This window comes from Flagellimonas rhodophyticola (genome assembly GCF_049332665.1).
Taxonomy (GTDB): Bacteria; Bacteroidota; Bacteroidia; order Flavobacteriales; family Flavobacteriaceae; genus Flagellimonas.
In genome coordinates, this window is the sequence record NZ_CP186326.1 from 1,616,523 (window position 1) to 1,674,193 (window position 57,671).

Genomic DNA, 57,671 nt, shown 5'->3' on the forward strand with positions numbered 1-57,671 from the left:
AGGGAATCATGCAATTTTAGCCATTCCATATAATGATCAATATTATTGGATTGACTGCACCTCTCAAGTACATCCTTTTGGATTCGTGGGAGACTTTACAGATGATAGGAAGGTGTTGGTGGTAAAGCCTGATGGCGGTGAGATTGTCAGAACCGCAGCCTATTTAAATGAAAAAAATCTTCAAAAAACAGTATCGCAATATCAAATTTTGGAAGATGGCTCTATTGATGGTGAGGTTACTATCAAAACAACAGGAGTTCAATATGATAATAGGTTCGGAATCAAGGGGAGATCCAAAGAAGATGTTATTAAGCATTATCGCGAATTTTGGGACAATATAAACGGCCTTGAAGTCGATGAATTCAGTTTTGAAAACAATAGGGAAGATGTTGTTTTTACGGAAAAGGTAAGTGTCCATGCTTCGGACTACGTCTCTAAAAATGGGAGTGACCTCATAATTCCGGTCAACGCTTTCAACAATAACGGCTATGTTCCGACTAGGTACCGCAGTAGAAAGCTGCCTTTTAGAATACAAAGAGGGTTTTTGGATGAAGATGAATGCACGATTGAGGTGCCCAAAGACTTTTCCATAGGTCAATTACCAGAGAAAATAACCAAGGAAACCAAATTTGGAACTTATGAAATAGAAGTTTCGAAAAAAGACGATAACAAACTATTGTACAAAAGAAAGCTTCTTGTTCTTAAGGGGGACTACCCTAAAGAAGAGTACAATGCCTATAGGACCTTTCGACGGTTCGTGGCCAAAAATGACAACCTAAAACTTATAATATCAAATTAAGACCAATGACCAAAAAAGTAATTGTAGTCCTATTGCTAACCATGGGCTATACCTTAAGTGCCCAAGACTATAAATTCAGGAAAGTTTCAAAAGAGGAATTAAAGGAGAAAGTTTATGCAAAAGATTCCACGGCTCCAGCGGCATATTTGTATATCAACCGAAAATCCTTTTACAGGTATTCCAAGGGAGAAGGACTTTTCCTCATAACAGAGATTCATAAGCGAATAAAGATTTATAATACGGATGGCTTTGATTATGCTACCGAAACAATCAACCTGTACGAAGGTGATTCAGAGGAGAAAGCTACAGCCATTAAGGGATACACCTATACACTTGAAGGGGATGATATTGTTGAGACAAAATTGGGTAAAGATGGAATTTTCAAGACCCAGCAATCCAAGAATAGGAATCAGGTCAAATTTACCATGCCAAACGTAAAGGCAGGTTCGGTTGTAGAATTTAGCTATATTATTAGATCACCATATGTACAAAGCATCGATGAATTTATCTTTCAAGATGCCATTCCTATAAAAAAGGTTGTGGCCAGTATGCGAATATTGGAATACTTCAAATTCAGACAACGCCAAAAAGGTTTCCTTCCGTTGGTTCCCAAAGTGGACTCTACACGGGACCCTAATCTCAATCTGAATGTGACGACCACAAGCTACGATTTGGAACATATACCCGCAATGAAAAGAGAGAACTTCGTTTCCAATATTAGGAATTACCGTGCGGGAGTAAAATTTGAGATAATTTCGCTAGAAATTCCTGGGAGCACATATAAGGCATATTCCAAAACATGGGATGACGTTGTTAAAACCATTTATACAAGCGGTTCGTTTGGTGACGAACTTGATAAGAGTAATTATTTCAAGGAAGAGTTGGATGTTGCTCTAGAGGGAGTTGCTGGAGAGGAAGCAAGAATCAAAAAAGTACTGGAATTTGCTAAACAAAAGGTAAAGTGGAACACCTATAGAGGATATGGTGTTGATGAAGGAACGCGAAAAGCATATAAGGAAGGAACGGGCAATAGTGCAGATATTAATTTAATGCTCGTAGCAATGCTTAAACATGCCGGTATAAAAGCGCATCCGGTGCTTACAAGTACAAGGGATCATGGAGTGCCTTTATTTCCAACACTTCAAGGATATAATTATGTGATTGCCGCAGCTAAGGTTGGAGATACCTATCATCTTCTTGACGCCACCAACAGTTACAGCACTATGGATGTACTGCCAACCAGAACTTTGAATTGGCTCGGAAGAATGGTTTCGGAAAATGGTAATTCTGAAACTATGGATTTAATGCCAAGAAAAAAATCCATTGACATGGTCATGATGCAAGTTGATTTAAATGAAGATGGATCAATAGATGCCAAAATACGGCAACAGTATACGCAAAACAACGCTTACATGTTCAGAAACATGTATAACAAGGGCACCGAAGAATCCTTTCTGGAAGAACTGGAAAAAGAGCAGGGTGATATTGAAATTTCGGATTATGAACTAAAAAATAATGAAGAGCTATATAAACCGATAGTTCAGAATTATAGCCTTTATAAAGAGGACGTGATTGAGACAATTTCAGGCAAATTATACTTTTCACCTATGCTGCACCTATGCACTATGGAAAGTCCGTTTAAAGCAGAAAAAAGAGAATATCCAGTTGACTACGGATTTCCGTGGGAAGATAAATACATGATCACCATTAAAATCCCTGAAGGGTACAAGGTCGAATCAGTTCCAGAATCAATGGCCTTGTCACTACCCGATAATGTTGGCTCATTTAAATATCTTATATCAGCAACAGATACAACCATAAATTTAAGAGCAACATTAAGCTCTCCAACAGCGGTAATCCCAGCCAATTATTATGAGTTTCTAAAACAATTTTATACGCAAATAGTAGAAAAAGAAACGGAAAAAGTAGTTTTGTCAAAAATCTAGGTGATGAACATCCAAAACTCCCAAAAAGCCGTTGATGAATGGATCAAGGCACATGGCGTTCGCTATTTTAATGAACTGACCAACATGGCACAGTTGACAGAAGAGGTCGGTGAGGTGGCCAGAATCATAGCACGGCGTTATGGTGAGCAAAGTGAAAAAGAGTCAGATAAGACCAAAGATTTGGGAGAAGAACTGGCAGATGTCATGTTTGTGGTTTTGTGCTTGGCAAATCAAACGGGAGTGGACTTGCAAGATGCTTTTGATAAAAAATTGGAGCTAAAGACCAAAAGGGACCACGATCGTCACCAGAATAACGAAAAACTTAAATAAAAGAGTTTACATCACAGCTCGATCAAGCGGTTTTTTCTAGTTTTGGGGTTTCAATAAAACACGAAGTAATTGAGACTCCAACTTTCCTTTTCAAACGATAAAAAAATCAATCAAGCCATACAGATTACCGGCTCCAAAAGTGAGACCAATAGATCTTTATTACTGCAGGCACTTTTTCCGAATATAACAGTTGAGAACAAATCAAATTCAGATGATGGCCAGGTGATGCAAGCTGGGCTTAAAAAGAATACGGGAGAAGTTGACATACACCATGCGGGCACGGCCATGCGATTTTTAACAGGTTTTTTTGCTTCACAAGAAGGCAAGGAAGTAGTTCTGACAGGTTCCGAACGAATGAAAGAACGCCCAATCAAAGTTTTGGTGGAAGCACTACGTAAATTGGGCGCGCAAATATCGTATCAAAACCAAGAAGGTTATCCTCCCATTAAAATTACCGGTAAGAAACTGACGAAAAGTAAAGTTTCGTTACCTGCGAACATCAGTAGTCAATATATTTCTTCATTACTACTTATTGCTCCAAGTTTGGAAAATGGTTTGGAACTGGAATTATTGGGAAAAATAACCTCCGTACCCTATATTAAAATGACTCTGGGACTATTGGATCAGATTGGGATTGAAACTAAATTTGAGAACAATATAATCACCGTTTCCTCAGCTCAAGAAGTGAAGGATACAACTTTGGTTGTAGAATCAGATTGGAGCTCTGCGAGCTACTTTTACAGTATTGCGGCTATGAGCGAAGTCGGAACTAAAATTCAGTTGTCTTCCTACAAAGAAAGCTCTTTACAAGGGGATAGTGTTTTGTCTAAAATCTATAAAGATTTTGGCGTGGAAACCACATTTTCCAACAACCAGATTATCCTTTCAAAAACTGGAAACTGTAATCTAGAAACGGTCGCTTATGAACTGTCCAATGCTCCTGATATTGCGCAAACTATTTCTGTTACTTGCTTGGGTCTTGGTATGGGATGTCATCTAACAGGCCTGCATACGCTGCCTATAAAGGAAACTGATCGTCTGGCTGCCATGAAAGCTGAATTGGAAAAATTTGGCGCTACAGTTGACATTGATACTGAAAGTCTGACGGTTCAGCCATGCCCAACTATAAATTCCGATGTAGCCGTGGATACATATAATGATCATCGCATGGCCATGGCTTTTGGACCCTTGGGTATCTGTATTCCATTGAAAATCAATGATGCAGGTGTGGTTTCTAAATCATATCCAGATTTCTGGAACGACTTGGAAACATTAGGTTTTTCAATCGACAAGTTGTAAATCACATTTAATCATCAAATTACTTGACATCCCCTATGTCGAGATTGTATATTTGCCCTCTTTTAAAAAACTCCTAAAAAAGCCTGCATGAAATTATCAAACTTCAACTTTGAACTACCTAAAGAACTATTAGCTGAATATCCAGCAGAAAATAGGGACGAATCCAAGCTTATGGTGATTCATCGTGAAACCGGAAAAATTGAGCACAAAATGTTCAAGGACCTAATCGATTATTTTGATGAAGGAGATGTAATGGTCTTGAACAACACAAAGGTATTTCCAGCTCGACTATATGGAAACAAAGAAAAAACTGGTGCCCGTATCGAAGTTTTTTTGCTACGCGAGTTAAATCAAGAACAACGTCTTTGGGATGTTTTGGTAGACCCTGCTAGAAAGATTCGTATCGGAAACAAATTGTATTTCGGGGAAGATGAAAGTTTGGTTGCTGAGGTAATCGATAATACAACCTCAAGAGGAAGAACATTGCGTTTTCTTTATGATGGTTCTTACACGGATTTTAGAAGAAAACTTCGTGAATTGGGTCAAACACCACTTCCAAAGTACATCAAAAGAGATGTTGAGCCGGAAGATGAAGAACGTTACCAGACCATTTATGCCAAATACGAAGGTGCTGTAGCAGCGCCTACTGCTGGACTTCACTTTTCAAAACACTTATTGAAAAGATTGGAGATCAAAGGATTGGATTTTGCAGAAGTTACCCTTCATGTTGGTCTAGGAACATTTAACCCAGTTGAGGTAGAAGACTTGTCCAAGCACAAGATGGATAGCGAAGAATTGGTGATTGATGAAAAAGCCACTGAAGTTGTAAACAGTGCCAAGCAAAATAAAAAACGTATTTGCGCAGTGGGAACAACTGTTATGAGAGGCTTGGAAAGCGCTGTTTCATCGGAACATACCCTAAATACGTTTGAAGGATGGACCAATAAATTTATTTTCCCTCCATACGAGTTTAGTATTGCAAACTGCATGATTACCAATTTCCATTTGCCAAAATCGACATTATTGATGATGGTTTCTGCCTTTATAGGGCATGATTTAATGAAGAAAGCATACAAACAAGCCATTTTAGAGGGGTATCGTTTTTACTCCTATGGTGATGCAATGCTTATCATTTAAAGCAAAAGTCAACGTATTAAACCATATTGGAAATCCCGTTCGGTTAAAACCCTACGGGATTTTTCTTGATTATATTTGACCCGTGGAAATAAAAAAGAAGGACATACGTGCACTTTCAAAAGAGCAACTCCGTGATTTTTTTGTGGAGCAAGGAGAAAAAGCCTTCCGTGGAAATCAGGTGTACGAGTGGTTATGGCAAAAATCTGCCCACTCCTTTGATGGAATGACCAATGTTTCCAAAGAAACGCGCAAGATGCTTGAAGATAACTTTGTTATCAACCACATTCAAGTAGACCAAATGCAGCGTAGCTCGGATGGTACCATTAAAAATGCGGTACGCCTTCACGATGGATTGGTGGTCGAATCTGTACTAATTCCCACAGATACTCGAACAACAGCATGCGTATCCAGTCAAGTAGGATGCAGTCTGGACTGCAAATTTTGCGCTACGGCCCGGTTAAAGCGAATGCGCAATCTTAATCCGGATGAAATATATGACCAAGTGGTTGCTATCGATAATGAGAGCAGACTATATTTTAATCGACCGCTGAGCAACATTGTATTTATGGGAATGGGAGAGCCCTTGATGAATTACAATAACGTTCTCAAGGCCATTGAAAAAATCACCTCCCCAGAAGGATTGGGAATGTCGCCCAAACGAATTATAGTTTCTACCTCGGGTGTTCCAAAAATCATAAAAAAGATGGCCGATGAAGAGGTAAAGTTCGGTTTGGCCGTTTCCTTGCATTCAGCCATCGATGAGGTGCGAACATCAATAATGCCCTTTAATGCTACATTTCCATTAAAAGACTTGAGAGAGGCTTTGGAATACTGGTATAGCAAGACAAAGAATAGAATCACCTATGAATATGTGATTTGGGAAGGCATCAACGATACCCCGGAGGCAGCTAATGCATTAGTAAAGTTCTGTAAATTCGCTCCATCAAAAGTGAACTTGATTGAATATAATCCTATTGACGATGGAGAGTTCCAACAAGCCTCGAATGATTCCGTTGATATGTATAAAAAAATTCTGGAGCGAAATGGAATTACGGTGACTGTTCGCAGATCCAGAGGAAAGGACATTGACGCAGCTTGTGGACAGCTGGCCAATAAAAAATAATGGATTAGTTCCTTGTGAGCTCGTACGTATACGTTCCTACGTTGTTTTTTTCAGCAGATAGTATTAATTTATTTCCAGAAAGGGTGTAGCTGTAAGCTCCATTTAAGATTAGGTTCCAGTCAAAATCGGCAGTCCAAACACCTTCATCTTCAAACGTAATAGTGTTGGATAGTATTTCATAAGTTCCGGTTCCACCAGCTGGAAGTCTATCGGGACCTGCAGTAGACGAATATATTCCATTATTTAAGGTAACCTCAACTGAATTTGAAAAGGTCTCATTGTTCGAATACGTAACGGTAAAAACCCCTTCAAATGAACCTTCAACTGTTTCCTCCACATCATCCGTATTGCAACTTAAAACAGCAATACCAAAAACGATGATAATCCAACCAAAATACGTTAACCTCATAGTCTTTTTTAATCAAGATATGCGAAGCCATAATCGGTTGCGTGGAATTTTAAAAAGGAAACCACTCCGCAACGCAGATTATCGATGGTTTTGCCTTACTGGCTTAAAACTTTAAACTTCCCGTGACCAACTCTTTCATTTTACCTACTTTTAGACTCTCAAACCAAATTCACCAAATCGGGGGTAGTGAAGATAGTTTCGCAAATTAGAGAACCGATAGAAAAGGAAATGGAACTCTTCGAAGAAAAGTTCCTAAAATCCATGTCATCAAAAGTGGCGCTCTTTAATCGGATTACATACTACATTGTAAATCGAAAAGGAAAGCAAATGCGCCCTATGTTCGTATTTCTTACGGCCAAATTAATCAATGGGGGCACGATTAACGACCGAACCTATTGTGGCGCATCCATTATTGAATTGATTCATACCGCTAGCCTAGTTCATGACGATGTTGTGGATGATAGCCATAAACGAAGAGGATTTTTCTCAATTAATGCCCTTTGGAAAAACAAGATAGCCGTTTTGGTAGGAGATTTTCTTTTTTCAAAAGGGGTCTTAGTGGCCTTGGAAAATAAGGATTATGATTTGCTCCATATTATTTCCAATGCAGTGAAGGATATGAGCGAGGGCGAGCTTCTTCAGATTGAGAAAGCTCGATTGTTGGATATTACCGAAGAAGTATATTACAGCATCATACGCCAAAAGACAGCGACCCTAATAGCGGCATGTTGTAGTATGGGTGCCTGCTCTGTAAAACCGGACACCGAACACATAGAAACGTTTCGCAAGTTTGGGGAACTTTGCGGTATGGCATTTCAAATCAAGGATGATCTTTTCGATTACGGTGCCGAGAAAATTGGAAAACCCACAGGAATAGATATTAAGGAGCAAAAAATGACATTACCTCTTATTTATGCTCTTAACCAAAGCGATAATGAAAAAAAGCGCTGGTTGATCAGTTCCATCAAAAATCACAACAAAGACAAAAAAAGAGTCAGAGAGGTTATTGCTTATGTCAAGGAGATGGGTGGACTTGAATACGCGGTGACCAAAATGCTTGAATTCAAAGATGAAGCATTAGCATTGTTGAACAACTACCCAGATTCTGACTATAAAAGCGCTCTTACCCTCATGGTAAACTACGTTGTAGACCGCAAAAAGTAAGCTTCGTATAGTTTTTTGCCATTCAATTATCCCATAATGGCAAATACAAGATAAAAAAATTCCAAACCAGGCAACCATTTTGGAAATTACCTCGTCTATATTTATAAGAACAAAACCGGGAACCACTGTTGAAAATTATTTCATTATACACGAATGAGAAGCAATTGATAAAAAGGTCAATTGCAGGCAATAGAACGGCCCAGCAATTCCTTTATGACAAATATGCCCCTAAGATGTTGAGTGTATGCAGACAATATGTTAAAGATGTTCAATTTGCGGAGGATATTATGGTGAATGGGTTTGTGAAGGTTTTTGAAAACTTGACATCATTTCAACATCGTGGAAGTTTTGAAGGTTGGATCCGGAAAATAATGGTCAGGGAAAGTATCTCATACTTGCGTAAAAGACAATTTGTGGTCTATGATGATGAGATTCTGGAATCAAGCCCAAAAGAAGTAAATGAAAACACATCACTGCTGGATGTCGAGTACGTGCAGCAGCTAATTGATAATCTGCCAGAAGGATATAAAATGGTGTTTTTGCTTTATGCCATAGAAGGCTATAAACATCATGAAATAGCTGAAATCTTGGAAATTTCGGAAGGGACATCAAAATCACAACTGTTCAAGGCTCGAAAAATTCTCCAAGAAAGTTTAAAATTAAAAGGAATGTCGCCCCGAGTGCAATCAAAGGGTAAATAGATAGTATCATGGAAAAGTTGGAAAAACATATTAAAGATACCTTGGAAGAACGCAGAATTGCACCTTCAAGTCACGCTTGGGATAAGATTTCCAGTCAAATTGAAATTCCCAAAACGAAGTCAGGTAAAGGTTGGCTCATATATTCGGTAGCTGCTAGTTTTATTGGGATTATTTTGGTTTCTATTTTCTTTTTTCAAAAAGAACCCCCAACCCCGAACGTACCGCAGATAGTAGAGGTAGAGAGCTCAAAAGAAAAACAAGTGAACCGAGACAGTGATAAGCTAATTCCATTGGAAAGCGAAGAAGATAATACAGCGATAGTGAGCTCGGAAATAAAAAAGAAGGTAATTGAAAACTCAACTTCGGAACAGGATATATCAGCTGTGGCATTGGAAGAAACGATAGCCAAAACGAGCAATAATCAACCCTTGAAAGATGGGATTATTAATACTCCCGATGGGTTGATTGCGCAAAAAGTAAAGGAAGTGGCCGCTCAAGTAGCATTATTGGAAAGTATGAACAATGAAGTGAGCAATGCTGAAATTGATTCACTTTTAAGGGCAGCCCAGCGACAGGTTCTTACAGATAAGATTTTTAAATCGGACAAGGTAGATGCCATGGCATTACTCACCGAAGTAGAGGACGAGCTCGACGAATCTTTTAGAGATCAAATATTTGACGCTCTTAAAGACGGCTATTTTAAACTACGAACTGCGGTCGCGGACCGGAACAATTAATAATTATTCATCAATCAAAGGACCTTTGAGCTTTCCCCTTCCAGAATAGGAAGGGGTGGGCAAGAAGGGATAAAATCAAGAAATCATCATGAGAAAAACCACACTGTATCTTACGGTATTACTATTGTCATTACTAGCCCAAAACCTCATGGGGCAGGAAGAATATGAACAACAAGTAGCGGATTTAAAAGCGCAAAAAGAGAGAATTGTCCAGCAAGAAAAGGAAGCGTTGAAACTGGAGGTAAAGGATATTAACCAGCGCATGAAGCGTGGTGCTTTGACAGAGGAAGAAGCAAATACGCTTAAGGCCGAAGTAGCCAAAAAAAGAGCTCTAAATATTGAGAATAGAGTTGCTATCATTGATAATCAGATTCTGTTGATTGAAAGAAATGGAGAAAACGTATTGACACTGAAAGAAACGGATTCGATAGACAATGAGCATATCACATTCGGAATCCATATAGATGGGAAACGTGCTTTCTCTTTTAAAGAACGAAGATGGAAGGAAATTAAATTTGACAGGCGGACCTATACTGATTTTGTTTTGGCTGTAGGATTGAACAATGCCATAATAGAAGGGCAATCTTTGGATGATTCGCCATACAAAGTTGCGGGAAGCCGGTTTTTAGAATTAGGCATACAATGGCGTACACGTGTTTTTCGAAACACCAATTGGCTGAGGCTCCATTATGGGTTCTCTTTTCAATTCAATGGATTAAAACCTGACGGCAATCGGATTTTTGTTCAAGATGGTGACCAAACCACGTTGGAAGAATTTGAATTTGAGTTGGATAAATCAAAATTACGTATGGATAATTTGGTTTTTCCTGTGCATTTTGAATTTGGTCCATCACGTTTCCGAAAAACCGAAAAAAGTATTCGATACTCTATTCAAAACCAAGTGCGATTTGGAATAGGTGGATATGGAGGATTCAACCTAGGCACTCGCCAAAAGTTGAAATATTCTAGAGATGGAGAACAAGTAAAAGATAAGTTCAAAAGAGATTATAACACCAGTGATTTAATTTATGGACTCAGCGCTTATGCTGGCTTTGATGGGATGTTGTTGTATGCAAAATATGACTTGAACCCCATCTTTAAAGATGCTGCTGTAGAGCAAAGAAATATTTCCTTGGGCCTTCGGTTCGATTTGTAACCAATCAACTTCAATACTGTCAGTTCGGACCTTATCGGGAATCATTTGATACCTCGGTTTGGTTCGATTTGGCATTTGAGCAACAGGTATTTTATAAAGCCCTTTCCATTTCTGAAGTGAATTCCTCTTTGTAAAAACCTCGTTTACAATGTGAACATTCTGCAAATTGTGAAGTTTTCAGCTTAATAATGGGAATCCAGAACAAATGCGCATAGCTGGGCTGCGAAACAGCATTCAACGTGCCGGTTTGTGCGCAATGAGGGCAAGAAACATTATGCAATGTTTTGGTTTCTTTTTTGCCAAGTTTTGTGCCAAAGAAAAGAATCATAGTATCACAAATCTAGGGTTCTTTTACAAATTTTCTGGAGAAACAGGTTTGCAAAATCAACCTAATACATTAAATGTTGCTTGGATTTGTCTTTCCATCGTGACTTATAGTTGGCATCCACAAAATAGATTTTCAAATCTGACTTATAATCGGAATCTACAAAGTAAATTTTCTTTTCTGACTTATATTCTGCATTTGTAAAGAACCATTTCCCCTCATTTCCTTTGGCTTTATATTCAGCATCTACTTTGAATACCAAAAGATCTGCCTTGTATTCTTGATCAACCACAAAAACAGTAACATCGGCTTTATATTCTTGGTCAACAGAATAAACTAATTGAGCATTTGAAACATTCATAACAAACAATAACATGGGGATTGAAGCAAATAATACTTTCATGGTATAAACTTTAAATGTTTTGTCATTGGTTTTAATATCAAGTTTTATTCCAAAGAAAAAATGATAACTGTAAAAAACCATGCAAAGTTTCAATACACATTTGTTTTGCTTCTAAAACAAAAAAAACTATTCAGTGGATTAGTTAGGGGTTTGTGTTGGGTTCCAAATTCTTTCGTCTACCAAGGGTCCACATTAAAATTCCACCCGTAACAAACATCCAAATAGAATAAGCGCCTGTGGGGATTCCCATTTCTATATTATTTAGAATCGTGGTGGCAATTACAAAGGCAAGAGTGCCATTTTGTATTCCACTTTCCACTGTGATGGAAATGGCATCTTTTAAATTCAGTCGAAATAGTTTAGCAGTCAAATATCCCAATCCCATGGTCACTACGTTGAGGATTAATGTTACCGGGCCAACCTTTTTCATAGCCTCACCTAACAGTTTGAAATTGGCTGCAATCACTGCAATGAATACGAGAATAAATATTACGGTCGAAGCTATGCGCATGGGCCTTTCCATTTTATTTGCAAAATCAGGTTTTAATCTGCGGATAACCATTCCTATGGAAATTGGTATGACGGTTATTACCATTATTTGTAGAATTGTATCCAAAACTGGCAGTTTAATCATAATATCACTACCACTGCCAAAGTAATTGAGCGCGTACGAAATAACAAAGGGGATGGTGAGAATGCTCACAAAACTAGCGATGGCAGTTAAGGTAACAGAGAGTGCAATATTTCCTTTACTCACCTGGGTAATGAGGTTGCTAGTGGGGCCACCTGGGCATGCCGCCAAAACCATGATGCCAACGGCCATAGTAGGGTCTAAATTAAAAGCCCAAGCGAGAAAAAAACCAATAATGGGCAAAAAAACCAGTTGATTGGTAAGGCCTAACAAAACCCCTTTAGGATATTTGATGATTCTTCCAAAATCAGCGGGAACTAAGGTCATTCCCATTCCAAGCATAATTATGGCTAGGGATAAGGGAAGGGCTACTTTTGTCAATATGGTGGTGAGCATGGTTGGTTATTTTTGATTATTTGATGTACAGTTGCCGAGTTAAAGTACAATTTATTTGAAGACGATTAAAATGTGCTCAATTGTTACTACAGGAGAGAGAATTCCATTTTAAAATAATAAGCCGCTTTTGACTTAAAACAATTACGATTTGATTACAAACTCATTCTAGGAAAATTTCGTTTTTTAGTTACCTTTAAAGACTATTTTAGATTTCAGATTTGATTTCAAAAACCACCATAGACCAAGTTTATGAAACCGCCCGTTTAGAGGAGGTGATTGGGGATTTTGTACAGTTGAAAAAAGCAGGGTCTAACTTTAAGGGTTTGAGTCCTTTCAGCGACGAACGCACCCCAAGCTTTATGGTTTCTCCTGTAAAACAGATTTGGAAGGACTTCAGTAGTGGCAAAGGAGGAAATGTGGTGGCTTTTTTAATGGAACATGAGCATTTTACCTACCCAGAGGCCATAAAGTACCTTGCCAAAAAATACAATATTGAAATTGAGGAGACCGAACAGACCAATGAACAAAAAGAACAAGCTGATGAACGGGAAAGCATGTACTTGGTTTCGGAATACGCTCAGAAAAATTTTGCCGAAACCCTTTGGGATTCTGAGCCAGGGAAGGCCATTGGACTTACCTATTTTAAAGAGCGTGGCTTTACCGATGAGACTATAGCAAAATTCGGATTGGGCTATGCCCTGGACGAATGGGAAGCCTTCACCAAGTCTGCTTTGGATAATGGCTATCAACTGGAGTTTTTGGAAAAAACGGGACTGACCATTGTTAAAGAACAAGCTGGTGGTGAAACTAGAAGGTTTGACAGGTTCAAGGGGCGAGTACTATTTCCAATTCACTCCATGAGTGGAAGAGTGCTTGGTTTCGGAGGACGAATCTTGACCAACGATAAAAAGGCCGCCAAATACTTAAATTCACCGGAAAGTGAAATATATCATAAGAGTAAGGTTCTTTATGGTATTTATTTTGCAAAGCAGGCTATTGCCAAAGAAGATAATTGCTATTTGGTAGAGGGCTATACGGATGTAATTCAGTTCTATCAAAAGGGAGTTCAAAATGTGGTGGCTTCCAGTGGAACAGCTTTGACTCCAGAGCAAATTCGCTTGGTCAATAGGCTTACAAAAAATATTACGGTTCTTTTTGATGGCGATGCTGCGGGGTTAAGAGCTTCATTGCGCGGAATAGACCTGATTTTGGAGCAGGGCATGAATGTCAAGGTATGTACTTTTCCAGAAGGGGAGGACCCCGATAGCTTTGCTAAAAACAATACCTATGAAGATTTGGTGCTCTATCTGGAAGAGAATTCCAAGGATTTTATCCAGTTTAAAACTTCACTTTTAGCAAAAGAGGCGGCCAACGACCCCATAAAGAGAGCGGATACGGTTAGAGATATCGTGAACAGTATCAGCAAGATTCCGGATCGCATCAAAAAGGAAATTTACATTCAGGAGTGTGCCAAAATGATGCAGATTTCCGAAGAAGTGCTCTACAATACCCTTGCCCAAATAGATAAAAAAGGGTTTGCTGATGCCGCTAAGAAGCTAAAACAAGAACGAAAGGCTTTTGAAGTTGTTAAAACTGAACAAACGGTAGAAAAGGTTGATGTTCAATATGAATTGGAACGGAAAATAATTGAAATGCTTCTTTTATACGGTAACCAAAAACAGGAATTTGAGGATTTGGTATTAAAAGAAAATGAAGAAGGCGATTTGGTGTTAGAGCCTGAGGTAGTGGAAGCTAAAGTGTATGAAAAGGTATACCTCGATCTTCAAGAGGATGAGATTGAGCTAACAAATGAACAGTTTAGGGCCATCTATTATAAGCTTATAGAAGATTTAAACGAGAGTGAAGATTTCGCTGTGAATTCGTTTCTATCGAACTTGGACCAGGAGATGGTCCGTGAAGTATCTTCCATTTTAATGGAAGAAGAAAAATACACCTTGGATGATTGGACCAGAAAAGACATTTATCCTAAAGGGAAGCAACATGGAGTGGCCCAATTAGTGGGTGAGACTATACTCACCTTACGATGTAATTTGATAAAAAATAGAATCCTAAAACTTCAGAAAAGTACAGAGGATAACAATGGCGATAATTCAGAAGTATTGGAGGAAATTGTCAACTATTTGCAGCTCAATAAATTGTTGAACGCCAAATTGAATCGGGTACTTTCCTGAAAACAAAAATCCCAGGCTATCCTGAGATTTTTATCAATTTAATTGGTTATTTCGTGTGCTTAATACAGCTCCAATGCTTTTGCTTGCTGCAAAAGGTCAACCAAGTTGTCCACATTTAATTTTTTCATTAAACGTGCCTTGTAGGTGCTAACGGTTTTTTCGTTTAGGTTCAACCCTTCAGCAACTTCTTTATTACGTTTTCCGCTGGCCAAAAGTTTTAGGACTTCTACCTCACGGGAAGATAATTTTCTGAAGAATCTTCTTGGTTTTTGAGTTCCTTCGTCGAAAGCTAGACGTTGAGCCAGTTCGTTGGTAATAAACATATTTCCTTGACTCACTTTTCGAACTGCTGTGATAATGTAATCCAAATCTGCGGATTTTGAAAGATAACCGAAGGCTCCTGCACGAATGGTACTTAGAGCGTAAACATCTTCAGATTGGCCACTATACATAAGTGTTTTTACGTTAGGAAACTCCTGCTTCATTTTTCTTAAGGTAGCAACCCCATTGATTTCAGGAATATCCATTTCAAGCATTACAACATCTGGAGTAACTTTTTCCAAAAGTTCGAACAGTTCAGAAGTAGTGGAAACATCAGCGATTACTTCAATATCTGAACTGGAATCTAGCACATGTTTAATGCCAAGACGAACTATGGGATGGTTGTCAGCTATTAAAACTTTAATCATTTGGTTTGAGTTTTATTCTTAAATTACTTACACGGCGTGTCGAGCAAGATAACGATTTGAATGCGTAAAACTCTGCTTTTTTTCTTAAAACCACAGAATTTCTATGGTTTTTTTCGTCTTAAGCTGGGATTTTTAGGTTGAAAGGTCATTTTAGGTGCTCAGGGATTTCACAAATAGGAATAGGAATCATCTTATGCTTATTAGCAGTATTAAACTTTTTATAAATAGAGAATACTTCCTTTTTTCTATCAGAAAATTCTTCAAGTGTCTTTCCTTTATTGTCCATTGACATGGCCCATTCCAATTCTGGGTAAGACGCTCCAATTTGATCTTCGTCTGTTCTACTATCTCCCCAAAGTCCGTCTGTTGGAGCGGCATCCATGATATCTTGGTTAACTCCTAAAGTCTTTCCTAGTGCATAGACCTCTGTCTTTAATAAGTCGGCAATAGGGCTTAAATCCACCCCGCCATCACCATACTTAGTATAAAATCCAATGCCAAAATCTTCTACCTTATTGCCAGTTCCAGCCACCAGATAACCATTTAAAGCGGCAAAATAATACAATGTGGTCATACGCAACCTAGCTCTAGTGTTGGCCAATGACATAAAACGGTCCTCTTCGTTATCAACCTTGGGAAAGGATTCAACAAGACTATCGAACACTGGTGTGAGATTTACTTTTTGACGTGAAGTGTTATTGAAATTTTCAATGAGCCAGTCAATATGCCTGTCAGCTCGGGTCACTTGGTTTTCCCCTTGATGAATAGGCATTTCCAAACATAAAAGGTCAAGGCCTGTTTTTGCGCAGAGGGTGGAAGTTACCGCAGAATCAATTCCGCCGGAAACCCCGATGACAAATCCCTTACAATTTGCCTTGGTGGCATAATCCTTTAACCATGTAACAATGTGCTCAATTACCTTTTCGGTTTGCATACCTTTCTTTTTAGATTCAATAAATTACCTTTGTGGCCTGTAAATTTAAACGCTGTTGTGTTAAAAATGAAGAGGTTGCCAAAATACTTGGGTTTTTACCCTCATATCCTTTTACTTTTTGTTGTTTCTGCTTTGTATTTGGCTTGTAAAGAGGTTGATAATACTGAGCAATCGATTGAAAAACTTCCTATTGACCTTCGCATTTCTCGTTTTGATAGGGCATTTGCAAATGCAACTATTGACGGAATACAGGATTTAAAGGTCGAATATCCATATTTATTTCCTACTCAATTTCCTGATAGCGTATGGATTGCCAAGCTTACAGATACCATTCAGATTGAACTGTCGCAAGAAGTGGATAGGACTTTTGGTGATTTTGAAGAACAGACTAAAGAATTGGAATCGCTCTTTAAGCATATAACCTATTATTTCCCAAAGTATAGTGTTCCCCAGGTGGTGACGATTACCTCAGATGTACGTTATAATGATAGAATAATATTGACGGATTCACTTTTACTGGTGGGATTGGATAATTATTTGGGTTCGGAGCATCGTTTTTATAGAGGGATTCAACGGTACATTGCCGCTGGATTGGATAAAAAATACCTGAGTTCTGATGTGGCAAGTGCCTTTTCAAAAAAGGTTTTGCAATACCCCCGTAACCGGACATTCTTGTCGAGAATGGTCCATTATGGCAAGGAATTGTATTTAAAAGACAAATTGCTTCCGGAAGCTAGCGATGCTCAAAAAATCGGATATTCTGATGAAGAGATTATATGGATAAATGAAAACGAAGAACAGATTTGGCGCTATTTCGTTGAAGGAGAATTACTGTATAGTACGAAATCTGAACTGGATAGACGTTTTTTGGACCCGGCACCATTTTCAAAATTTAGACTTGAGCTTGATTCCGAATCCCCTGGAAGGACTGGGAGATATATGGGGTGGCAAATTGTAAGGGCCTTTATGGATAATAACAATGTTACATTACATCAAATGTTGGCCTTACCCGCCGAAGAAATTTTTAATAAATCAAAATACAAACCACGAAAATAAATGGCTATAGCACATACTTCAGAAATAAAACTTACCGTAGGATTGGATGAAAATCGAGTTCCTGAAACATTGACTTGGTCGGCAGAAGATGGTGGCGTGCAAAATGAAGATGCCAAAGCGATGATGCTTTCCGTTTGGGATAGTAAGAATCAGGAATCCTTGAAGATAGATTTGTGGACCAAGGAAATGCCGGTAGATGAGATGAAGGTGTTCTTTCACCAAACCTTAGTTACCATGACCGATACCTTTATGAAAGCAACACAAGACGAAAAAATGACTGCCACCATGAAGGATTTTTGCGACTATTTCGCGGAAAAATTGGAGCTCAAATAGTCTCTAACTACTTTTTTCTTGGTCAATGTCAATTTTGGTCGTTTTTTATGACTAATCTGTATATTTTAGAATATGAAAGACGGAGAACCTGCTAAACTGCTCTTTGTTTATAACGCTAATTCGGGAGTTGGAAATGCAGTTTTGGATAGCATGCACAAAGTTTTTAGCCCTTCAACTTACGATTGTAATTTGTGTGATATCACCTTTGGACTTGTGTCAGAAAACAAGACTTGGAAAAGATTTAGACAAGAAAGTCAACATGAAATGGTGTTCCTTCATAAGGATGAATTTGCCAAATCATATGCATCAAAGTTTGGATACAAATTTACCTTTCCTATTGTTCTGATTGAAAATAAGTCTGAATTCGATGTATTGATTTCGACCCAAGAATTGGATAGAGTAAAAACTGCCGATGAATTGGTCAAATTGGTTAGTGAAAGGACTTAACTATATGGACAACGAAGTTATTGTGCAGCAAAGAACTCCGTATTTATCTCATCAATATAACTGAGCAACTCTTCCCTGCCCAGATGTTTTGCCGAAGAGGTTATGAAGTGTGGAGGAGCTTCTTCCCAAGCACCTTCAAGTAGTTTTTGAAGGTAAGCATTGGCCTGTTTTTCAATTACGGCTGGTTTCAGTTTATCTGCTTTAGTGAAAATTATGGCAAAAGGGATTTGATTTGTCCCAAGCCATTCCATAAATTCTAAATCAACAGGTTGAGGTTCGTGGCGAATATCCACAAGAACAAAACCACAAACCAATTGCTTTCTTTTTTGGAAATAGTCGGTAATGTACTTTTGAAAAACCTTTTTATCCTTTTTGGAAACACGAGCATAGCCGTAACCTGGCAAATCTACCAAAAACCAATTCTTATTGATTTTAAAGTGATTTATAAGTTGGGTCTTTCCAGGACGGCCGGAAGTTTTGGCCAGGCCTTTCTTATCCACCAACATATTTATTAAGGAGGACTTTCCAACATTGGAGCGTCCAATAAAAGCATACTCCGGTAGTGGCTCGTTCGGACATTTGGCCACATTGGAATTGCTCATCACAAATTCGGCCGATGTAATTTTCATAGGTTAGAAGTTCCTTTGGTTGAGCCAGTTCTCAAGAATTTTATTAAAATCCTCAGGATGTTCCATCATTGGTGCATGACCACATTTCTCAATCCAGAACAAATCGGAATCAGGAAGTAGTTCATGGAATTCTTTGGCCACCTTTGGAGGTGTCACGGTATCATTTTCACCCCAAATAATACAAGTCGGGGTGTTCATGTGTGGCAAATCTTTGGACATATTGTGGCGGATAGCACTTTTGGCTATGGCCAAGGTTTTCACCAATTTCATTCGGTCATTTACCGTAGCAAAAACTTCATCCACAATTTCCTTGGAAGCTACAGCAGGGTCATAAAAGACATCTTGGGCCTTCTTTTTTATAAACTCATAATCCCCGCGTTTGGGATACCCATCTCCCATAGCACTTTCATAAAGCCCAGAACTACCTGTGATTACCAAAGCCTTTACCATTTCAGGAAACATTTTGGTGTGTAAAAGTCCAATATGGCCACCCAAGGAATTCCCTAAAAGAATAACATCCTTCAGGCCCTTAAATTCGATAAAATCTTCTAAAAATTTGGCAAAATTCTTCACCGTAGTTTTTAGCATGGACATCTCATAAATCGGAAGCTCCGGAATAAGTACTTTATAGCCTTTAGATGGAAAATAGTCAGAGACCCCTTGAAAATTGCTTAATCCACCCATTAATCCATGTAAAATAATCATGGGGGTGCCTTCTCCTTTTTCAATGTAGCTGTATTTGCCTTCTTTGATGATTTGTTCTTCCATCTAAAGTTAGTTGGTCCTAAGAAGGGCAAATATAGGCAATTCATATCACTCCATTTTCCGTATAGCGGCCTTCCTGCAACCCTGGTTTTTAAGGTGATTCTAGAATGCTGTAAATCAAAAACAAAACAACCGCTGGTTTTTGATTCAGAATGATGTGGATTTCTTTAAAAAGTGGAAAATTTATCAACAATGTGGTGTTTAGTGGAGAAATGTGGAAATAAAATCTATATATTTGAGTTATTATTCTTAACCAATTGATTTCTAGTGACCCATATCATAGGACAACATAATTGTAAAGCTGATACCAAAGGAAGGGTGATTTTGCCCATATCCTTAAAGAATCAGTTGTTGCCTGTTTTGAAGGAAGGCTTTGTAATCAAAAGGTCGGTTTTTCAGCAATGCTTGGAGTTGTATCCAAAAGAGGAATTCGATGTTTTGATGCAAAAGGTGATGAAGAAAAGCAAAATAAATCGCAAGTATGATGCTTTTGTGAGAAATTTTGTTGCTGGTATGCAAGAAGTTGTGATTGATGGCGATACCGGTAGGCTGCAAATACCAAAGAACTTGGTCACTTACGCAGAAATCGGAAAGGAAGTTGTGCTCAACGCAGTTTTTGACAAGATAGAAATTTGGAACAAGGATAAGTATGAAGCGGTCTTGGCTGAAGGTGAAAAAGATTATGCCGATTTAGCAGAGGAGATTTTTGACGACGATGACTAGCGAGTACCACAACCCGGTGTTATTACAAGAATCGGTCAATGGGTTGGACATTAAAGAAAATGGAGTGTATGTAGATGTCACTTTTGGCGGCGGCGGACATTCTAGGGAAATACTGAGACGATTAGGAAGTGAGGGCAAGTTGATTGCCTTTGATCAAGATGAGGATGCGTTAGCGAATGCAATAGATGATGAGCGATTTCAATTGATCAATCAAAACTTTCAATTTCTCAAACAGTATTTAAAGTTCTATGGCATTCAGAAAGTTGATGGAATCTTAGCAGATTTTGGGGTTTCTTCCCACCAGTTTGATAAGGCGGACAGGGGATTCTCTATTCGTTTCAATGCGGATTTGGATATGAGGATGAACAAAAGCAATGAATTATCCGCTTACGAAGTGGTTAATAAGTACCCAGAAAAAGAGTTGGCATCGGTATTATTTCAATATGGTGAATTGAGAAATGCAAATGCCATGGCAAAAACAATAGTAGCCTCCAGACAAGATGGACCTATAAAAACCACAGATGACTTGAAGAAGACATTGAGTAGGTTTTTGCCGAAGATGAAAGAGAACAAGATTTTGGCACAAATCTATCAGGCCATTCGCATTGAGGTCAATCAGGAGATTGCGGTGCTCAAAGAGTTTTTGCTCCAAGTGCCCGAAGTTCTGAAAGTAGGAGGGCGGTTGAGTTTGATTAGCTATCACTCATTGGAAGACCGATTAGTGAAACGCTATATCAGGGCTGGACGTTTTGAAGGAGAGGCGGAAAAGGATTTTTATGGAAATATAGATGTTCCATTAAGGAAAGTAGGAGGGTTAATTATCCCATCAGCCGGAGAAATAGCAAAAAACAACCGTGCAAGGAGTGCAAAACTCCGAATAGCGGAACTAATAAAATAACCGAACACAAAAATGAAAAAGGGAATACTGGATCTATTAAAAGGAAAGTTTTTGGTGAGCGGAGACGCTCCCAAAAACTGGATGTTTTTGCTGTTTGCTTCTTTTCTGGCAGCAATGATGATTTCCAGTAGTCATAATGCCGATAAAAAAGTGCACGAAATAGCCGCTTTGAGCGAAGAAGTAAGAAAACTGAAGAGTGAGTTCTTTGAACACCGCTCCAGGGTTCAGCAAATGAAATTGGAATCAACCTTGCGTCATACAGTTGCTGTAGAAGGACTGAAACCATCGAAAATTCCCCCGCAAAAAATTAAGGTCAAATCCAATAAGTAGTGGCGATTACTGAAAAAAATATCATGAACAGACTTTACCTGGTGGCAGGGGGTCTGCTGGTCTTCGCTATTTGTGTTGTGGTGAAACTAGTGGATATCCAGATGATCAAGGGTGAAGATTATAAGGAGTTGGCGTTGAACAACACTGAGAAAATGTTCACTATCGAACCTAATCGCGGAAATTTATATTCCGATGATGGCAGTTTATTGGCTGCCTCAGTTCCAAAGTATGAGATTAGATTTGATGCCAAGACCGTTTCAGAAGAAAACTTTCAAAATAACGTAGCTGCCTTATCTGATTCATTGGGATTCCTTTTTAATAAGCCCTCGTCATACTACAGACAGCTTTTCAGAAAAGCTAGAGCCAATAGCAATCGTTATAAACTGGTAGCAAGAAATGTAGATTATTTGGACTATGTCCGAATCAAGCAATTCCCATTATTCAAATTAGGTCCATATAAAGGTGGATTCATTGAAACCCATCGTGTGGTAAGGGAATATCCTTTGGGTAAAATGGCGGCTAGAAGTATTGGATACGAACGTGTAGATGAAAACGGATATTATACAAGAGTGGGGCTTGACGGTGCTTTCGGAGAACAGTACTTAAGGGGGAAAGAAGGAAAACGGTTGAAGCAGAAAATAGCCAAAGGGCAGTGGAAACCTGTTGGTCTTGATAATATTGTTGAGCCTCAAGATGGATTGGATGTTGTTTCAACTATCGACATCAATATTCAAGATATAGCACATCACGAACTATTGGCGCAACTTGAAAAATACAATGCAGATCATGGTTGTGTTGTTGTGATGGAAACGGCAACTGGTGAAATCAAGGCAATTTCCAATTTGGGCCGCACCTCTGAAGGAAAGTATTATGAAAAGCTGAATTATGCTGTTGGTGAATCCCATGAACCCGGCTCTACCTTTAAGCTGATGTCCATGGTGGCCGCTCTTGAAGATAAAGTAATAGATACCAGTACCGTAATCGATACTGAAAAAGGAAGATATCGAATCTATGATAGGGTGGTCAAAGACTCAAAATGGGGAGGGTACGGTAAAATCTCTGCTTCCCATGCTTTCGCTGTCTCTTCCAATACCGCTTTCGCGAAGATTATCCACGAAAATTATAAAGAAACCCCAGAGAAGTTTGTCAATCGCTTGATGAATATGGGACTTCATAAAAAATTAGAGTTACCTATAATCGGAGAAGGAAAACCGGTTATTCGTTATCCTGGCGATAAGGGTTGGTCTGGTATTTCATTAGGATGGATGTCACATGGCTACGAAGTATCTCTTACGCCAATGCAAACCCTAGCATTTTATAATGCCATAGCCAATGATGGGGAATATGTAAAACCTAGATTGATAAAAGCTGTGCGTGAAGGGAGCAAAATCTTGGAGAAATTTGATAAGGAAGTCTTAAACCCTTCCATCTGCTCAAAAGAAACCGTTAATAAGGTCCAACAATTGCTTAAAGATGTGGTGGAAAAGGACTATGGGACAGGCAACGGACTATATTCCAAGAGTTTTTCCATGGCCGGAAAGACGGGCACCACGCAAAAGAATTATGTAGCAAAAGACCCAGATAAAATGGCATATATCTCGTCTTTTGCTGGTTATTTCCCTGCAGACAATCCAAAATACTCATGTATCGTGGTCATTCATGAACCTGATAAAAGCGTAGGTTATTATGGAGCAGACGTTTCTGGACCGGTTTTCAAATCCATGGCGCAAAAGATTTACACAACATCTCCAATGGTGGACGAAGTTGAGGGCAAGGCCTTGAATGATAAGGAGTTAGAGGAAAATTACGAGAGGTATTATGCAAAAGTTCAGATGAACCACAAACAAGTTCCAAATGTTCAGGGAATGTGTGGAATGGATGCGGTTTCTCTGTTAGAAAATCTGGGAATACGAGTTGAAGTAAAGGGAAACGGAAAGGTTAGAAAACAATCGGTAGATCAGGGCACAAATATTGATCAAGTCAAAAAAATTGTACTGGAACTTTCATGAGGTTGTTAAAGGACATATTATATAAGGTGAGCCTTGCTGCTGTTAGCGGAGATACCAACGTTATGGTGAAAAATGTCCATTTCGATTCCAGAAAAGTTGAAATGGATGATGTTTTTGTTGCCATTCGAGGTTTAACAACTGATGGACATAAATACATTGAAAAGGCTATCGAATTAGGGGCAAAAGCGGTAGTATGTGAAGAACTTCCAGATATTTTGGTGAATGGAGTTACCTATTTAAAAGTCCCAAATTGCAATAGTGCTTTGGCGACCATCGCGGCCAACTTCTACGATAACCCTTCAAGAAACTTAAAGCTTGTTGGCATTACAGGTACAAATGGCAAAACAACGGTTAGCACCTTATTGTACCGTTTGTTTAAGAAAGCAGGGTTTAAAGTAGGATTGATTTCCACTATAAAGGTGATGGTAGATGATACAGAGTATCCTGCAACTCACACCACACCAGATGTACTTACTATTAATCAGTATCTCTCCCAAATGAATGAAGAAGGGGTGGAGTTTTGTTTTATGGAAGTAAGCTCACATGGAATACATCAAAAAAGATCGGAAAGTCTTCATTTTGAAGGTGCCATTTTTACCAACCTCTCCCATGACCATTTAGACTATCATAAAACCTTTGCAGAATATCGGGATACCAAGAAAAAACTGTTTGACGACCTACCGAAAACAGCTTTTGCTCTAACCAATATCGACGATAAGAATGGGTTGGTAATGTTGCAAAACACAAAAGCCAAAAAGCTCACATATGCTCTAAAATCTTATGCGGATTATCGAGCTCAAATCTTGGAAAAACAGTTCAACGGGCAACTATTAAAGGTTGATGAAAACGAGCTTTGGACAAAACTGATTGGAGATTTCAATGCCTATAACCTATTGGCCATTTATGCCACTGCAGATGTTTTAGGGCTTGAAAAAATGGAGACCCTTCAACTTATCAGTGAATTAGAGAATGTTGATGGTAGGTTCCAATATCATATATCAAAAGAGAAAATAACGGCAATTGTTGATTATGCCCATACTCCGGACGCGCTAAAAAATGTGTTGATAACTATCAATGCATTGAGGACTGGAAATGAAAACGTCATCACCGTAGTGGGGTGTGGTGGTGACCGTGATAAGTCTAAGCGTCCGGTTATGGGTCATATCGCATCTGAAATGAGCAATCAGGCCATTTTTACCTCCGATAATCCACGAACGGAATCACCTTCCGCGATTATTGAAGAAATGGAAGCCGGGGTAGAAGCTCACAATACCAAAAAAATTCTGTCCATTGAAAATAGAAAACAGGCGATAAAGACCGCCTGTAAATTGGCTTTGGCCAATGACATCATTTTGGTGGCGGGCAAGGGACATGAAACCTATCAGGAAACAAATGGGGTTCGTGTGGACTTTGATGATTTTAAAGAAGTAAAAGCGGCTTTGGCTGATTTAAACAAATAAGGTAACCCATGTTATACTACTTGTTCGATTTTTTAGAGAAACAATACCAATTGCCAGGGGCAAGCCTTTTCGGATTCATGACCTTTAGGGCGGCCATGGCAGTATTGCTATCTCTTTTAATTGCAATGGTATACGGTAAACGAATAATTCTCTTCCTACAAAAAAAACAGATAGGTGAGAGTATTCGGGATTTAGGTTTGGAAGGCCAAAAACAAAAAGCGGGCACCCCTACGATGGGAGGGTTGATTATTATCATATCAACACTTTTACCTGTGCTATTGTTTGCTGATATCAAGAACATTTATGTCATTCTTTTGATTATTACCACCATTTGGATGGGTATCATTGGCTTTATCGATGATTACATAAAAATCTTTAAGAAAGATAAAGAAGGTCTAAAAGGTCGATTCAAAATAATGGGTCAAGTGGGATTGGGCTTGATTGTAGGGTCAGTTTTGTATTTCCATCCTCAGGTGACTATCAAAGAAAAAGATACTACTCGAATTACCGAGGATTTTAGGGTAGTAGAAGTTTTTGGACAGGAAACGAAGGCGGTGAAAACCAATGTGCCTTTCATGAAGGATAATGAGCTTGATTATGCCGATTGGATTTCTTGGGCGGGCGATGGAATGACCGACTACGCATGGTTGATTTTTATTCCTGTGGTGATTTTTATCATTACCGCGGTGTCCAACGGCGCTAATTTAACCGATGGTATTGATGGTTTAGCAGCCGGTTCGTCGGCCATAATAGCCATGGCATTGGCAATATTTGCCTGGGTATCAGGTAATATTCAATTTTCGGACTATTTGGACATTTTCTACCTGCCAAGAGTAGAAGAACTTGTAGTCTTTTTAGCTGCATTTGTGGGTGCCTTGGTAGGATTCCTTTGGTATAACGCGTATCCGGCGCAGGTGTTTATGGGCGATACGGGAAGTCTTACAATCGGTGGAATTATTGCCGTGATAGCCATAATAGTCCGCAAAGAATTGTTGATTCCATTATTGTGCGGAATCTTCTTTGCTGAGACACTATCGGTAATGCTACAGGTCAGCTATTTCAAAAGAACCAAAAGGAAATATGGTGAAGGGAAACGATTGTTTTTGATGGCTCCCCTGCACCATCATTTTCAAAAGAAATTATATCACGAGAGCAAAATAGTCACACGGTTTTGGATTATAGGTATTCTATTGGCCATTGTCAGTATTGTGACGCTTAAGATTAGATAATGGCTCGCTTGGTAGTACTTGGGGGAGGTGAAAGCGGCGTCGGAACAGCCATTTTAGGCAAAAATGAAGGATTTGAAGTCTTTGTTTCAGACAAAGGAGAGGTAAAAGAAAAGTACAGCAACGTTCTTGAACATTTTGAGATTGAATGGGAATCAGGTAAACATACCGAATCCAAGATTCTAAATGCCGATGTGGTAATGAAAAGCCCGGGAATTCCAGATAAAGTACCCTTGGTGCAAAAACTGGTTGAAAAAAGCATTCCAGTGATTTCTGAAATTGAGTTTGCATCAGAATATACCAATGCAGTTTTAATCGGCATTACCGGAAGCAATGGAAAGACCACCACGACCATGTTGACCCATCATTTGTTAAAAGATGGCGGAATAAATGTGGGAATGGCTGGAAATATTGGTGATAGCTATGCTAAAATGGTGGCTGAACAAGATTTTGACCAGTATGTGTTGGAAATAAGCAGTTTTCAATTGGATGGTATTGTGGATTTCAAACCACACATAGCCATTTTGACCAACATTACACCTGATCATTTAGACCGATATGACTATCTGTTTGAGAAATATATCGCTTCGAAATTTCGAATTGCCATGAATCAAGATGGAAATGACTATCTGATTTATGATGCCGATGATGAAGTAATTCAAGACTGGCTTAAAAAGCACCCAGTTCAATCCAAATTAGTTCCATTTTCCTTAAGGGAAAAGCAAGAACAGGGAGCTTGGCTCGAAAATGAAATAATAAAAATGAACGTAGAACATAAAACCTTGGAAATGAGTACAGATATTTTGGCCCTTCAAGGGCAGCACAACGTAAAAAATACCATGGCCGCGGGATTGGCTGCACTTTTGGTAAACGTGAGAAAGGAAACTATCCGTAACAGCATCCAGACATTCCAAGGTGTCCCGCATCGATTGGAGCAGGTACTGAAGATAAATCACGTAGAATACGTAAACGATTCTAAAGCAACCAACGTTAACGCAACATATTATGCACTAGACGGCATTAAAAAACCTATCGTTTGGATTGCTGGAGGAGTTGACAAAGGGAACGATTATTCCGAGTTGATGCCCTTGGTTCGTGAAAAAGTAAAAGCAATTATCTGTTTGGGAATGGACAACACCAAATTAAAGGATGCCTTTGGTAACGTAATCGACTTAATGGTCGAGACATATTCCATGGAGGAGGCTATTAAAGTTGCCTACAAAATCTCTGAAAGAGGAGATTCTGTATTGCTTTCACCAGCATGTGCAAGTTTCGACCTTTTTGAAAATTATGAGGATAGAGGAAATCAATTTAAGACAGCAGTCAAAAATCTATAAATAAAAATACCATGTTGGCGGTTTTTAAAAATTTGAAAGGTGATAAAGCTATTTGGGGCGTAGTGGCCCTATTGGCGCTTTTCTCATTTTTGCCAGTATATAGTGCCAGCACCAATTTGGTGTACGTAAATGACGATGGTACAACTATTGGACATATAGTAAAGCATGCCATACTCTTGTTTTTAGGTTTTGGAATCATCTATGCGGTCCATCGGATACCAACACACTATTTTAAGGGACTTTCTATCATTGCCTTGCCCATTGTGTTGATTCTCTTGGCATACACACTGACTGTGGAGACTAAAATTGGTGGAGTAACGGCAAATAGGTGGATTAAGATTCCCTTTGTTGGTGTCAACTTTCAAACGTCAACACTGGCTTCGGTAGTATTGATGATTTGGATTGCGCGTTACCTGACGAAAGTCAAGGATGTAGCCATTACTTTCAAGGAAAGTATTTTGCCGCTTTGGTTGCCAACTGCCCTAGTAGTCTTGTTGATTTTACCTGAAAACTTTTCGACAGCAGCCATTATCTGCTTTTTAGTATTGGTGCTCTGCTTCTTAGGAGGGTACCCCTTAAAATATTTGTTCAGTATAGTTGGAGCAGGTCTTGTTCTGGCTTCGATGTTTTTGTTCGTGGTGTTTAAGACCCCTGAGGTAATTCCAGGGCAGAGGGCAACAACGTGGAAATCAAGAATTGAAACCTTTTGGAGTCCTGAAAAAGCAGGGAAAGACGATCTGCATCAATTGACCTTGGCAAAGATTGCCATAGCAGAAGGTGGAGTTGTAGGCAAAGGCGCAGGAAAGAGTGTAATCAAGAACATGCTTTCCCAAAGTACATCCGATTTCATTTTTGCCATTATTATTGAAGAATATGGATTGCTGGGAGGAGGTGCATTGCTATTTTTCTATCTGCTATTGCTTTTTCGGATAGTGGTTGTAGCGAATTCAGCAAAAACAGTTTTTTCAAAATTACTGGTAATAGGTGTTGGACTGCCCATTGTTTTTCAAGCCTTTATTAATATGGCGGTGGTGGTCCAATTGTTTCCGGTAACAGGGCAACCGTTGCCCCTGATTAGTATGGGAGGGACATCCATTTGGATGACCTGCATGGCGATTGGAATTGTATTGAGTGCGAGCAATAGAAAAGAAAATTTAGAGGAGGAATCCTACGATATAGACGAAACCAATCCTTTAGAAGTATTAAGTGGACAATTATAGATTTATATTTTCTGGAGGAGGTACAGGAGGACATATTTATCCGGCGATCGCCATAGCTAACGAACTAAAAAAAAGACATCCACAAGCGGAGTTTTTGTTCGTAGGAGCAAAGGATAAAATGGAAATGGAAAAAGTACCACAGGCAGGTTATAAAATTGAAGGCTTGTGGATAAGTGGATTACAACGGAAGCTGACATTGAAAAATCTCATGTTTCCAATAAAACTAATAAGTAGTTTGTTGAGAGCACGCAACATAGTAAAAAGGTTTCGACCCGATGTGGCTATTGGCACCGGAGGATTTGCTAGCGGTCCATTACTGCGTATGGCCGCGGTTTCCCGGGTGCCCTGTGTGCTTCAAGAACAAAACTCCTATGCGGGAATAACAAATAAGCTGTTGGCTGGAAAGGCAGACGCTATATGCGTTGCCTATGACAACATGGAGAAGTTTTTTCCAAAGGAAAAAATAATTAAGACGGGGAATCCGGTACGTTCCGATTTGGTCAACCTTAATGTTGATAGAGTGGCTGCCATCCAGTTTTTTGGATTAGACGCAAACAAGAAAACCGTTTTGATTATTGGAGGAAGTCTTGGTGCCAGACGAATCAACCAACTAATTGCAAAAGAACTAGGGTTCTTTGGTCAGAAGGGCATTCAGCTTCTATGGCAATGTGGAAAACTTTATTATGATGAGTATAAAAAGTTCGATTCTGAGAACATTGCAGTAAAGGCATTTCTAAACAAAATGGATTATGCTTATGCAGCCGCTGATATTATTATTTCAAGAGCGGGAGCCGGTTCGGTATCCGAGCTTTGTTTAGTTGGAAAGCCTGTAATTTTCATCCCTTCACCCAATGTGACGGAAGACCATCAGACGAAAAATGCAAAGGCTTTAGTGAATAAGGAGGCAGCCATATTGTTAAAAGAAAACCAACTGGACGAAAAGTTTGAAGAAACCTTTTCGGAATTGATGAATTCCAATAGCATGCAAAATTCGTTGGGAATCAATATCAAAAAATTGGCCTTGCCAAAAGCTACGGAGCATATTGTTGATGAAATAGAAAAATTATTATCGTGAATGTAAAGGATATACATAACGTCTTCTTTATTGGTATTGGAGGGATAGGTATGTCCGCTTTAGCGCGCTATTTCAATTTTGTGGGTAAGAAGGTAATGGGCTACGATAAAACCCAAACCCCAATTACTGACGAGTTGGTGGAAAATGGGATAGATGTTCATTTTGAGGATCAATTGAGTTTGATTCCCGAATCTTTCAAAGATGTTGAAAATACCTTGGTGGTTTATACTCCAGCTGTACCTGAATCGCATTCGCAATTGCAATTTTTCCGAAAAAATGGCTTTGAGGTAAAAAAACGCTCTGAAGTTCTGGGGATAATTACGAAGGATACCTTCTGCTTTGCGGTTGCAGGAACCCATGGTAAGACCACCACGTCATGTATTTTGGCACATATCCTTAAGGAAACCGGTACTCCAATAACCGCATTTTTGGGTGGTATTTCGGAAGATTTCAATAGCAACTTTGTACTCGAAGGAACCGAATACTCTGTGGTGGAGGCTGACGAATTTGACCGTTCTTTTTTACAATTATCACCGAATGTTGCTTGTGTGACATCTATGGATGCAGATCATTTGGATATTTATGGAAATGATGAAGCACTACAGAAATCCTTTGTCGATTTCACCAAGAAAATAAAACCCGAAGGAGTCCTTTTTGTGCGGAATGGATTGCCTTTGTCTGGATATACCTACGGTATTGGGGAAGATGCCGATTATCGTATAGAAAACATTTTAATTGAACGTGGTACCTACATATTTGATTTGATCACGCCTTCAGAAGTGTTGAAACAAGTTCGTTTTAATAAGCCTGGAAGGCACAATCTGCTGAATGGATTAGCTGCTTTTGCCATGGCGGTGCAAACAGGGACCCCACCCCACCGCCTAGCCAAAGCTTTGGGTACATTTAAAGGCGTACAGCGCAGGTTTTCGTACCAATTGAAGGAAAAGGATTTTGTGTTTATTGATGATTATGCCCACCATCCAACAGAAATTAATGCCGTTTATGATGCGGTGAGGGAGATGCATCCGGACGAGGAGGTGACGGTAATTTTTCAACCCCATTTATTTTCAAGAACAAAGGATTTTGCTGATGACTTTGCATCCAGTCTTTCAAAGTTCGATACCATTTTGTTGATGGAGATATATCCGGCACGTGAAAACCCCATTGAAGGTATTACATCCACTTGGTTATTGGGGAAAATAGATAACCCGAAAAAGAAATTGGTTTCAAAAGAGAATTTAATAAAAGAAATAAAGCATTGTAAAACGGGAGTTTTGGTCACCATGGGAGCTGGGGATATAGGATTAGAAGTGCCAAAAATCAAAAAAGAATTGGCTTATGCGAATTAATTGGAATTACATCAAATTAGCCTTCTTAGGTGTGGCCATAGGTGGACTATATGGCTTTGCCGACTACAGAAGCAAACAGAAAAAAGTAACAGATATATCCATTAATTTTTTGGGAGACAACAGTTTATATTTAACCGAAACCTCAGTTAATAAATTGTTAATACAAAATTATGGCCCCTTAAAAAATAGGTCTAAAGAACAGTTAGCTTTGAATACCATAGAGGAGGTAATTCTGTCCAACGATATGGTGAAAAATGCCCAGGTCTATCTTACTATAAATGGAGAACTTATATCTAAGATTGTTCAGCGTAAACCGATTGGGAGAATAGAGGGAGTCTCTAAATTTTATTTAGATGATTTAGGAAAGCGTATGCCACTTTCCAACAATCATTCGGCAAGGGTTCCCATTATTACCGGCGAAATCACGGGTAAAACCTTGGAAGACGCCTATACCATTCTCAATTATATCAATGAGGATGATTTTTTGCGAAAAAATGTTATTGGCATTCATATTGAGGAAGAAGGAAAATATCAGCTCAAGTTTCGTTTGGAAAACTTTGTGGTGAATTTAGGAGGAGTTGAAAACCTTAATGAGAAGTTCAAAAATTTTATGGCGTTTTATGCAAAAGCAACCAAGGATAATTCTTTGGAGAAATACGCTGTTGTGAGTTTGGAATTTGACAATCAAGTGGTTTGTACCAAAATTTAAAATATGGAACAAGGTAAATATTCAGTTGGGTTGGACATTGGAACTACAAAGATCGTAGCGATCATTGGAAGGGAAAATGAATACGGTAAAATTGAGATTTTAGGAACAGGGAAGTCTAAAAGTTTGGGCGTTCACCGAGGGGTGGTTAATAATATAACCCAAACCATTTCCTCTATCCAACAAGCTGTTGAGCAAGCAGAAGTGGATGCAGGATTAAAAATTGGCTCTGTAGTTGTTGGTATAGCGGGCCAACATATCCGAAGTCTTCAACATAGCGACTACATAACCAGACCAAATTCTGAGGAAGTAATTAACGATGATGACCTGGAAAAGTTGTGCAACCAGGTATACAAGTTGGTGATGCTTCCGGGAGAAGAAATTATCCATGTATTGCCACAAGAGTATAAGGTAGACGGTCAATCAGAAATTAAAGAGCCCAAAGGAATGTACGGCGGTCGCTTGGAAGCCAACTTCCATGTGGTGGTAGGACAAGTTTCCTCTATCAAAAATATTGGGCGATGCATTAAAAGCGCAGGACTCAACCTTGGAAATATCACTTTGGAACCCTTGGCGTCGGCAGAAGCAGTTTTAAGTCAAGAAGAAAAAGAAGCGGGAGTAGCTTTGATAGATATAGGTGGTGGAACTACGGATTTGGCCATTTTTAAAGATGGAATAATCCGTCACACTTCGGTGATTCCATTTGGAGGTAACGTAATTACCGAAGATATCAAAGAAGGTTGCTCCATTATTGAGAAGCAAGCCGAGCTTTTAAAGATAAAATTTGGTTCAGCCTGGCCTGGAGAAAACAGGGATAATGAGATTGTTTCTATTCCCGGATTAAGAGGCAGGGAGCCAAAAGAGATAACGTTGAAGAATCTGTCAAAAATAATTCACGCACGAGTAGTTGAGATTATAGAGCAGGTATACGTTGAAATCAAAAACTACGGACACGAAGATCAGAAGAAAAAGCTGATTGCAGGAATTGTTCTAACCGGTGGAGGTAGTCAATTGAATCACCTAAAACAATTGGTGGAGTACATCACAGGAATGGACACCCGTATTGGTTACCCCAATGAACATTTGGCAGGAGATTCAGACGAAGAAGTAGCAAGTCCATTATATGCAACAGCGGTAGGACTTTTAATGAATGCTTTGGAAACCAAGGCCGGTAGTGTGTTGGAAAGTGAAGAGGAGCAGGTAGAAGAGGAAGTATTGGTAGGACAGGAAAGCACAGCAGGTCAATCTGTACGTACGCAGACAGTACCTAGAAAATCAATTTTTGATAAATGGTCTGAGAAATTGAAGGATTTTTTAGACAATGCAGAATAATAACCCCATAAATAACAAACAGAAAACTGTCATGAGTAAGAGCACCGAATTTGACAATATTGCTTTTGACCTTCCAAAGAACAAAAGCAACGTAATAAAAGTGATTGGCGTAGGAGGTGGTGGTAGCAATGCCATCAATCACATGTTCCAGGCCGGTATTAACGGAGTGGATTTTGTAATCTGCAATACAGATGCACAAGCGTTACAGAATAGCGCTGTTCCCAATAAAATTCAATTGGGAGTTTCATTGACCGAAGGACTAGGCGCTGGGGCCAATCCAGAAGTTGGCGAACAAGCAGCACTAGAGAGTGCGGAAGACATTAAGGTAATGCTTGAGCATACTACCAAAATGGTCTTTATCACTGCGGGTATGGGCGGAGGAACAGGAACAGGTGCAGCTCCCGTCATAGCCAAAGCGGCCAGAGAAATGGATATTCTTACCGTCGGTATCGTAACCATACCTTTCCAATTTGAAGGTGCAATGCGGAATAAGCAGGCACAAGCAGGAATCGAAAAGTTACGGGCTAATGTAGATTCACTGATAGTAATAAACAACAATAAGCTAAGGGAGGTTTACGGTAATTTGGGGTTCAAAGCCGGATTTTCCAAAGCGGATGAAGTGTTGGCAACCGCAGCAAGAGGTATTGCCGAAGTAATAACCCATCACTATACGCAAAATATTGACCTGAGAGATGCAAAAACGGTGCTTTCCAATAGTGGGACCGCAATTATGGGGTCATCTACCGCATCCGGTTCTGCAAGGGCAGGTGAGGCCATAGCAAAAGCTTTGGATTCGCCATTGTTGAACGATAACAAGATCTACGGAGCAAAAAATGTACTCTTACTTATTGTTTCGGGAACACAGGAAATTACCATTGATGAAATCGGTGAAATCAACGACCATATTCAGATAGAAGCTGGCCACGGAGCCAACATTATTATGGGTGTTGGAGAAGATGAAAACTTGGGTGATGCAATTTCTGTAACCGTTATAGCTACAGGTTTTAATGTGGACCAACAGGATGAGATTGTAAACACCGAAACCAAAAAGGTTTTTTATACCCTGGAAGATGAGCAGACTGCGGAGCAGGAATTGACTGCTGAAACTACTGCAGTGCAGGAAATCAATATTGAGAAAGCTCCAGCCGATCCAGAGCCGACGGTCGTTCGGCATACCCTTGAAATGGAAGAACCAGAAGAGGCAAAACCCGAAGCGCCAGAATCTGAACTTATCCCTACTACCAATTACATCAAAAACTTCAATGTTTTTTATGAAGAAGTAGTTCCGGAAAATGTGGAAGATGATTTTGTAATCATTGAAGCCAAGCATATTTTAAATGACATTGAAGTTGTAGAACCTGAGGTTGTTTCTCCTGAAGCTGCTGCTGAGGACCAGTTTGCTTTGAGCTTTGATATGCCATTGAATACTAACAATACCAAAGAAGAAGAGGAAAAAGAGCACACGATCACCTTTAATTTGGATGATAGTGTAAAGGATATTGATGTAAATGAATATGTTGAGGTAAAGCCCGTTCTAGAATATAAAAAGGAAGGTGAAACACGCTATGACCTCGAGGAGTACATGGAGTTGGAAACACAGCTGACAGGTGCTAGATCAGTAGCTGAGACCCATGAACCCAAAATAGTGGAGGATGAATTGGTTTTCGAAAAGAAGACCATAAAAACAGAAGCTTCTGCAACCAGTGAAGATACTTCAGGTAATGTTGACCCTTTTAACAGTTCTATTAGTGATATGCTGAAAGATAGAGCTGACGAGCGCAGAAAGAAGCTTAAGAATTTCAATTACAAATTTCAGAACAATAGAAATAGTATCGATGAAATAGAGAAGCAGCCTGCTTACAAGAGACAAGGGGTTGATTTGAATGATGCTCCGCAAGAACAAAAAGTATCAAGGACAACTTTGAGTGAGGATAGCAATGATGATTTGCAGTTGCGTTCCAACAACTCTTTTTTGCACGATAATGTTGATTAGTAGTGTTTAAATTGACTCCATTTTTTAATGGAAAACCTAAACCCGTTAGTTAAGAGACTTTCGGGTTTATTTTTTATCTTCGCAGCCCAAAATATAGAGAAAATGAGTTTGCAAGATCAAGTAATGACAGAGATGAAAACGGCCATGAAAGCTAAGGATACTGTGGCTTTGGAATCTTTGCGAGCTATTAAATCTGCAATTTTATTGGCTAAGACTGATAAAGGCGGGGGTGGAGAGCTGTCGGAAGAGGATGAAGTAAAACTGGTTCAGAAATTGGTAAAACAACGTAAGGACAGCGCATCCATTTTCACAGAGCAAGGGAGAGAAGATCTAGCGGCACCAGAATTAGCCCAAGTGGCGGTAATTGAAAAGTTTTTGCCAGAACAACTTACTGAAGAAGAAATTGAAAAAGTGGTGATACAGACCATCGATTCTATTGGAGCTTCAGGAATGCAAGATATGGGTAAGGTAATGGGAATTGTTTCAAAAGAATTGGCGGGTCAAGCCGATGGAAAAACGATATCCACCATAGTACGGACAAAATTAAGTTCATAATAAAAGAAAATAAGGCCACGTAGCTCAGCTGAATAGAGCACTGGATTTCGGCTCCAGCGGTCGTAGGTTTGAATCCTACCGTGGTCACAACCATTGAAAAACGCTCAAGTAAACTTGAGCGTTTTTTTTATTGGAAATATTTTAAAATATTCTCTTATCACAAAGCTTAGTTTTATTTTCGTTAATATTGTTAAACAGTATGAGTGTACATCTGATATGGATGTATCAAAATTTACTTCAACCTCATTGAGCATCTGACCCTAGCTCACAGAAAAATTTACGTACATAGTCTATTTTTAAATGAGGAGAGCTATTATTGCTGTTTTGGCCATTTTTTCAATCCAACAAGCACTTTCGCAAAGAAGTGATTTATCCTTCGGTTTAACACCGAAATATAGGGCTAATGGCTATGGATTGGATTTTAGTGCCAATTACTATCATACCGTAACAGATTACTACCACTTGTCTCTAGTGGCTTCTTTTGCTAAAGAACAGCCAGATTCCACTGTTGAGTACCCCTATGAGGACTATTTGTTGAGTCTAGGTTATTTCACAACCATATTGACCTGGCCGAACAGGGGCTTTTCCATTTTCTTTGGAGGAGGAGCCACAGCAGGTTACGAGAAGATTAATGAGGGTAAGCCCGAGGTTTTGTTTGAGGTTCAAATTCCTGAAAGTGGTTTTGTATATGGTGTTTTTGCTTCTTTTGAACTGGACTTTTTTCTTACCGACTCCTTGTCACTGATTGTTCCAGTGGAAGGGATGTATCATTTTAACAGTAAGGTTGATAAATCTATGCTCTTATTGGGCGCAGGAATTCGTCTTTATCTAAAGTAATATCACCTGAAGTGGAATAGTGTCAATTTTTTTTACAGGGATACTTGAGTGTATAAATGAAAAAACTCCGGTAATCAGCCGGAGTTTATTCATCAATCAAAAAACGAACAGTCATGATAAACTGTTGTAGGATTACAAATTACAACTTTCTTGCCAAAAAACAAATTTAAGGTTTGTTTAACTGTAATTTGTGCGGATAATCTTATGATTATCCCAAATAAGTCTTTAATATTTTGCTTCTAGAGGTATGTTTCAACCTTCTGATTGCTTTTTCCTTTATTTGACGAACACGTTCTCTTGTTAAGTCGAAAGTTTCACCAATTTCTTCCAAAGTCATTGAATGTTGACCCGCTAAACCAAAGTAAAGGCGGATAACATCTGCTTCTCTTGGTGTTAATGTTTCCAAAGCTCGCTCAATCTCCGTACGTAAAGATTCGTGCAACAAATCTTTATCTGGATTTGGCGACTCTCCACTTCGCAATACATCATACAAGTTGGAATCCTCACCATCAATCAATGGTGCATCCATGGATACGTGTCTACCTGAGTTTTTCAAGGACTGTTTTACGTCTTCAACGGTCATGTCCAATTCCTTGGCAATTTCTTCAGCAGAAGGAATTCGCTCATGAGCTTGCTCCAAGAAAGCAAAAGTCTTGTTGATTTTGTTAATGGAACCAATCTTGTTCAAGGGCAAACGAACAATACGAGATTGCTCGGCCAAAGCTTGAAGAATAGATTGACGAATCCACCAAACAGCATATGAAATAAATTTAAATCCACGGGTTTCATCAAAACGTTGTGCGGCCTTGATTAATCCCAAGTTTCCTTCATTGATTAAATCAGGAAGGGTCAATCCCTGGTTTTGATACTGTTTTGCAACAGAAACCACAAATCTGAGGTTGGCTTTAGTTAATTTTTCTAAGGCTATCTGGTCTCCCGCTTTAATTCGCTGTGCCAATTCTACTTCTTCATCGGCAGTGATCAAGTCCACTTTACCGATTTCCTGTAAATATTTGTCCAACGAAGCGGTTTCCCTATTGGTAACCTGTTTTGTAATCTTTAACTGTCTCATTTATTTTCCCTTCAAATTAAATTTGTGAACCGGAGCTCATTAAGTTATACGTTGGAAAATGCAAAAAGTTACATTTTGATAAAGATTTCTTGATTTTTTGTTGTAAAAAAGGCCCCAAGCAGTGCTTGGAGCCTTTAATTTCAACGAATTGACTAAGATTTAGTCTCTTCTTGGTTTTCTATCACGATTACCACCTCTGCGGTCTCCGCCTCTTCTGTCATTGTTTCTTGGTGGACGCTCTACATAACCTTCAGGTTTTGGTAAAAGCGCTTTTCTAGAAACTTTTTCTTTTCTGGTTCTTGGATCAAGACCAAAATATTTCACATCAAAAACATCACCCATGTTCACAACATCGGATACATTTTCTGTGCGTTCCCATGCCAATTCGGATACATGAAGCAGTACTTCATTGCCTGGTGCCTCAACATATTCTACTACAGCACCAAAGTCAAGCATCTTAATTACTTTTACTTCGTAAACGCTACCAACTTCCGGTTTGAACATTAGGGCATCGATTTTCGCAATAACAGCATCGATACCTTCTTGTCCTGTACCTAAAATTTCCACAATACCTTCTTCAGTATCTGGATCTTCGTTGATCACAATTGTGGTATTGGTCTCTTTTTGTAATTCTTGAATCACTTTTCCTCCGGAACCAATTACTGCACCGATATATTCGCCAGGAATAATTTTAGTAACAATTTTTGGAGCGTAAGACTTAACGTCTGCACGAGGGGACTCAATTGTATCAGTAAGGTGTTTTAGTATATGCAAACGACCATCTTTGGCTTGCATCAAAGCTTTTACCAATATTTCATAGGATAAGCCTTTTACCTTGATATCCATTTGACACGCAGTGATACCATCTGCAGTACCTGTCACTTTAAAGTCCATATCTCCCAAGTGATCTTCATCACCCAAAATATCGGATAAAACAGCATATTTACCGGAATCTGCATCGGAGATCAATCCCATGGCAATACCTGAAACAGGTTTTTTCAACTGAACACCGGCATCCATCAACGCCATGGTACCAGAACAAACTGTTGCCATAGAAGATGAACCGTTGGATTCCAATACCTCGGAAACAACTCTTACAGTATAAGGACAATCTTCAGGAATCATTCCTTTTAAAGCACGTTGGGCCAAGTTACCGTGACCTACTTCTCTTCGTGAAGTACCACGGATTGGTCGGGCTTCTCCTGTTGAAAAAGGAGGGAAGTTGTAGTGCAAATAGAAAGTTTCTTCACCTTCGTAGGAAGGCATGTCTATCTGGTTAGCTTCTCTGGATGTTCCAAGAGTTACAGTAGCTAAAGCCTGAGTTTCACCCCTTGTAAAGATAGAAGAACCGTGCACAGATGGTAAATAATCAACTTCACACCAAATTGGCCTGATTTCATCAGTTTTTCTACCATCAAGGCGCAAACCATCATTAAGGGTTAAATCCCTTACGGCCGCTTTTTCTGCTTTATAGAAGTATTTAGTAACTAAATCACCAAAATCTTCCAGTTCTTCTTCAGAAAAGGTAGCTTTTATTTCTTCTTTAATAGCATCAAAGGCAGCACTTCGTTCATGCTTAGCTGAGCCAGCCTTGGCCACAGCATAAACCTTATCATAGGTAAGGTCATGTATTTTTTTGGCTAGATCTTCATCTTCTCTCTCAGGTTCGTACTCTCGTACTTCTTTCTTGCCAAAAGCTTCGGCCAATTTTATTTGTGCGGCACATTGTACTTTAATGGCTTCATGTGCAAATTTAATAGCTTCGGTCATTTCCTCTTCGGAAATCTCATCCATTTCTCCTTCAACCATCATTACAGAATCTGCTGAGGCACCGATCATCATATCAATATCGGATTCTTTTAATTGCTCTCTGGTTGGGTTGATAACGAATTCACCATTTACACGGCCGACTCTGGCTTCTGAAATGGCACATTCAAATGGAAAATCTGAAAGTTGGATTGCAGCGGAAGCGGCAAGTCCGGCCATAGCATCAGGCATTACATTCTCGTCATGAGACATTAATTGAATCATTACCTGTGTTTCGGCATGATAATCTTTAGGGAATAAAGGTCTTAGTACCCTATCCACTAAACGCATGGTCAATACTTCACCGTCACTTGGTCTTGCTTCTCGTTTGAAGAAACCACCTGGATAGCGTCCTGCAGCGGCAAATTTCTCGCGATAATCAACTGTAAGCGGTAAAAAATCAACATCGCTTTGTTTGTAATTGGAAACAACTGTACATAATAACATACACTTGCCCGATTGGACAACAACAGAACCATGGGCCTGTTTTGCCAATTTTCCGGTTTCGATAGAAATTTCCCTACCGTCACCGAGGTCAATGACCTCTTTAAAAGTTTTTGGAATCATAAAATAAATCTTACCCACTAAAATTGATGTGGGTCGTTAAACATTTGGTCTACCGCCATCCGGACGGTCGGGTTGTGTTGTTGTTGTGTGTGCCAAGGGCACTGACCAATGAAAAACTGTAGGCAGCTTTTTGTGTTTGCCCAATATTTAAGTTGGGACTTTGGTGCCAAAACTGGTTTGGCAAAATAAAAGGGGAAGCCAAGCCTCCCCTTTAGTTTTTATTTTCTAATACCTAGTTCTTTAATTAACTCACGGTATTTTACAATGTCTTTCTTCTTTAGGTAATCTAATAGACTACGTCTTTTACCTACCAATTTCACCAAAGAACGCTCAGTGTTGTAATCCTTGTGGTTCTTTTTAAGGTGTTGTGTTAAATGGTTGATACGGTGGGTGAACAATGCAACTTGCCCCTCCGTAGAACCAGTGTTGCTCTCAGAGCCGCCGTGTTTCTTAAAGATATCGGCTTTTACTTCTTTTGTTAAATACATTCCAATATTTATTTAAATGATTTTTATGTATTGATTGTCTCTCAATCAGCGTGCAAAGATAACCTCTTTTTTTAGAATGAAAAATTTTAACATGAGATTAAACCTTTTGAATTAAGGTAGGTCATAGTACCACAAACCCTAAAATTTAATCATTATGAAAAAGAATCTTGAACAAATCAATTTTATTAAGATTACTACATTTTTTATGGCAATGCTACTATTAGTGGCAACCTCATGTTCTACGGAAGAGGCATCCACCGAAGAATTGTCCAGCGAAGAGATTATTTCGGCTACTGAATTGAAATATAGTGATGAAACCGAAATGATTTCAGAAGAAGTTACTGCCATTGCCGAAGATGTATATACATCTGATGAAATCTCATTTATTTCCAAAATTCCCCATAAAACTGACTTTCTTCCAGATTGCGTGACCATCACAACGGTCATAACCGACACAACCAAGGAAAAAACTATTGATTTTGGAGAAGGTTGCGAATTACCCAATGGAAATGTTTTAAGCGGAATCATCAATTTAAGTTATGCAAAAGATATGGAAGCAGCTACTAAATCTTTGGCGCTGAGTCTTGACAATTTTACATTCAACGGTGTCGCAATCGAAGGAAGTGCTGACATACTGCGTGTTCGTTCAAATGAAAACGAAAACCCACAATCAACGGCAAACGCATCTTTCAATGCTACTTGGTCCGATGGAGATACAGCTTCTTTTGAAGGAACTCGTACAAGAGAATGGATTGAAGGTTATGGTTCTGGGTTCTGGGGTGATAATGTATTCTTAATTACCGGTAAAAGAACTTATGTGGGTAGAGAAGGTAACGTCTTTGTGAAGGAAGTGATTGAACCTTTGCGCAGGGAAATGGCTTGTAGATTTATTGTAAGCGGAGTTTTGGAGATTTCCCGAAATGATAATACCGCTTCTTTGGATTTTGGTGATGGAACTTGTGACGCCAAAGGAATATTGACCATGCCCGATGGAACGGAAAATGAAATCTTTTTACGTAGATTTTTAAAGTAACGATTTGGAAAGCGTAAAAGAAAAGCCCCAATTATCGGGGCTTTTTTTATGCTCTTAAGGGTTGATTTGTTATCAAATCGATATACTGATTGATTTTCTTTTTTAAATCCCTTCGGTGGGAGATAAAATCCAGGAAACCATTCTCCTTTAAAAATTCTGAAGTTTGAAAACCTTCAGGAAGGTCTTTTCCAACCGTATCCTTTACAACTCTGGGTCCCGCAAAACCAATGAGTGCTCCCGGTTCCGAAATATTAATATCACCGAGCATGGCATAAGACGCAGTTGTTCCACCAGTGGTTGGATCAGTACAGAGTGAAATGTAGGGCACTTTTGCTTCGGCCAACTGAGCCAATTTGGCAGAAGTCTTTGCCAACTGCATGAGGGAAAGCGCTGCCTCCATCATTCGAGCTCCACCGGATTTCGAAATCATCACAAATGGTACTTTCTTCTTTTTGGCATGGTCAATGGCTCGTGAAATTTTTTCACCGACCACGCTTCCCATGGATCCACCGATAAAGCTGAAATCCATACAAGCAATGACCAATTCTTTACCCATCGATTTACCCACTGCCGTGCGAACGGCATCCTTCAATCCGGTTTTTTGCTGAGCGGCTTTTAGTCTTTCCGAATATTTTTTGGTGTCCACAAACTTTAATGGGTCCTTCGCTGATAATTTCTCATCCAATTCCTTGAACTTATTATCATCAAAAAGAATCTCAAAATATTCTTTACTACCAATTCTTACGTGATAATCATCTTCTGGACTCACGTAAAAATTCTTGGCTAAATCCTCAGACTCAACAATTTTTCCGGTGGGAGATTTATACCAGAGACCTTTTGGGGTGTCTTTTTTCTCCTCTGTAGCTGTTTGTATTCCTTTTTCTTTTCTTTTGAACCAAGATGACATGGAATCTATATTAGGTTAAACCGCTGTGCTAGTTTTAAAGTGTGTTCACGTTGTTGAGGTCTTCAAACGCTTGTTTTAGTCTTTCAACAAAAGACTTTTCTCCTTCGCGAAGCCAAACTCGTGGGTCATAGAATTTCTTGTTGGGCTGATCAGCTCCATCAGGATTTCCTATTTGAGCCTGCAAATACCCGGATTTATCTTGAACATAATCCCTAACTCCCGAAAGGAATGCGTATTGCAAATCGGTATCAATGTTCATTTTGATTACACCATATCCGATGGCTTCTCTAATTTCTTCCAATGTAGACCCTGATCCACCATGAAAAACAAAATCAATATGATTGTGCTCTACTCCATACTTTTCAGAAACGAATTCTTGTGAATTCTTCAAGATTTTAGGAGTCAAAGTAACATTTCCAGGTTTATACACGCCATGAACATTTCCAAAGGCAGCTGCAACAGTGAATTTTGGGCTTACTTTTGAAAGTTCTTCATAGGCATAAGCAACTTCTTCCGGTTGAGTATATAGTTTAGAACTGTCTATATCCGTGTTATCTACACCATCTTCTTCACCTCCAGTTACACCAAGCTCAATTTCCAAAGTCATGTCCATTTTGCTCATGCGCTCCAAATACGCTTTGCAGATTTCTATATTTTCTTCAATGGGTTCTTCAGATAAATCGATCATATGTGAACTGAACAATGATTTTCCAGTTGCTGCATAGTGCTCTTCGCTGGCATCCAAAAGCCCATCTACCCATGGCAATAATTTTTTGGCACAATGGTCCGTATGCAATATTACGGTCGCACCATAGGCTTCCGCCAATTGGTGTACATGTTTTGCGCCGGCAACAGCTCCTTGAACTGCTGCTCTTTGGTTTTCGTTTGATAATCCCTTTCCGGCATTGAATTGTGCTCCACCATTGGAGAATTGAACAATTACTGGAGAATTTAAAGCTGCGGCGGTTTCTAAAACCGCATTTATGGTATTGGATCCAATCACATTCACAGCGGGAAGCGCATAGCCATTTTCCTTAGCGTGATTAAAAATTGCTTGAACTTCATCGCCTGTTGCAACGCCCGGTTTAATGTTGTGGGACATACTTAGTTAATTTTGGTTAAATAAGGGAACAAAAGTAATAAAATATTCGGTCTAGAAAGGATAATTTATACCGATATTGAATCCAGCATTCTTAAAGTTATATTGCCTGAACCAGCGTTTGGATGCTTCTTCGGCCGGATTATAGGTTTTGAAACCAATGTCTAATCTAAATACAAAGTAAGTGAAGTCGTACCGCAGGCCAAAACCGGTACCCAACGCTATATCGGACAATGAGTCAAACCCACTGAAAATGGCATCGGGATTATCTTCGTTGTCAAATACATTCCAAATGTTTCCAGCATCAGCAAACAAAGCACCTTTTACATCACCAGCGATGGGAAAACGGTACTCTAAGTTCAATGCAAGTTTTAGGTTGGCTTCATTAAAATCGTTGATGTTATTTGTTTTACCTGGTCCGAGTTCATAGGCATTCCAAGCTCTGTTATCGTTGGACCCTCCTGCAAAGTAACTACGCACAAAAGGTATACTTTCTGAATTGCCATAAGGAATTGCCAGTCCTAAAAAACTTCGAAAAGCCAATACTTTGGAGTCGGCAACTTCCCAATGACGAATAAAATCAAATTCGGTTTTAAAGTATTGGGAGAATGGAACCCCAAAGACCAATAGTTGGTCATTATCGTTTTTGTTATACGGAATAACGCCATCCAAAGCGGAGAGCAAATTACCGGCACTTTCCAATTTCATACGAAATTGATAGAAATCGTTATCATTGATATCAACCTTGCTATTTTTTGAGAAGGAGTAGTTACTTGCAAAAATAAGGTTGTTCTCTGTTAATCGTTGTCTTCGCTCTTCGATACTGTTGACCTCCTCAAGATCTTCTTGACTCACTGGGATTTCATTGTTCAGCACTGCTTGAACAAAGTCATTGGCCCCAGTCGGAACAATCAATACTAAAGGGTCATTGGGGTCGGGATTTGTAGGTGTTTCAAAAAACGCCGAATATTGAGGATCATCCTGAAAGTCATCTGCGATGTCATCCAAATTGCTAAAAGTATTCTGGTAAACGTTATAAAAGTTATCCGGATTTACATTTCGCACAAACTCCACATTCATTAACTCTATCGAGTTGCGAAGACTGTTGGATGGATTCCAATTGTATGAAAGTACGGTATTGAAAGATTGTTTGTCCAAGCCAATATTCTTCTGAAAATTGGTACCCACAAGAAACCTACTCTGCGGTAACATATAATAGGGAATAATCTTTTCCGTATTGAACGGAAGCCAGATTCTTGGAAAGGTAATATTGATGTCACCTCCTATTTCCGAAGTAAATGAACCACTAGCCAAAGATGAGCCACGATCATTAAGCAGACCAACGGAGCCTCTTGCTGAAATGTTAAGAGTTTCGGCACCCCCAAAAACGTTTCTGGTGATCACAGATGCACTAAAAGCCGTACCAACCCGCTGAATATTGGAATGTGTAACGTCAAAATCCAAATTCAATGAAAACTTGGGTCGAGGTGCCAGATAAATGTTTGTGGTCAGTAAAGGATTATCAATCTCCGTAATAAATTCAATATTTGGGTATTTAAAAGTATTCAGGTTTGTAATCTGTCGATACGTCCTTATTCTATCCAAATCTCTATAAATACTATCTTTTTCAAAGAAAATGGCATCAGTTAGTGCCTTGGGTTTGTATTTTAATTTATCGTTATAATATATGGTATAGTTTTCATGGTCTATAGATTTCAGAGAATCGGTGCTACCACCGATAAGGTAATCTGCGTAAATATTGATTTTTTTGAAACGATGAATTTTATAAGTATTGTCGGTCGTACTGCTATCATTTATACTTCTCGGTTTTTGAATGTTGAGTTGAACATCCATCTTCTGGTCATCGGCCACTTTGGTGGTGTCCCTCAGAATGTCATAGTTAATAGAACTTTCTTGGAAATTGTAAAACCCAGAATTTCTGAATAAAGTAGTGAGACGTTCCCGTTCCACCGTAAAATGAGATAAATCGAACTGATCACCGCTTTTTACCAATGATTGATTAAAAGCATCGTTATAAACAGAATCTAACTGAGGTGAAGTAATGTTTTTTTGAAGCGTATCAATATAAAAAGGTTTGTTCAAGGTGATTTGATATTCAACCTCGGCCCTTTTTTTACGTTTTCCCTTTACTATGTTAAAGGTGCCAGAGTTGTTAAAATAGCCTTTGCTGTTATAATAGGCTTTTATCCTATCCACGGATTTTTGGGTCAATGCTGTATCTATGATGACCGGCGCTTCCCCAATTCTCTTTAAGAAATCACTCGCCCCCTTGACAACAAATGATTCTTTTAGACGGTTCACCTGTTTTTGGGATAATAGATTGTTCAAACGCTTTTCGCGCTTTTCTTTTCTATGCAGCCAATCTTGAAACGAGGAATCAGGATTTTCTTTGGCCAGGTTATATAGATTCAATCGGAGTGGATAACCAAGTAGTGTACTGTTCGGTTTTTGGGAAATAAGGCCTTTGATATCACTGCTTGTAATCTTTGAACTATCAGCATAAATGGAGTTTTTGGAGAGAAGAAACTCTCCATCATCCACTTTTTTCAAGGTATTGCATGCCACCATGCTTAACATAAGCAACAATAATCCTATTTTTGCTCTGTTACGCAATAGACCTGAAAGTGCCCTCATAGAAGCCAAAAATACGCGATTTAGATGGTTACCAAAAACCAAATTAAACTAGTTAAGAGCTTACAGCAAAAAAAGTACCGAAGTCAACATAAGTTGTTTGTTGTTGAAGGGAAAAAAGCAGTTTTTGAGCTTATCGATGCAGGTTTGGAACCATTTCAGTTGTTTGTGGACACTAAAATGGATAGTCAGAATTACAATGATTTTGATTTAATACCATCGGCAGACTTGGAAAAAATGAGTAGCCTAAGCACACCCAATGGAGTACTTGGAGTGTTTCATATACCAGATGCGAAGCCCACTGAATCCGGCGATTGGGCAATTGCACTTGATAACGTCCGAGACCCTGGAAATTTGGGGACAATTATTCGATTATGCGATTGGTTTGGAATACATCACCTTATTTGCTCCATGGGAACCGTGGATTGTTATAATCCCAAAGTATTGCAAGCAACCATGGGGTCTGTCGCTCGGGTAAATATTGTATATACCGATTTGGCAAAATATCTGAGGGAAACAGAAAAAACCGTTTATGGTGCTTTTATGGACGGAAATTCGGTTTATAGTGAAGAATTACCAAAAAAAGGGATTTTAGTCATGGGGAACGAAGCCAACGGGATTTCCCAAGAGATTCAGGCTGTAATTGAGCAACGAATTGCTATTCCGCAATTTGGAAAAAGCACAACGGAGAGTTTGAATGTGGCTACGGCAACAGCTATTCTTTTAAATGAAATCCGAAGATGAGGTTAGTTTAACTCTTCGTCCAATATGGTTTTCATCTCTGGGTAGTTTTCATCCGTGTCTTTGAAATGATCCCTTTGCCTTTTCAATTCGGACTTCATTTTTGAAATTATTTCAACGTATTTTGAGTCGTTAATGGCGTTTCGAAGTTCTTTTGGATCCTCTTCAAGATCATAGAATTCCCATGCAGGACGCGTGGTAATGGAATCACTTCCGTACATATTTAGCCCCTGTCCATAAAAAAGGGCGAGTTTATACCTTTTATTGCGAATTCCGAAGTGAGCCGGTCTATCCGGTGAGTGTAGCCAGTACCGATAATACATTTGCTCCCGCCAATCTTCGGCAGTATTTCCCTTTAGGTTTTCTCGAAAACTTTTACCTTGAATGTAATCTTGGGACGGTAATCCTGCATAGTCTGCCAACAGCGCGGCAAAATCAATATTTAAAATGATATCATCCAATCTTTTACCTTTCATTGTTTCTTTTGGATATCTAATTACGAATGGCATGCGCAAACTTTCCTCATAGATCAATCGTTTGTCGAAAAAACCATGTTCCCCTAAAAAGTATCCTTGGTCTGCTGTATAAATTACGATGGTGTTGTCCGCAATGCCTTCTTCATCTAGATAGTCCAGTAATTTACCAATGTTGTCATCAATAGCGGCACCGCAGCGTATAAAATCCTTGGCCAACTTTTGAAATATCATACTTCGTTTTTGAATGCTGTCCAATCCATCAAGTGGGTAGGGGAGTCCTGGATAAGAAGTCCAGAATTTATCCGGATTTTTCGTTGCGTTATCCCATCGTGCACCTAGTTTTTCCAATTTTTGCCCCTTAAAACTCCTTCCTGTAGTTTCCTTGCCAAAATCATAAAGAGATGCTGGTTCGGGAAGTTTTACATTGTTGAGGTAGTCGTTATATCGTTCTGGATATTCAAAAGGTTCGTGGGTCGCCTTAAAACTGCAGACCATCATAAAAGGCCGGTCTTGCTGTCTTTTTTTCAAATGTTCGATGGTCAAATCAGTAATCACATCCGTCGAGAAACCTTGATGAACAATTCCTTCTCCTTCTTTGATATATCCATCTTGCCAGTCCTCTTTAACTTTAAAAACAGGATCCCAATACCTGCCCTGGCCTGGAAGTATCTTAAAATAATCAAAACCCTCTGGTTGTTTATCTAAATGCCATTTTCCAATGATTGCGGTCTGATAGCCCGATGACCCTAGGGATTTGGCAATGTTGGGGTGCCCTTCGGGCAAGGATTCTCGCAGCGTATATACTTGATTCAGGTGACTATATTGCCCAGTTAATATTGCCGCACGACTTGGACTGCAAATAGAATTCGTGCAGAAGGCGTTATCCAAAACCACCCCTTCATTTGCTAATCGTTGAATGTTCTGATTTTTTACATAATCTTTGAAATGTCCACCATAAATACCCCAGGACTGAGATGTGTGATCATCTGACAGAATGAATAAAATATTCGGGCGCTCTTCTTCTTGGGGTTGACATCCAACTATAAGGAGAAACAAGGAAATCAGTAAATACCGCATACACAAGTTTTTATGAAAATAGGAAACCTATTTTATTTAAAAAACTGAATCGACAAACGACATTTCTTAAACCCTAAACGATAGGGAAAGGCGAAGTTAGGTGGTTACTCGAAAGTGAAATTGATAAAAAAGCCCCGGGTACGCATGGCATCGATATTTCCCGTCCATGGACTGTTTGGGTCATTATCTGGAATAATTTCGTCCGTAAGGGCAAAAACCCCACGAATGGAAGGAGAAAACTTGAAATACTCAGTATAGATGTCGATTCCGAAGCCAATTTCATAACCATATACATTTTGCTTCATTCGGAATTCGCCACTACTATTATCATCTAAACTATCTTCTTTACTACCAAGGTTTGTTGCTGCGTAAACTCCTCCGGTTACGTAAGGTTTCCAGTTACCAAATCTTTTGGCGCTGACCTTTAGCAATAATGGGAATCGAATGTATGTGGATTTAACCTCTCTTAATGCATCTGCTTCAGAAGTGAACCCTGGAAAACCCAAAGTTCTGGCAGTGTAAAGCAAACCTGGTTCAAATCGGGCGTCTAAAAATTCGTTTAGACGCAGTTCTCCAATGAGCCCCACATTAAACCCCGTGCTTTTATTGACGAGAATATCCTCGCCAATATCATTTTGATATTCAAATTGAAAATCATATTGGTTGAATCCCAAGTAATAACCCCAGTTCAAAAGCTTTTGGTCCTCAGTTTGAAGATTGAGTATAGGGTCTTTTTTAAATTGGGCTAAGGAATTTGGACATGCCAGGATTAGCAAGCCAAAAAGAAGAAGGACATTTTTCATCAAATTATTTTGTAGCGACATATATAGATGCCACCCCAAATGTCTGGGGTTTGTTCTCTATACCTATAAACCCAATTTTATCCAAAATATTGTTGAATGCCTGTCCATGTGGAAAAACAGAAGCGGATTCGCTCAAATAAGCATATGCTGAACGGTCTTTAGAGAAAATTTTACCAATTACGGGGAGTATATACTTCGTGTATATTCTGTACCCTTGTTTGAAAGGTGTCTTTGTTGGTACTGAAGTTTCTAGCACCACAAAATTTCCACCTGGTTTGAGCACCCTGAATATTTCGCTTAGACCTTTTTCTAGATTTTCAAAATTACGCACCCCAAATGCAACAGTTATTGCATCAAAGGTATTATCCAAAAATGGAAGGTTTTCACTATCACCAACCACCATTTCAATAGTATTTTCAAGGTTTTTGGCAGAAATCTTGGTTTTTCCGACGTCAAGCATACCTTGAGAGATGTCCAATCCTACAATTCTTTCAGCACCGGTGGCCGTCATGGCTATCGCCAGATCACCAGTTCCGGTGGCAATATCCAGAATGTTTTTTGGAGTTTTTTTGGTCAGTATAGATACTACCTTTCTTCTCCATTTTAAATCAATGCCAAATGATATAACCCTGTTCAATCCATCATAATCCTCAGAAATAGTATCGAACATTTGCCGTACCTGTTCCTTTTTTCCAAGGTCAGAATCCTTATATGGTTTTACTTTTTTTGACATCTGCTAAATTTGCTGGCAAATATACAACTTAGGTATATGGAAGGGGTACAAAAATAATTATGTAATTTTGCCGTGCAATCATGGAAAGCTTTTCCGTATTATGTTAGGTATTTGTCTTTTGGACCGCGGCTATTATTCTTTTTCGCCGTTTGTAACACACAATTTGAACTTTTGGAGAACATCTTATTCTAATCAATGAAAATTATAATTGCGGGAGCAGGTGAGGTAGGCTTTCATTTGGCAAAATTATTGTCGTATGAAGCACAGGATATTACATTGATCGATACGGATAAGGAAAGTCTGTCCTATGCTGATAACCATTTAGATATTCGAGTGCTTCGAGGTGATGCCACTTCTATAGAAGTGCTGCGCGACGCACGCGTTGAGAGCTCTGAATTGGTCATTGGGGTTACGGCCTCAGAAACTACAAATCTCACGCTTTGTATGTTGGCCAAGCAGTTGGGGTGCAAAAGAACCATTGCCCGGATTTCCAACACGGAGTTCATGGACAATCGCGAAATGATCAAGTTTGATGAACTCGGGATTGATGAATTGATTTCTCCGGAAGAATTGGCTGCGACTGAAATACAATTGTTATTAAACCAATCCGCATTTAACGACACTTACGAATTTGAGGAAGGTTTGCTTACAATGATTGGGGTTTTCTTGCCAAAATCGGCTCCTTTCGTTGGTAAAATGGTCAAAGAAGCGGCCAAAATATTCCCAGAACTTCACTTTATGCCTATTGCCTTGCAGCGTATGGGAACCCAATTTACACTGATTCCCAGAGGTGACACGGTATTTAAAGAGGGGGATCAAGTGTATTTTATTACCTCTGCTGGCGGTGTGGATGAGCTTTACAAGCTAACGGGCATGCAGAAAAAGGAAATCAAGAATGTTATGATTCTTGGTGGCAGTAAAGTTGGTTTCAATACCGCACGCGATCTTTGTAATAAGAAATTCAATGTCAAACTGATTGAAAAGGACAAGGAAAAAGCCTTTGATATAGCTGATGATCTTCCGCATGCACTGGTTATCAATGGGGATGGTAGAAATGTAGAATTGTTGGATGAAGAGAGTTTGGAGTCCATGGATGCTTTTATAGCGGTGACCGGAAACTCAGAGACAAATATTATGTCCTGTTTGGTGGCCAAATCAAAAAAGATAAAGAAGACTATTGCTTTGGTCGAAAATATGGATTACTTCCAGTTGTCCCATTCGATTGGAGTGGATACCCTGATCAATAAAAAACTTCTTGCGGCAAACAATATCTTTAGATATATACGAAGGGGAGAAGTACTGGCTTTGACACGTTTGAACAATCTAAACGCCGAGATACTGGAATTTGAGGTAAAAGCTACCTCACTTGTAAATGGAGAGATAATCCGTGAGCTTAATTTTCCACGAGAGGCCAGTATTGGAGGTGTGATTAGGGATGGAAAGGGAATAATTGCTCTTGGGGATTTCAAAATTCAAGAAGGTGACCGAGTAGTGGTCTGCTGTTTGCCCAAGGCAATTCCTAGGATAGAAAAGCTGTTCTTGTAATGGGACTTAATACCCGAATCATTATTCATATTATGGGGCTATTGCTGCTATGCAATGGTTCTTTTATGCTTGTGGCTGCCTTTGTAAGTGGCATTTATGATGATGGAGCCACCTTGGATATTACCCTTGCAGCCATAGTTACTATGCTTTTTGGTATCATGGCCATGTTTGGTACTCGAGGTCATAAAAAGGAGGTAAAACGAAAGGAAGGTTACATTGTGGTGACTTTTGGGTGGATTATTATGTCCATTTCTGGGACACTTCCATATCTTTTTTCTGGAGCCATTCCAACTGTAACTGATGCGTTTTTTGAAACCATTTCGGGTTATACCACCACGGGCGCCTCAATTTTAGATGATATAGAAATTTTACCAAAGGGAATCCTCTTCTGGCGAAGCTTGACCCATTGGATTGGTGGGATGGGTATTATTGTACTTGCAATAGCTATTCTTCCACTTTTAGGGATTGGAGGAATGCAATTATTTGCTGCTGAAGCTCCTGGCCCAGCCGGGGATAAATTACATCCTAGAATTACAGACACTGCCAAACGGTTATGGTTGATTTACTTTGGGTACACCGTTGCTGAAACCATTCTGTTGAAACTAGCCGGAATGTCTCTTTTTGATGCTATGAATCATTCTTTGGCAACTCTATCCACGGGTGGATTTTCTACCAAAAATGCAAGTCTTGCTTATTGGAACAACCAACCGCTAATCCAATACATTACTATTCTTTTTATGTTTTTGGCCGGAAGTAACTTTGTGTTGAGCTACTTCGCCTTTACTGGGAAGGTGCAACGAATTATAAAGGACGAGGAGTTTAAATATTACGCAAGTTTTATAGTCATTTTTACCGTTACTGCTGCTTTGGTCGTTTATTATAAGGCCAATGTTCCTATATCAGATTTTCATCCCATGGTTTTTGGGGAAACAGAAAGTGCCTTTAGGCATGCTCTCTTCCAAGTGGTGGCCATTGTAACCACCACGGGGTTCGTCACAGCAGATTTTACCAGTTGGACACCTTTTTTGACGATTTTCTTTTTCGGGTTGATGTTTTTAGGAGGGTCTGCGGGTTCCACGGCAGGAGGAATAAAAGTAATGAGACACTTGCTCATTATAAAAAATGGACTGCTGGAGTTTAAACGAACATTACATACCAATGCCATTATTCCTGTGCGATACAATAACAAAACGGTTACCGAACATATCGTGTACAATATTATAGCCTTTTTTGTGCTTTACATGTTGTTGTTTATTATAGGATCGTTGGTTTTGGGTCTTTTAGGCCTTGATTTTGTATCTGCAATTGGAGGTTCAGCTTCCTCACTAGGTAATGTTGGACCGGCTTTAGGAAGTCTCAATCCGGTTAGTAACTACAATAGCCTACCAAATGCTGGCAAGTGGTGGTGCGGTTTCTTAATGCTTTTAGGAAGGCTGGAACTGTTCACCGTCTTGATTATTCTTACCCCGTATTTCTGGAAAAAAACATAGTAAAACAAATTGAGAATGAGATACATAGTTTTGATAGGATTATTCGCTTTAAGTATTGTTTCAATAAATGCTCAAAACACTGAGACTTTTCCAATTCATTTAATAGATAATTCGATAATTGCTAAGAGAGGGTTAGAAGAAAAGGTTGAAATGCTTCAAAATAATTGTGACTGGAGTAATAAAATTGGCAAGAAAATAGATTTGTTTTGGCTTCAAACCACTGAGGGAAATTTCTTTGGAAAAGTGTATGAGTATTTTTTTGACTGCGATAACCTTAGGTTAATATATTGGTACGATAACCCAGGATGTACAGGTTTACCTGTCGATTTTATGATTGAAGACTTGGAAACTGACTCTAAGTTTGTTTCGTCAGTAAAAAAGCACTTAAAGAATAAAAAGAAATATCGGCAATACCTGAATAAGGAATAGAGCAAGATGTTTTTCTAGGAAAAGACGTAGCTTAACTTCCGTTTAAAGCTCAACAATCATGATGATAAAAAACACCCTGTTTCTACTTATGGGAATTGCCCTATGTTGTATAGGTTGTTCCGTTTCTGAAGAAGATGAAAAAGCAGAAATACTTCAACTGCTGAAGAATCAAGAAACTGCTTGGTCCAACCATGATTTGGAAGGATTCATGCAAACCTATTGGAAAAACGATTCCCTTCAATTTTATGGAGCAAAAGGGCTTACATTGGGTTGGGACAAAACCCTTTCAAATTATCAAGAAAGATACCCTTCAAAAGATGAAACCGGAACGCTAAAACTGACTGTCGACGCTATCACCAAGATTGAATCGAATTCGTATTATGTGATGGGACAATATCACCTCACTCGAAAAGCGGGAGACGCAAATGGCGTATTTGTCATTGTATTGCGAAGAATCAATGGTGATTGGAAAATAGTAGCTGATATGTCATGCTAAATAAAAAAGGGAGCCTTTTGGCTCCCTTTTTTCAGAATGTAAGTCTTTTTAAGATACTGCTGAAGCAATTCTAGCAATAGCCTCTATAATTTCTTCTGTACTGGCAGCATAGGAAATACGGATACTGTTTCCATTTCCAAAAGCATCGCCAGTAACTGTGGCAACATTAGCTTCTTCCAATAAATACATGGCAAGGTCGGAAGCATTATTGATTTGTCTACCATTTAGGTTTTTTCCGAAAAAGGAGCTGATGTCCGGATATACATAAAAAGCCCCTTGTGGCTCGTTACATTTGAAACCTGGAATATTATTAAGCAATTCCAAGATAAGCTTTCTACGGTTCTTGAACTCATCTATCATGTATTGCACACGACTGGGTGATTCCAGAAGGGCTGTGATTACTGCGCGCTGTGCAATACAATTGGCGCCACTTGTTACCTGTCCCTGTAATTTGTTACAAGCTCTTGCAATATAAGTGGGAGCTCCTATGTAACCTATTCTCCAGCCTGTCATGGCAAAAGCTTTAGCGACTCCGTTTACCGTAACAGTGCGGTCGTACATATCTTCAAAAGACGCCATGGAAGCATGGGCAGTCACACCATAATTGATGTGTTCATAAATTTCATCACTCACCACAATGATTTGTGGGTGTTTTTGAAGAACATCGGCCAATGCCCGAAGTTCTTCCTTACTGTAGATAGACCCACTTGGGTTACAGGGGGAGCTGTACCAAAGCATTTTGGTCTTTGGAGTGATGGCAGCTTCCAACTGCTCTGGGGTCATTTTAAAATCATTTTCAATGGTAGTAGCCACTTCAACTGGAACCCCATCGGTAAGTTTTACAATATCACTATAACTAACCCAGTAAGGACAAGGTAAAATTACTTCATCACCTTTGTTCAAACAGGCCTGGGCAACATTATACAAAGCTTGTTTCGCTCCTGTTGAAACCACAATCTGTGAACGATCGTAGTCGATTCCATTGTCACGCTTAAATTTGGTGATCACGGCATCCTTAAGCTCTACATATCCATCTACGGGTGTATATGAATTATAGCCATCGTTAATCGCTTGTACCGCAGCCTCCCTAATGTAATCTGGGGTTTTAAAATCGGGTTCACCTAAACTAAGACCAATGATATCTTTTCCCTCGGCTCTTAGTTCGCGGGCTTTTGCAGCCATTTCAAGAGTGGCGGAAGGGACTAAACTATTAATCCTATCCGAAAGTTGGTTGCTCATAAATCCAATTATTTTACTGGTATTGAAGAGCAGGGTTTTTACCGAGCTCTCTCAAATGTTTGAAGTGCGAAATTATTGCTTTTCTGGTAGTTTTATATTCGTTATAGGGCAAATTAAATTCCCTTGCAGTCTGTTTCACAATTTTGGAGATTTTTGTGTAATGAACATGACTGATATTCGGAAAAATATGGTGTTCAACCTGGTGATTTAATCCTCCGGTAAACCAGTTAACAATACGGTTTTTTGTTCCGAAGTTAACTGTTGTCGCCAATTGATGTATGGCCCAGGTATTTTTCATTGTTCCGCTTTCATCCGGAAGTGGAGTTTCGGCATCATCAACAATATGTGCCAACTGAAATACTACACTTAAAATTACTCCCGCAACATAGTGCATGATAAAAAAGCCTAAAAGTACTTGCCACCATGCAATTTCGACAAAGATTAACGGCAGTACAATCCAAATGGTGATATAAAGAAGTTTGGTAATTACCAAGGTACTCCAGTTGATAACCGGGTTAGGTAGTTTACCATAAGATAATTTCCTTTTCATGTAGCGATACATCTGTTGGAAATCCGTGGTAATCGCCCAATTAAAAGTTAACAAACCATATAGGAATATGGAATAGTAGTGTTGAAATTTATGATGCTTTTGCCATTCAGCATGTTTTGAAAAACGAAGAATTCTTCCCGCTTCCATATCTTCATCATGCTCATGGATATTGGTGTATGTATGGTGCAATACGTTATGTTGCACTTGCCAGTTGTAAACGTTCCCGGCAAGGATGTATATACTGCTTCCCATTAACTTATTAACCCATTTTTTGTTGGAGTAAGAACCGTGGTTTCCATCATGCATTACATTCATTCCTACGCCAGCCATACCAACTCCCATGGTGATCGACAATAAAATATACCCCCAAAACGGTAGATTTAGTGTCAACATCAAAAAATAAGGGGTTAGAAATATGGCGAACATTACCACCGTCTTAAGGTGAAGCTTCCAATTACCGGTCTTTTTTATTTGATTTTCATTAAAGTACTGGTTAACCCTTTTATTTAATGTTTTAAAGAACTGCGCTGAGTCTTTTCTTGAGAACCGGATAATCTCCTTTTCCATAAAAAAAATTTTTCCAAAGGTAACCAAATTGAACACTCAAATAGGTCACCTTTATATAAAAACGATGTTAAGATGTCAAAAGTATTAATTTTGCCCAAATTAACAGATTGCCTATGGATGCCAACCTGATTTTCAAATATTTTACGAAGCTCACCGATCTTCAGAAACAACATTTTGAATGTTTAGATGCCTTGTATCAAGATTGGAACAAGAAAATTAACGTGGTGTCTAGAAAGGACATTGATGAATTATACCTTCGTCATGTATTGCATTCTTTGGGGATTGCCAAAATTCAGGCGTTTAATCAAGGGTCGGAAATATTGGATGTGGGAACCGGAGGTGGGTTTCCAGGGATTCCTTTGGCTATTTTATATCCTGAAGTTCAGTTTACACTTGTTGACGCTATTGGAAAAAAAATCAAGGTGGTACAGGAAGTAATAGAAGGTCTTGGCCTAGATAATGTTAAAGCGTATCATTCTAGGGTTGAGGATTTGGATGGTAGTTATGATTTTATTGTAAGCCGTGCCGTAGCGGCTATGCCGACTTTTGTGCATTGGACCAAGGGTAAAATCAAGAAGGATTCCCAACATGAGCGAAAAAATGGAATTCTATATTTAAAAGGAGGGGATTTGACCGAAGAACTAAAGGATTATAAAACAAGTCAAGTCTTTGATTTAAAAGCGCATTTTTCCGAGGATTTTTTCGAGACCAAAAAAGTGGTGTACCTACCCCAAAAGTTTAAAGGTTGAATTAGATTAGCAATCAAAAAAAAGCCCCTTAAAAGGGGCATAAGTCTTACTGAGCGGCACTCCACGGGGGTACAACTCCGTTGGAACGTGCGTAAGCAATTAATTGTCCTTTGTGCTCACCATTGTGTTCCATAATAATGAGAAGTCCGGAAAGGCGATTGAATTTTCCAAAACCATAGTCAACCTCCTCACCAAATTTTTCTGTTTCCACCATGTCCATTTTTTCCAAAACGAAGGCATTGGACTGTTTTATGGCTGCAATGATATTTTCCTTTCCTGTTATTTTGCCCAATCCCATTACGTCAACATCTTCTGGTGGTGCAAATCCAAGCTTGGATGCAATGTAGTAGTTTGCTCCTGCAACGTGAAGCAGTGCTTCTCCTACTGAGTTCACACCTTCCATAGGCCTCCATCCATATTGTTCTTCAGAAAAAGCTTCTGCCAATTGAATTATCTGTCCTTGGTTGAAAGCAAGCATGTTTTTAATGGAGGTTTGTACAG

Annotated in this window: 56 protein-coding genes and 1 tRNA gene (2 of these 57 cut by a window edge); 37 read left to right on the forward strand and 20 right to left on the reverse strand. The window is 39.2% G+C overall.

The window, feature by feature from the left end; translation table 11 throughout:
* From ACOKFG_RS07230 to rlmN, 6 genes are all read left to right on the forward strand, one after another.
* Positions 1-799, forward strand: the end of a protein-coding gene (locus ACOKFG_RS07230; protein WP_422862117.1) for a DUF3857 domain-containing transglutaminase family protein. Its footprint begins 1,100 nt before the window's first position; the window shows 799 of its 1,899 coding nt (coding positions 1,101-1,899); its start codon lies off the left edge, out of view; it ends in the stop codon at positions 797-799.
* Positions 800-804: 5 nt separating this feature from the next.
* Entirely contained in the window at positions 805-2,745 is a 1,941-nt protein-coding gene (locus ACOKFG_RS07235) for a transglutaminase domain-containing protein (protein WP_422862118.1), read from the forward strand.
* A 3-nt stretch (positions 2,746-2,748) separates the two neighbouring features.
* On the forward strand, positions 2,749-3,075 hold the full coding sequence (locus ACOKFG_RS07240) for a nucleotide pyrophosphohydrolase (RefSeq protein ID WP_298794412.1): 327 nt from the start codon (positions 2,749-2,751) through the stop codon (positions 3,073-3,075).
* A gap of 69 nt (positions 3,076-3,144) precedes the next feature.
* The gene (locus tag ACOKFG_RS07245) at positions 3,145-4,374 is read left to right on the forward strand and encodes a 3-phosphoshikimate 1-carboxyvinyltransferase (RefSeq protein WP_299488267.1); all 1,230 of its coding nucleotides are present in this window, start codon (positions 3,145-3,147) and stop codon (positions 4,372-4,374) included.
* An 87-nt stretch (positions 4,375-4,461) separates the two neighbouring features.
* Positions 4,462-5,511: a tRNA preQ1(34) S-adenosylmethionine ribosyltransferase-isomerase QueA gene (queA, locus tag ACOKFG_RS07250; RefSeq protein ID WP_298794416.1), complete on the forward strand. Its 1,050-nt coding sequence runs from the start codon at positions 4,462-4,464 to the stop codon at positions 5,509-5,511.
* Positions 5,512-5,593: 82 nt separating this feature from the next.
* On the forward strand, positions 5,594-6,634 hold the full coding sequence (gene rlmN, locus ACOKFG_RS07255) for a 23S rRNA (adenine(2503)-C(2))-methyltransferase RlmN (protein ID WP_299488265.1): 1,041 nt from the start codon (positions 5,594-5,596) through the stop codon (positions 6,632-6,634).
* A 4-nt stretch (positions 6,635-6,638) separates the two neighbouring features.
* Here rlmN and ACOKFG_RS07260 read toward each other — a convergent pair whose 3' ends face one another.
* Positions 6,639-7,043, reverse strand: a complete 405-nt coding sequence (locus tag ACOKFG_RS07260; protein ID WP_298794420.1) for a hypothetical protein — start codon at positions 7,041-7,043, stop codon at positions 6,639-6,641.
* A 186-nt stretch (positions 7,044-7,229) separates the two neighbouring features.
* Between ACOKFG_RS07260 and ACOKFG_RS07265 the strand changes: the two genes are divergently transcribed.
* The 4 genes from ACOKFG_RS07265 (at position 7,230) to ACOKFG_RS07280 (ending at position 10,801) form a co-directional block, all read left to right on the forward strand.
* Positions 7,230-8,207 carry a polyprenyl synthetase family protein gene (locus ACOKFG_RS07265; protein ID WP_299488263.1) on the forward strand — a complete coding sequence of 326 codons (978 nt, stop codon included), beginning with the start codon at positions 7,230-7,232 and terminating at the stop codon, positions 8,205-8,207.
* 128 nt (positions 8,208-8,335) lie between these two features.
* Positions 8,336-8,908 carry an RNA polymerase sigma factor gene (locus ACOKFG_RS07270; protein WP_299175329.1) on the forward strand — a complete coding sequence of 191 codons (573 nt, stop codon included), beginning with the start codon at positions 8,336-8,338 and terminating at the stop codon, positions 8,906-8,908.
* Positions 8,909-8,916: 8 nt separating this feature from the next.
* Entirely contained in the window at positions 8,917-9,645 is a 729-nt protein-coding gene (locus ACOKFG_RS07275; RefSeq protein ID WP_422862119.1) for a hypothetical protein, read from the forward strand.
* Between the two features lie 88 nt (positions 9,646-9,733).
* Positions 9,734-10,801, forward strand: coding sequence for a hypothetical protein (locus ACOKFG_RS07280; RefSeq protein WP_298794425.1), 1,068 nt, complete (start codon positions 9,734-9,736; stop codon positions 10,799-10,801).
* A 91-nt stretch (positions 10,802-10,892) separates the two neighbouring features.
* On the opposite strand, the gene ACOKFG_RS07285 is transcribed toward ACOKFG_RS07280, so the two are convergent.
* The 3 genes from ACOKFG_RS07285 to ACOKFG_RS07295 form a co-directional block, all read right to left on the reverse strand.
* Positions 10,893-11,129 (reverse strand): zinc-ribbon domain-containing protein, encoded by a 237-nt coding sequence (locus tag ACOKFG_RS07285; RefSeq protein ID WP_298794426.1) that lies wholly within the window; start codon positions 11,127-11,129, stop codon positions 10,893-10,895.
* Positions 11,130-11,190: 61 nt separating this feature from the next.
* Complete coding sequence (locus ACOKFG_RS07290) at positions 11,191-11,529, reverse strand: DUF6150 family protein (protein ID WP_299488256.1); 339 nt, start codon at positions 11,527-11,529, stop codon at positions 11,191-11,193.
* Between the two features lie 142 nt (positions 11,530-11,671).
* Complete coding sequence (locus tag ACOKFG_RS07295) at positions 11,672-12,556, reverse strand: bile acid:sodium symporter family protein (protein ID WP_298794429.1); 885 nt, start codon at positions 12,554-12,556, stop codon at positions 11,672-11,674.
* Between the two features lie 218 nt (positions 12,557-12,774).
* Between ACOKFG_RS07295 and dnaG the strand changes: the two genes are divergently transcribed.
* Positions 12,775-14,748, forward strand: a complete 1,974-nt coding sequence (gene dnaG / locus ACOKFG_RS07300) for a DNA primase (RefSeq protein ID WP_299488253.1) — start codon at positions 12,775-12,777, stop codon at positions 14,746-14,748.
* 59 nt (positions 14,749-14,807) lie between these two features.
* On the opposite strand, the gene ACOKFG_RS07305 is transcribed toward dnaG, so the two are convergent.
* Complete coding sequence (locus ACOKFG_RS07305; protein WP_298794433.1) at positions 14,808-15,437, reverse strand: response regulator transcription factor; 630 nt, start codon at positions 15,435-15,437, stop codon at positions 14,808-14,810.
* Positions 15,438-15,582: 145 nt separating this feature from the next.
* Positions 15,583-16,371 (reverse strand): NAD(+) synthase, encoded by a 789-nt coding sequence (gene nadE / locus ACOKFG_RS07310; RefSeq protein WP_299488250.1) that lies wholly within the window; start codon positions 16,369-16,371, stop codon positions 15,583-15,585.
* Positions 16,372-16,437: 66 nt separating this feature from the next.
* Here nadE and gldB point away from each other — a divergent pair, with 66 nt between their 5' ends.
* From gldB to ACOKFG_RS07325, 3 genes are all read left to right on the forward strand, one after another.
* The gene (gene gldB, locus ACOKFG_RS07315; protein ID WP_299488248.1) at positions 16,438-17,427 is read left to right on the forward strand and encodes a gliding motility lipoprotein GldB; all 990 of its coding nucleotides are present in this window, start codon (positions 16,438-16,440) and stop codon (positions 17,425-17,427) included.
* A complete protein-coding gene (gene gldC, locus ACOKFG_RS07320; RefSeq protein ID WP_299488246.1) occupies positions 17,428-17,760 on the forward strand; it encodes a gliding motility protein GldC in 333 nt (110 codons plus the stop codon).
* A gap of 72 nt (positions 17,761-17,832) precedes the next feature.
* Positions 17,833-18,207, forward strand: a complete 375-nt coding sequence (locus tag ACOKFG_RS07325) for a GTPase (RefSeq protein ID WP_299488242.1) — start codon at positions 17,833-17,835, stop codon at positions 18,205-18,207.
* A 17-nt stretch (positions 18,208-18,224) separates the two neighbouring features.
* Here ACOKFG_RS07325 and yihA read toward each other — a convergent pair whose 3' ends face one another.
* Positions 18,225-18,836, reverse strand: a complete 612-nt coding sequence (gene yihA, locus ACOKFG_RS07330) for a ribosome biogenesis GTP-binding protein YihA/YsxC (RefSeq protein ID WP_298794443.1) — start codon at positions 18,834-18,836, stop codon at positions 18,225-18,227.
* A gap of 3 nt (positions 18,837-18,839) precedes the next feature.
* Positions 18,840-19,604 carry an alpha/beta fold hydrolase gene (locus ACOKFG_RS07335; RefSeq protein ID WP_298794445.1) on the reverse strand — a complete coding sequence of 255 codons (765 nt, stop codon included), beginning with the start codon at positions 19,602-19,604 and terminating at the stop codon, positions 18,840-18,842.
* Between the two features lie 264 nt (positions 19,605-19,868).
* On the opposite strand from ACOKFG_RS07335, the gene ACOKFG_RS07340 reads away from it, so the two are divergent.
* The 16 genes from ACOKFG_RS07340 to ACOKFG_RS07415 all read left to right on the forward strand — a co-directional run bounded on the left by ACOKFG_RS07340 (position 19,869) and on the right by ACOKFG_RS07415 (position 36,651).
* Positions 19,869-20,324: a division/cell wall cluster transcriptional repressor MraZ gene (locus ACOKFG_RS07340; protein ID WP_298794447.1), complete on the forward strand. Its 456-nt coding sequence runs from the start codon at positions 19,869-19,871 to the stop codon at positions 20,322-20,324.
* A complete protein-coding gene (rsmH, locus tag ACOKFG_RS07345; RefSeq protein ID WP_298794449.1) occupies positions 20,317-21,222 on the forward strand; it encodes a 16S rRNA (cytosine(1402)-N(4))-methyltransferase RsmH in 906 nt (301 codons plus the stop codon). The genes ACOKFG_RS07340 and rsmH overlap by 8 nt, the downstream gene beginning before the upstream one ends.
* A gap of 12 nt (positions 21,223-21,234) precedes the next feature.
* A complete protein-coding gene (locus ACOKFG_RS07350) occupies positions 21,235-21,552 on the forward strand; it encodes an FtsL-like putative cell division protein (RefSeq protein WP_298794451.1) in 318 nt (105 codons plus the stop codon).
* On the forward strand, positions 21,552-23,561 hold the full coding sequence (locus tag ACOKFG_RS07355; protein WP_298794453.1) for a penicillin-binding protein: 2,010 nt from the start codon (positions 21,552-21,554) through the stop codon (positions 23,559-23,561). Before ACOKFG_RS07350 ends, ACOKFG_RS07355 begins: the two co-directional genes overlap by 1 nt.
* Positions 23,558-25,021, forward strand: coding sequence for a UDP-N-acetylmuramoyl-L-alanyl-D-glutamate--2,6-diaminopimelate ligase (locus ACOKFG_RS07360; RefSeq protein WP_298794455.1), 1,464 nt, complete (start codon positions 23,558-23,560; stop codon positions 25,019-25,021). Before ACOKFG_RS07355 ends, ACOKFG_RS07360 begins: the two co-directional genes overlap by 4 nt.
* An 8-nt stretch (positions 25,022-25,029) precedes the next feature.
* Positions 25,030-26,250, forward strand: coding sequence for a phospho-N-acetylmuramoyl-pentapeptide-transferase (gene mraY, locus ACOKFG_RS07365; protein ID WP_298794457.1), 1,221 nt, complete (start codon positions 25,030-25,032; stop codon positions 26,248-26,250).
* The gene (murD, locus tag ACOKFG_RS07370; protein WP_298794459.1) at positions 26,250-27,584 is read left to right on the forward strand and encodes a UDP-N-acetylmuramoyl-L-alanine--D-glutamate ligase; all 1,335 of its coding nucleotides are present in this window, start codon (positions 26,250-26,252) and stop codon (positions 27,582-27,584) included. Before mraY ends, murD begins: the two co-directional genes overlap by 1 nt.
* A gap of 11 nt (positions 27,585-27,595) precedes the next feature.
* A complete protein-coding gene (locus tag ACOKFG_RS07375) occupies positions 27,596-28,804 on the forward strand; it encodes an FtsW/RodA/SpoVE family cell cycle protein (protein WP_422862120.1) in 1,209 nt (402 codons plus the stop codon).
* Positions 28,791-29,879 (forward strand): undecaprenyldiphospho-muramoylpentapeptide beta-N-acetylglucosaminyltransferase, encoded by a 1,089-nt coding sequence (gene murG / locus ACOKFG_RS07380; RefSeq protein ID WP_299488233.1) that lies wholly within the window; start codon positions 28,791-28,793, stop codon positions 29,877-29,879. The genes ACOKFG_RS07375 and murG overlap by 14 nt, the downstream gene beginning before the upstream one ends.
* On the forward strand, positions 29,876-31,228 hold the full coding sequence (gene murC / locus ACOKFG_RS07385; protein ID WP_299488230.1) for a UDP-N-acetylmuramate--L-alanine ligase: 1,353 nt from the start codon (positions 29,876-29,878) through the stop codon (positions 31,226-31,228). Before murG ends, murC begins: the two co-directional genes overlap by 4 nt.
* Positions 31,218-31,937 (forward strand): cell division protein FtsQ/DivIB, encoded by a 720-nt coding sequence (locus tag ACOKFG_RS07390; protein WP_298794468.1) that lies wholly within the window; start codon positions 31,218-31,220, stop codon positions 31,935-31,937. Before murC ends, ACOKFG_RS07390 begins: the two co-directional genes overlap by 11 nt.
* Positions 31,938-31,940: 3 nt before the next feature.
* Complete coding sequence (gene ftsA, locus ACOKFG_RS07395) at positions 31,941-33,266, forward strand: cell division protein FtsA (RefSeq protein WP_299488227.1); 1,326 nt, start codon at positions 31,941-31,943, stop codon at positions 33,264-33,266.
* A gap of 31 nt (positions 33,267-33,297) precedes the next feature.
* Positions 33,298-35,259, forward strand: coding sequence for a cell division protein FtsZ (ftsZ, locus tag ACOKFG_RS07400; protein ID WP_298794471.1), 1,962 nt, complete (start codon positions 33,298-33,300; stop codon positions 35,257-35,259).
* Positions 35,260-35,361: 102 nt separating this feature from the next.
* Positions 35,362-35,814: a GatB/YqeY domain-containing protein gene (locus tag ACOKFG_RS07405; RefSeq protein ID WP_298794473.1), complete on the forward strand. Its 453-nt coding sequence runs from the start codon at positions 35,362-35,364 to the stop codon at positions 35,812-35,814.
* Positions 35,815-35,827: 13 nt separating this feature from the next.
* Positions 35,828-35,901, forward strand: a tRNA-Arg gene (locus ACOKFG_RS07410).
* Positions 35,902-36,114: 213 nt separating this feature from the next.
* On the forward strand, positions 36,115-36,651 hold the full coding sequence (locus ACOKFG_RS07415) for a conjugal transfer protein TraO (protein ID WP_422862121.1): 537 nt from the start codon (positions 36,115-36,117) through the stop codon (positions 36,649-36,651).
* A 208-nt stretch (positions 36,652-36,859) separates the two neighbouring features.
* On the opposite strand, the gene ACOKFG_RS07420 is transcribed toward ACOKFG_RS07415, so the two are convergent.
* The 3 genes from ACOKFG_RS07420 to rpsO form a co-directional block, all read right to left on the reverse strand.
* Positions 36,860-37,723 (reverse strand): sigma-70 family RNA polymerase sigma factor, encoded by an 864-nt coding sequence (locus ACOKFG_RS07420; RefSeq protein ID WP_055393867.1) that lies wholly within the window; start codon positions 37,721-37,723, stop codon positions 36,860-36,862.
* A gap of 159 nt (positions 37,724-37,882) precedes the next feature.
* Positions 37,883-40,096 (reverse strand): polyribonucleotide nucleotidyltransferase, encoded by a 2,214-nt coding sequence (locus ACOKFG_RS07425; RefSeq protein WP_422862122.1) that lies wholly within the window; start codon positions 40,094-40,096, stop codon positions 37,883-37,885.
* Between the two features lie 218 nt (positions 40,097-40,314).
* Positions 40,315-40,584, reverse strand: coding sequence for a 30S ribosomal protein S15 (gene rpsO / locus ACOKFG_RS07430; RefSeq protein WP_298794484.1), 270 nt, complete (start codon positions 40,582-40,584; stop codon positions 40,315-40,317).
* A gap of 154 nt (positions 40,585-40,738) precedes the next feature.
* Here rpsO and ACOKFG_RS07435 point away from each other — a divergent pair, with 154 nt between their 5' ends.
* Positions 40,739-41,617 (forward strand): hypothetical protein, encoded by an 879-nt coding sequence (locus ACOKFG_RS07435; protein ID WP_298794486.1) that lies wholly within the window; start codon positions 40,739-40,741, stop codon positions 41,615-41,617.
* 46 nt (positions 41,618-41,663) lie between these two features.
* Here ACOKFG_RS07435 and accD read toward each other — a convergent pair whose 3' ends face one another.
* The 3 genes from accD to ACOKFG_RS07450 are packed head-to-tail and all read right to left on the reverse strand — an operon-like array spanning position 41,664 to position 46,278.
* Positions 41,664-42,524 carry an acetyl-CoA carboxylase, carboxyltransferase subunit beta gene (gene accD / locus ACOKFG_RS07440; protein ID WP_298794488.1) on the reverse strand — a complete coding sequence of 287 codons (861 nt, stop codon included), beginning with the start codon at positions 42,522-42,524 and terminating at the stop codon, positions 41,664-41,666.
* A 34-nt stretch (positions 42,525-42,558) separates the two neighbouring features.
* Positions 42,559-43,626 (reverse strand): class II fructose-bisphosphate aldolase, encoded by a 1,068-nt coding sequence (gene fbaA / locus ACOKFG_RS07445; RefSeq protein WP_422862123.1) that lies wholly within the window; start codon positions 43,624-43,626, stop codon positions 42,559-42,561.
* 51 nt (positions 43,627-43,677) lie between these two features.
* Entirely contained in the window at positions 43,678-46,278 is a 2,601-nt protein-coding gene (locus ACOKFG_RS07450; RefSeq protein WP_299488507.1) for a BamA/TamA family outer membrane protein, read from the reverse strand.
* A 24-nt stretch (positions 46,279-46,302) separates the two neighbouring features.
* On the opposite strand from ACOKFG_RS07450, the gene ACOKFG_RS07455 reads away from it, so the two are divergent.
* Positions 46,303-47,019: an RNA methyltransferase gene (locus ACOKFG_RS07455; RefSeq protein ID WP_299488221.1), complete on the forward strand. Its 717-nt coding sequence runs from the start codon at positions 46,303-46,305 to the stop codon at positions 47,017-47,019.
* Between the two features lie 2 nt (positions 47,020-47,021).
* Here ACOKFG_RS07455 and ACOKFG_RS07460 read toward each other — a convergent pair whose 3' ends face one another.
* The 3 genes from ACOKFG_RS07460 to ubiE form a co-directional block, all read right to left on the reverse strand.
* Complete coding sequence (locus ACOKFG_RS07460; RefSeq protein WP_299488219.1) at positions 47,022-48,569, reverse strand: sulfatase family protein; 1,548 nt, start codon at positions 48,567-48,569, stop codon at positions 47,022-47,024.
* 104 nt (positions 48,570-48,673) lie between these two features.
* Positions 48,674-49,372 (reverse strand): porin family protein, encoded by a 699-nt coding sequence (locus ACOKFG_RS07465; protein WP_298794496.1) that lies wholly within the window; start codon positions 49,370-49,372, stop codon positions 48,674-48,676.
* A 4-nt stretch (positions 49,373-49,376) separates the two neighbouring features.
* On the reverse strand, positions 49,377-50,105 hold the full coding sequence (ubiE, locus tag ACOKFG_RS07470) for a bifunctional demethylmenaquinone methyltransferase/2-methoxy-6-polyprenyl-1,4-benzoquinol methylase UbiE (protein ID WP_299175393.1): 729 nt from the start codon (positions 50,103-50,105) through the stop codon (positions 49,377-49,379).
* A 195-nt stretch (positions 50,106-50,300) separates the two neighbouring features.
* On the opposite strand from ubiE, the gene trkA reads away from it, so the two are divergent.
* The 4 genes from trkA to ACOKFG_RS07490 are packed head-to-tail and all read left to right on the forward strand — an operon-like array spanning position 50,301 to position 54,065.
* Entirely contained in the window at positions 50,301-51,650 is a 1,350-nt protein-coding gene (trkA, locus tag ACOKFG_RS07475; RefSeq protein WP_298794501.1) for a Trk system potassium transporter TrkA, read from the forward strand.
* Positions 51,650-53,140 carry a potassium transporter TrkG gene (locus tag ACOKFG_RS07480; protein WP_298794503.1) on the forward strand — a complete coding sequence of 497 codons (1,491 nt, stop codon included), beginning with the start codon at positions 51,650-51,652 and terminating at the stop codon, positions 53,138-53,140. Before trkA ends, ACOKFG_RS07480 begins: the two co-directional genes overlap by 1 nt.
* 15 nt (positions 53,141-53,155) lie before the next feature.
* Complete coding sequence (locus ACOKFG_RS07485) at positions 53,156-53,569, forward strand: hypothetical protein (protein WP_298794505.1); 414 nt, start codon at positions 53,156-53,158, stop codon at positions 53,567-53,569.
* 58 nt (positions 53,570-53,627) lie between these two features.
* Positions 53,628-54,065 (forward strand): DUF4440 domain-containing protein, encoded by a 438-nt coding sequence (locus tag ACOKFG_RS07490; protein WP_298794507.1) that lies wholly within the window; start codon positions 53,628-53,630, stop codon positions 54,063-54,065.
* Positions 54,066-54,113: 48 nt separating this feature from the next.
* Here the strand turns inward: ACOKFG_RS07490 and ACOKFG_RS07495 are convergent, their stop codons facing one another.
* Positions 54,114-55,304: a pyridoxal phosphate-dependent aminotransferase gene (locus ACOKFG_RS07495; protein ID WP_299488214.1), complete on the reverse strand. Its 1,191-nt coding sequence runs from the start codon at positions 55,302-55,304 to the stop codon at positions 54,114-54,116.
* 13 nt (positions 55,305-55,317) lie between these two features.
* On the reverse strand, positions 55,318-56,421 hold the full coding sequence (locus tag ACOKFG_RS07500) for an acyl-CoA desaturase (protein ID WP_298794511.1): 1,104 nt from the start codon (positions 56,419-56,421) through the stop codon (positions 55,318-55,320).
* Positions 56,422-56,534: 113 nt separating this feature from the next.
* Here ACOKFG_RS07500 and rsmG point away from each other — a divergent pair, with 113 nt between their 5' ends.
* Complete coding sequence (gene rsmG, locus ACOKFG_RS07505; RefSeq protein WP_299488212.1) at positions 56,535-57,170, forward strand: 16S rRNA (guanine(527)-N(7))-methyltransferase RsmG; 636 nt, start codon at positions 56,535-56,537, stop codon at positions 57,168-57,170.
* A 46-nt stretch (positions 57,171-57,216) separates the two neighbouring features.
* On the opposite strand, the gene ACOKFG_RS07510 is transcribed toward rsmG, so the two are convergent.
* Positions 57,217-57,671, reverse strand: partial view of a DinB family protein gene (locus ACOKFG_RS07510; protein WP_299488210.1) — the 3' portion only. 70 nt of this gene lie beyond the right edge of the window; only the last 455 of its 525 coding nucleotides appear in the window; its start codon lies beyond the right edge, outside the window; its stop codon occupies positions 57,217-57,219.

Excerpts from the sequence above, each read along its gene's own strand:
- ACOKFG_RS07235 (WP_422862118.1), top strand. The coding sequence starts at position 805 with ATGACCAAAAAAGTAATTGTAGTCCTATTGCTAACCATGGGCTATACC.
- ACOKFG_RS07240 (WP_298794412.1), top strand. The coding sequence starts at position 2,749 with ATGAACATCCAAAACTCCCAAAAAGCCGTTGATGAATGGATCAAGGCA.
- queA (WP_298794416.1), top strand. The coding sequence starts at position 4,462 with ATGAAATTATCAAACTTCAACTTTGAACTACCTAAAGAACTATTAGCT.
- ACOKFG_RS07260 (WP_298794420.1), bottom strand. The coding sequence starts at position 7,043 with ATGAGGTTAACGTATTTTGGTTGGATTATCATCGTTTTTGGTATTGCT.
- ACOKFG_RS07275 (WP_422862119.1), top strand. The coding sequence starts at position 8,917 with ATGGAAAAGTTGGAAAAACATATTAAAGATACCTTGGAAGAACGCAGA.
- ACOKFG_RS07280 (WP_298794425.1), top strand. The coding sequence starts at position 9,734 with ATGAGAAAAACCACACTGTATCTTACGGTATTACTATTGTCATTACTA.
- ACOKFG_RS07285 (WP_298794426.1), bottom strand. The coding sequence starts at position 11,129 with ATGATTCTTTTCTTTGGCACAAAACTTGGCAAAAAAGAAACCAAAACA.
- ACOKFG_RS07290 (WP_299488256.1), bottom strand. The coding sequence starts at position 11,529 with ATGAAAGTATTATTTGCTTCAATCCCCATGTTATTGTTTGTTATGAAT.
- ACOKFG_RS07295 (WP_298794429.1), bottom strand. The coding sequence starts at position 12,556 with ATGCTCACCACCATATTGACAAAAGTAGCCCTTCCCTTATCCCTAGCC.
- ACOKFG_RS07305 (WP_298794433.1), bottom strand. The coding sequence starts at position 15,437 with ATGATTAAAGTTTTAATAGCTGACAACCATCCCATAGTTCGTCTTGGC.
- nadE (WP_299488250.1), bottom strand. The coding sequence starts at position 16,371 with ATGCAAACCGAAAAGGTAATTGAGCACATTGTTACATGGTTAAAGGAT.
- gldB (WP_299488248.1), top strand. The coding sequence starts at position 16,438 with ATGAAGAGGTTGCCAAAATACTTGGGTTTTTACCCTCATATCCTTTTA.
- gldC (WP_299488246.1), top strand. The coding sequence starts at position 17,428 with ATGGCTATAGCACATACTTCAGAAATAAAACTTACCGTAGGATTGGAT.
- ACOKFG_RS07325 (WP_299488242.1), top strand. The coding sequence starts at position 17,833 with ATGAAAGACGGAGAACCTGCTAAACTGCTCTTTGTTTATAACGCTAAT.
- yihA (WP_298794443.1), bottom strand. The coding sequence starts at position 18,836 with ATGAAAATTACATCGGCCGAATTTGTGATGAGCAATTCCAATGTGGCC.
- ACOKFG_RS07335 (WP_298794445.1), bottom strand. The coding sequence starts at position 19,604 with ATGGAAGAACAAATCATCAAAGAAGGCAAATACAGCTACATTGAAAAA.
- rsmH (WP_298794449.1), top strand. The coding sequence starts at position 20,317 with ATGACTAGCGAGTACCACAACCCGGTGTTATTACAAGAATCGGTCAAT.
- ACOKFG_RS07350 (WP_298794451.1), top strand. The coding sequence starts at position 21,235 with ATGAAAAAGGGAATACTGGATCTATTAAAAGGAAAGTTTTTGGTGAGC.
- ACOKFG_RS07360 (WP_298794455.1), top strand. The coding sequence starts at position 23,558 with ATGAGGTTGTTAAAGGACATATTATATAAGGTGAGCCTTGCTGCTGTT.
- mraY (WP_298794457.1), top strand. The coding sequence starts at position 25,030 with ATGTTATACTACTTGTTCGATTTTTTAGAGAAACAATACCAATTGCCA.
- murD (WP_298794459.1), top strand. The coding sequence starts at position 26,250 with ATGGCTCGCTTGGTAGTACTTGGGGGAGGTGAAAGCGGCGTCGGAACA.
- ACOKFG_RS07375 (WP_422862120.1), top strand. The coding sequence starts at position 27,596 with ATGTTGGCGGTTTTTAAAAATTTGAAAGGTGATAAAGCTATTTGGGGC.
- ACOKFG_RS07390 (WP_298794468.1), top strand. The coding sequence starts at position 31,218 with ATGCGAATTAATTGGAATTACATCAAATTAGCCTTCTTAGGTGTGGCC.
- ftsA (WP_299488227.1), top strand. The coding sequence starts at position 31,941 with ATGGAACAAGGTAAATATTCAGTTGGGTTGGACATTGGAACTACAAAG.
- ftsZ (WP_298794471.1), top strand. The coding sequence starts at position 33,298 with ATGAGTAAGAGCACCGAATTTGACAATATTGCTTTTGACCTTCCAAAG.
- ACOKFG_RS07405 (WP_298794473.1), top strand. The coding sequence starts at position 35,362 with ATGAGTTTGCAAGATCAAGTAATGACAGAGATGAAAACGGCCATGAAA.
- ACOKFG_RS07415 (WP_422862121.1), top strand. The coding sequence starts at position 36,115 with ATGAGGAGAGCTATTATTGCTGTTTTGGCCATTTTTTCAATCCAACAA.
- ACOKFG_RS07420 (WP_055393867.1), bottom strand. The coding sequence starts at position 37,723 with ATGAGACAGTTAAAGATTACAAAACAGGTTACCAATAGGGAAACCGCT.
- ACOKFG_RS07425 (WP_422862122.1), bottom strand. The coding sequence starts at position 40,096 with ATGATTCCAAAAACTTTTAAAGAGGTCATTGACCTCGGTGACGGTAGG.
- rpsO (WP_298794484.1), bottom strand. The coding sequence starts at position 40,584 with ATGTATTTAACAAAAGAAGTAAAAGCCGATATCTTTAAGAAACACGGC.
- ACOKFG_RS07435 (WP_298794486.1), top strand. The coding sequence starts at position 40,739 with ATGAAAAAGAATCTTGAACAAATCAATTTTATTAAGATTACTACATTT.
- accD (WP_298794488.1), bottom strand. The coding sequence starts at position 42,524 with ATGTCATCTTGGTTCAAAAGAAAAGAAAAAGGAATACAAACAGCTACA.
- fbaA (WP_422862123.1), bottom strand. The coding sequence starts at position 43,626 with ATGTCCCACAACATTAAACCGGGCGTTGCAACAGGCGATGAAGTTCAA.
- ACOKFG_RS07450 (WP_299488507.1), bottom strand. The coding sequence starts at position 46,278 with ATGAGGGCACTTTCAGGTCTATTGCGTAACAGAGCAAAAATAGGATTA.
- ACOKFG_RS07455 (WP_299488221.1), top strand. The coding sequence starts at position 46,303 with ATGGTTACCAAAAACCAAATTAAACTAGTTAAGAGCTTACAGCAAAAA.
- ACOKFG_RS07460 (WP_299488219.1), bottom strand. The coding sequence starts at position 48,569 with ATGCGGTATTTACTGATTTCCTTGTTTCTCCTTATAGTTGGATGTCAA.
- ACOKFG_RS07465 (WP_298794496.1), bottom strand. The coding sequence starts at position 49,372 with ATGAAAAATGTCCTTCTTCTTTTTGGCTTGCTAATCCTGGCATGTCCA.
- ubiE (WP_299175393.1), bottom strand. The coding sequence starts at position 50,105 with ATGTCAAAAAAAGTAAAACCATATAAGGATTCTGACCTTGGAAAAAAG.
- trkA (WP_298794501.1), top strand. The coding sequence starts at position 50,301 with ATGAAAATTATAATTGCGGGAGCAGGTGAGGTAGGCTTTCATTTGGCA.
- ACOKFG_RS07480 (WP_298794503.1), top strand. The coding sequence starts at position 51,650 with ATGGGACTTAATACCCGAATCATTATTCATATTATGGGGCTATTGCTG.
- ACOKFG_RS07485 (WP_298794505.1), top strand. The coding sequence starts at position 53,156 with ATGAGATACATAGTTTTGATAGGATTATTCGCTTTAAGTATTGTTTCA.
- ACOKFG_RS07490 (WP_298794507.1), top strand. The coding sequence starts at position 53,628 with ATGATGATAAAAAACACCCTGTTTCTACTTATGGGAATTGCCCTATGT.
- ACOKFG_RS07495 (WP_299488214.1), bottom strand. The coding sequence starts at position 55,304 with ATGAGCAACCAACTTTCGGATAGGATTAATAGTTTAGTCCCTTCCGCC.
- ACOKFG_RS07500 (WP_298794511.1), bottom strand. The coding sequence starts at position 56,421 with ATGGAAAAGGAGATTATCCGGTTCTCAAGAAAAGACTCAGCGCAGTTC.
- rsmG (WP_299488212.1), top strand. The coding sequence starts at position 56,535 with ATGGATGCCAACCTGATTTTCAAATATTTTACGAAGCTCACCGATCTT.